Here is a 43,453-nt window from a genome sequence, read left to right as displayed (position 1 = left end):
TTCGCCCCCGTCCGCGCGTGCCTGGAACCCGACCGCAGCAGCCTCCCCGCCTGAGCGCTGCACTTGTCGGGCCCTGCCCGGCACGGCACCAAAGAACACACGGCGATTGCTCGCCACCGGGCCTCAGCCACCGGTGGAAAGGTGGGCGGTTACTCGCGCCTGCCTACCTGATATCTGTCGAAGGCTGACTGCTGCCTGCCTCTGCGCACCCGCCATCTATCGAAGAATGGGCCGTTGCCAACCCCAACGCACCCCTCACCTATCGAAGGATCAGCTGTTGCTCGCCCCAACGCACCGGCCATCTGTCGAAGGGGTGGTGGGGGTAGAGGCGCGGGACCGTTAGGCAGCATGGATGCTGCCTACGAGCTTACAGGGATGTATTCACAGCGCGTCCCGCGACTCTGCCCCCGCCGCCCCAGCCCGCAGCACCACCGGGCCCACCGCTCCTGCACTTGCTTCACCAACGCCAAACCCCGCAACCGCTGGAACCGCCGTAGCAAACCTGAACCCCAGCGCCAACCCGCGCCCCCGCAACACCCCTGTCAAGCCTTGTTAGCGACCACCGCCACCGCTACCCTGACCGGGCATCACATTGGTTCGGCATGTCCACTTCCCGTTTCGTACATCTCCACGTCCACACCGAATTTTCGCTGGCGGATTCGACCATCCGTGTCCCGGCGAAGCCGGATCAGGCTGACCCGAAAAAAGCCAAGCAGGCCAACCTGCTCAGCCGCGCGGTCGAACTGAAGCTGCCCGCACTGGCAGTGACGGATCTCAACAATCTATTCGCGCTGGTCAAGTTCTACAAAGCCGCCGAAACCGTGGGCATCAAGCCCATCGCCGGCGCGGACATCATGATCGCCGAAGAAGGCATGACGCCCTGGCGCATGACCCTGCTCTGTCGCGACCGCGAAGGCTACCTCAGCCTCTCCAGGCTGCTGACCCGCGCCTGGATGGAAGGCCACCGCCCCGAAGGCGGCGTCGCCGTCCACCCGGACTGGCTCAAAGCCGGCTGCCACAACCTGTTCGCACTGGCCGGCCGCGACAGCCTCGCCGGCCGCCTCGCCGGTGACGGCCGCCATGACCTGGCCGAGCAGCAGCTCGCCGATTGGCAGCGCGTGTTCGGTGACGGCCTGCACCTGGAGCTGACCCGCACCGGCCGCGATGGCGAAGAAGCCTTCAACCAGTTCGCCCTGCAGGCCGCCGGCCAGCGTGGCCTGCCGGTGATCGCCAGCAACGATGTGCGCTTCCTGCAGCCGGAAGACTTCAGCGCCCACGAAGCGCGCGTCTGCATTTCCTCCGGCCGCGTGCTGGACGACCCCAAGCGCCCGCGCGATTACAGCGACCAGCAGTACCTCAAATCCGCCGAGGACATGTGCGCGCTGTTCGCCGACATTCCCGACGCGATCGACAACACGCTGGCGCTGGCCGAACGCTGCAACATCGAGATGCGGCTGGGCACCTACTTCCTGCCCAACTATCCGGTGCCCGAAGAGGAAACCCTCGACAGCTGGATCTGCAGCGAATCGCGCAAGGGGCTGGAAGCGCGCCTCGAAAAGAATCCGCTGGCACCGGGCAAGACCCGCGCCGATTATGTCGAACGCCTCGAATTCGAACTGGCCACCATCATCAAGATGGGCTTCCCCGGTTACTTCCTGATCGTGGCCGACTTCATCCAGTGGGGAAAGAACCAGGGCATTCCGATCGGCCCCGGCCGCGGTTCCGGTGCCGGCTCGCTGGTGGCCTGGGCGCTGCAGATCACCGATCTGGATCCGATCCCGTACAACCTGCTGTTCGAGCGGTTCCTCAACCCCGAACGCGTGTCGATGCCCGACTTCGACATCGACTTCTGCATGGACCGCCGCGACGAAGTGATCGACTACGTCGCGCGCAAGTACGGCCGCGACCGCGTCAGCCAGATCATCACCTACGGCACCATGGCGGCCAAGGCCGTGGTGCGCGATTCCGGCCGCGTGCTCGGCTTCCCGTACGGTCTGGTCGATGGCGTCTCCAAGCTGATCCCCAACATCCTGGGCATCTCGCTCAAGGATGCGATGGGCGAAGGCAAGGATTCGGAAATGGCCTCGCCGGAGCTGATCCAGCGCTACCAGAACGAAGACGATGTCCGCGATCTGATCGACCTGGCGCGCCAGCTCGAAGACCTCACCCGCAACGCCGGCAAGCACGCCGGTGGCGTGGTGATCGCGCCCGAACCGCTGGCCGAGTTCTGCCCGCTGTTCGCCGAACATGACGAAGGCGGCCGCGGCCGCAACCCGGTCACCCAGTTCGACAAGAACGACGTCGAAGAAATCGGCCTGGTGAAGTTCGACTTCCTCGGCCTGCGCACGCTGACGATCATCGACTGGGCGGTCAAGGCGATCAACAAGCGCCATGAGCGCGCCGGCATTCCGCCGGTGGACATCACCGCGCTGCCGCTGGATGACGTACCCACCTACAAGGACATCTTCGCCAACGGCAATACCGGCGCGGTGTTCCAGTTCGAATCCTCGGGCATGCGCCGCCTGCTGAAAGACGCGCGTCCTGACCGCTTCGAAGATCTCATCGCGCTGGTGTCGCTGTACCGCCCCGGCCCGATGGACCTGATTCCCTCCTTCAACGCGCGTAAGCACGGGCAGGAAGAAATCATCTATCCCGATCCGCGCACCGAAGCGATCCTGAAAGACACCTACGGCATCATGGTGTACCAGGAGCAGGTGATGCAGATGGCGCAGATCGTCGGCGGTTACTCGCTCGGCGGCGCCGATCTGCTGCGCCGTGCGATGGGCAAGAAAGTGCCGGCCGAAATGGCCAAGCACCGCGAGATCTTCCGCGAAGGTGCGGCCAAGGACGGTGTCGTCGAAGCCAAGGCCGACGCGATCTTCGACCTGATGGAGAAGTTCGCCGGCTACGGCTTCAACAAGTCGCACGCCGCCGCCTACGCGCTGGTGAGTTACCAGACCGCCTGGCTCAAGCGGCATTACCCGGCCGAGTTCATGGCCGCGACGCTGTCCTCGGACATGGACAACACCGACAAGGTGGTCGGCTTCCTTGCCGAAGTGCGCAACCTCGGCCTGACCGTGCTGCCGCCGCGCGTGAACGAATCGGCGTACATGTTCGAAGCCTCCAGCGCCGACACCATCGTGTACGGCCTGGGCGCGATCAAGGGCGTCGGCCAGGGTGCCTGCGAAGCGATCGTGGAGGAACGCCAGCGTGGCGGCCGTTACGCATCGCTGCTGGATTTCTGCATGCGTGCCGGATCGGGCAAGCTCAATCGCCGCACGCTGGAAGCGATGATCAACTGCGGCGCGATGGACGGGCTCGGCAAGAACCGCGCCTCGCTGATGCTGCAGCTGCCCGAAGTGCTCAAGGCCACCGACCAGATGGCGCGCGAGAAGGCCTCCGGGCAGAACTCGCTGTTCGGCGCGCCCGATCCGGTCAGCACGGCGATGCAGCTGGAGTTGCCGGAAGCCAACGAGTGGGCGCTGGGCCAGTTGCTGGACGGCGAGCGCGAAACGCTGGGCTTCTACCTCAGTGGCCACCCGTTCGATCCCTACGCCGATGACGTCAAGGAACTGGTCGGCACCGACCTGGGCAAGCTGGAAAAGCTGATCCCGCCGGCCCGCCCGAGCAAGGACGGCGAGAAGCGTGCCTGGCGCCAGGAAACGCCGGTGATCCTGGCCGGCCTGGTGGTCGGCGTACGTCGCAAGGGCGAGAGCCAGATCTTCATGCAGCTCGAAGACGGCAAGGGCCGCGTGGAATGCAGCGCCTTCACCGATGGCCTGGCCGAGTTCGGCCACCTGATGACCAAGGACCGGATCCTGGTGGTCAAGGGCGGCCTGCGCGAAGACGAGTTCAACGGCGGCTATGCGCTGCGCATCCGTCAGGTCTGGGATTACGAAGACATCTGCGCCAACTACGCCACGCGGCTGTCACTGCGGGTGGACCTGCGCCAGGACGGTGCGGTGTGGAACCGCGTCAACGCCCTGCTCGACCGGCATCGCCCGGGGCGCACACCGCTGCGGCTGGACCTGCTGCTCGGCTCGGAACAGGGCCCGGTGGCCGGCATGCTCGATGTCGCCGGTGACATCGCCGTGCGCGTGGACAGCCACCTGGTCGATGCGTTGCGCGCCGATCCCGCGGTCCGCACGGTGAAGGTGCGCTACAGCCCGCCCTGGGCGAACTGATTTTTTTCTGTTGCAACACAGGTATTTTGTTTTGATCAAGCGTTTTGCCGTGCTGCTGAGTGCAGCCGTCGCCCTCACCGGCTGTGCCGGCCCCGCCCAGACCTTCGAGATCGACAACCCGGGCGATACCCCGCTGACCCTGCGCATCGACGGCAACGAACTGCCGATCGCCGCGCACGCCTCGCGCCCGGTCAAGCTCCAGCCCGGTGAGCATCACCTGCAGACCGACCAGCTCGGCGACGTGCGCTTCATCGTCTACGCCAGCGGCAAGGGCGGGTTGATCAACCCGACCTTGGCCGAGTACGTGATCGCCAACGAGATCTACGTCACCAGCGAAGACAAGCTGCAGAACTTCGGCAGCCTGGACAAGCAGATCGAGCTGGGCGGGGTGACCTTCCAAGGGCCGTACCAGAGCACGCACGACCTGTTCATCGACAAGGCGTGGAGCTTCGGCGTCCGCGAGCCGTTCCCGGAGGTGCAGACCGTGGCCCACGTGGACGCCAGTGGCGGCCGGATCAACGCCAAGATCTTCACCGCCCCGGATTTCATCGCCTACGTCGAAGCAGGCATGGGCCAGCCCGGTGCTTACGCACGCCAGCAGCCCCACGGCTACGCCGCGCCCGCCTACGCGCTGGAAGCCGCCCCGACCGCACTGCCCGCGCTGGACCCGGCCTTCGAGGCCCATGCCGGCCCGCTGCGCGAGCTGTACACCCGCTACCTGCATGCCACCACCGCCGATGCGCAGCTGCAGCTCCAGCAGGAGGCCTTCCAGGCGCAGATGGCGTTCACCGCCGCCACCGCCCGGCTGGGCTCGGGCCTGCCCAAGGAAGCCAACGAGGGCTACAACACCTTCGTGAAGACCCGCAGCACGCTGATGGGCAGCGCGGCGCTGGTCGTCCCCTGAGCTGACTGGCGCGCCTGGCCCCGCTGCGCTAACGTCGGTTTCCAGACGACGGCGTACGGGGCTTTTCGGCGCATTCGGCTACACTTTCCCTCTTTTCTTCACGACGGTTTCCGATGAATCCGAACTACCTCGACTTCGAGCAACCCATCGCTGATCTGGAGGCGAAGATCCAGGAACTGCGCAGCGCCAGCGCCGGACCTGCGGTCAATGTCGAGGCCGAGGTCAATGCCCTGCAGGACAAGCTGCGGGTGCGCACTGCACAGATCTTCCGCAACCTGACCTCCTGGCAGGTGCTGCAGCTGGCCCGGCATCCGTCCCGCCCGTATACCGAGGACTACATCCGCATCATCTGCGATGAGTTCCAGGAACTGGCCGGCGACCGCGCCTTCGCCGACGACAAGGCGATCATCGGCGGCCTGGCCCGTATCGGTGGTCGCTCGGTGATGCTGATCGGCCATCAGAAGGGCCGCGACACCAAGGAAAAGATCAGGCGCAACTTCGGCATGCCCAAGCCGGAGGGCTACCGCAAGGCGCTGCGCCTGATGAAGATGGCCGAGCGCTTCGGCCTGCCGGTGTTGACCCTGATCGACACCGCCGGCGCCTGGCCGGGCATCGATGCCGAATCGCGCGGCCAGTCCGAAGCGATCGCACGCAACCTGATGGAAATGGCCGAACTGAAGGTGCCGGTGGTCTGCACGGTGATCGGTGAAGGCGGTTCGGGTGGCGCACTGGCACTGGGTGTGGGCGACCGCACCGTGATGCTGGAGTACAGCGTGTACTCGACCATCAGCCCGGAAGGCTGCGCCTCGATCCTGTGGAAGGACCCGGCCAAGGCCAAGGACGCCGCCGAACAGCTCGGCCTGACCGCCCCGCGCCTGAAGAGCCTGGGCTTGGTGGACAAGGTCCTGCGTGAGCCCACCGGTGGCGCCCACCGCAACCCGAACCAGATGGCCAAGCGCCTCAAGGCCGTGCTGCTCAACGAGCTGGACGTGCTGGAGAAGCTGCCGGTCGATGAGCTGCTGCAGAAGCGCTACGAGCGCCTGCGCAGCTACGGGACCTACGAAGTGGCCTGACCGGGCTGCGGCGGAAACGGAAAAGCCGGACGCGTGAGCGCCCGGCTTTTTTTTGTGCAGCACACCGGCGGCGTGGCGCGGCTATAGGGCCGGCCGCTGGCCGGTTTTGACTGACTCAGAACGGCTTGGCGATCACCAGCCAGACCACGCCGATGAACAGCACCAGCGGCAGTTCGTTGAACCAGCGCAGCGCACGCGAGGACGGCAGCAGCTTGCCCTTCACCGCGCCTTTCAGCAGCCGCCCGGTCCACGAGTAATACACCAGCAGCAGCACCACCAGGCCGAGCTTGGCATGCAGCCAGCCCGCCGCACCGGGCGCGACCATGGTCGGAAAATCGGGAATCACGCGGTAGCCCAGCCACAGCACCACGCCCAGGATCAGCGCGAGGCCGAACATCATGTGGCCGAACTTGTACAGGCGCAGGCCCATCAGCTGCAGCCGCTCGGTCACCGGCAGCTGGCCGGCGGTCTCGCTGAGGTTGACCAGGATCCGGGGCAGATAGAACACCGCCGCCATCCACGCCACCACGAACAACAGGTGGAAGGTCTTGACCCAGTAGTAGGACTGCATGTGCTTGCTCCGGCGGCTGGCATGGGTTGGCCGCCATTCTCGCATGCCCGGCAGGGCCGCCCATGCGTGGCGGGCGCGACCCATCGCCACACCTCAACTACGCATCCGCGCGCCCACGCCGTACGATAAGCGCCGCTTTCACCCACGTGCATATCCCCATGGACAAAACCTACGACGCCGCTTACTTCCAGCGCTGGTACCAGCCTGACCAGACCGGTGGCGCCGCGCGCCTGGCGCGCAAGGTGGCGCTCGCGGTGGCCAGCGCCGAGTACTACCTGGAACGCCCGATCCGCAGCGCGCTGGATATCGGCTGTGGCGAAGGCGCCTGGCGTGCCCCGCTGCTCAAACTGCGCCCCCGCGTGCAGTACCTGGGCTTCGACAGCAGCGATTACGCCGTGCACCGCTACGGCCGCAGCCGCAACCTGCACCCGGCCAAGGTCGGCGATTTCGCCTGGCTGCGCCCGTGCGCACCGGTGGATCTGCTGATCTGCTCGGACGTGATGCATTACGTGCCCAGCCGCGAGCTGCGCCCGGCACTGGAGGGCTTTGCCGAACTGACCGCCGGCGTGGCCTTCCTGGAGGCATTCACGGCCGAGGATGACTTCGATGGCGACAACGAAGGCTTCCAGCCGCGCCCGGCGCGCTGGTACCGCAGCCAGCTCAAGCGCGTGGGGTTCACAGCGTTGGGCTCGCACTGCTGGCTGTCGCCCGCACTGGCCGGGCACGCGGCTGCACTGGAACGCGGCACGCCCTGAGTCTCGATAACAACTGAGACAGGACCCGCATTAAGGCGCCCGCGCGACGGGTACGCTATGCTGCGCGGCAACATAAGACCATACATATTGGACGTCATGCTATATCAGCTGCATGAGTTGACCCGCAACCTGCTCGCCCCGTGGGTGCACCAGGCCCAGGCCAACGCGAAGTTCTTCGCCAATCAAGGTCATTGGTGGTCGCAGATGCCCGGCGCGGATCGCCTGGCCGCTGTGAACGAGCTGTTCCACCGCATCGGCAAGGATTACGAGAAGCCCGAATGGGGCATCAACGAAATCGACGTCGAGGGCGAGCGCGTGCCGATCGTCGTCCACGAAGAGATCAGCAAGCCGTTCTGCAAACTGCTGCGCTTCAAGCGCCACAGCAATGAAGCCGACCAGCTGCACACGATGCTCAACCAGCCGTTCGTGCTGGTGGTGGCGCCGCTGTCTGGCCACCACGCCACGCTGCTGCGCGATACCGTGCGCACCCTGCTGCGCGATCACCGCGTGTACGTGACCGACTGGGTCGATGCGCGCATGGTGCCGGGCAGTGAAGGCGAGTTCGGGCTGGATGACTACATTGCCTATGTGCAGGAATTCATCCGCCACCTTGGCGCGGAAAAGCTGCACGTGATCAGCGTCTGCCAGCCGACCGTGCCGGTGCTTGCCGCCGTCTCGCTGATGGCAAGCCGTGGCGAAACCACGCCGCGGTCGCTGGTGATGATGGGTGGCCCGATCGATGCGCGCTGCAGCCCGACCGCGGTCAACAACCTGGCCACGCAGAACCCGATGTCGTGGTTCGAGAACAACGTCATCCACACCGTGCCGGCCACCTTCCCCGGCGCCGGCCGCCGCGTGTACCCGGGCTTCCTGCAGCACGCCGGGTTCCTGTCGATGAACCCGAGCCGCCACTTCAGTTCGCACTGGGATTTCTATGCCGACCTGGTCAAGGGCGACATGGAAGATGCCGACGCCCACCGTCGTTTCTACGACGAGTACAACGCGGTGCTCGACATGCCGGCCAAGTACTACCTGGACACGATCCGCGTGGTCTTCCAGGAGTTCCTGCTGCCGCGCGGCGAGTGGTACGTGCAGGGTGAACGCGTGGATCCCAGCGCGATCACCGGCACCGCACTGCTGAGCATCGAAGGCGAGCTGGACGATATCGCCGGCCTCGGCCAGACCGAAGCGGCGCAGGACCTGTGCACCGGCATTCCGGCCGCGCATCGCGAGCATTTCATCGTCGAAGGCGCCGGCCACTACGGCATTTTCAGCGGCCGCCGCTGGCGCGAAACGGTCTACCCCAAGGTGCGCGATTTCTTCGCGGCCCATGCGCAGAGCGTGGCCAGCAAGCCGAAAAAAGCCGCGAAGATCGCGAGCAACGTGACCCCGTTGCGCCGTAAAGCGGGCTGACGCCCGCTTGCCGACCGCCCCCCGACCAGGGGGCTTACGCTGTTGTTAGTGCCGGCCGCTGGCCGGCTGCGCTTTCATCCAGCAGCTTGGGGAGCCGGCCAGCGGCCGGCACTACCGGATCCTCGGGTTCCAACCTGTGGCCGTGGGTTACAGCCGCACCAGCAGATGCTTGGCCATCATCCCGTGCAGGTGGCCGATGCCACGCGCCAGGTGCAGCGTGGCGAACAGCAGCAGCACACCGATGATCGCCAGCAGCGGTGTGACCCAGAGCGGCAGCATCTGGATGCCGTCGATGTGGATGCCCACGTAGTCACTGGAGAACAGCGCCGCCACCGGTGCCCAGATGAAGCCGATCGAGGTCGACAACAACGTGGTGGCGATCGTGAAGTAGACGATGCCCAGCGGCAGCATCAGCACGAAGTACAGCAGCGTCAGCCAGGTGCGGCCATCGGTGAACATGTCGCCGATGCGCTGCAGCCAGCTGCGGCTGCGGTCGGAATACGTCGGCCGGCGCGGCATGCGCTCGCCGAGCAGGGCTTCGACCAACCGCCCTTCCAGCAGCGACAGACCGCGCACCGAGCCGAAGAACAACACTGCCACCGGAATGCCGATGATCAGCACCATCAGGCCCAGCGACAGCGACAGGCCGGTAACCACCCAGGTGAAGAAGAACGTACCGGTGGCCAGCGACAGGAGCATGTAGAAGAGCGCGCCATAGGTGCGTGCCTCCAGGGCGACACCGAAGAAGCGGGCCACGGCCGAGCGTGGCTTGGGCGGCGCCTGCGGCGGTGGTACCGAGGCGATGCCGGGGCTGGTGGCCGCTGCACGTCGGATCGGCGCAGCACCCGCGCTCGGCGTGCGCAGCGCACGGTTCACGGTGATTTCCGTTTCGCGGTAGATCTCGGCCACTTCTTCCGGCTCACCGTAGCTGCCGGCCACATCGGCGATCACCTCGGCCTCGCTGCGGCCCGGCTGTGCGGCCAGCTCCGAGCGCAGGTATTCCTCGGCGTCGTACAGGGCGTCCTGCACCATCGCCGGATCGGCGTCGTGCAGCGCCGCGCGCAGCTGTGCCAGATACGCGGGAATGGTGGTCGGCAAGGCCCGACCGGCCACGGATTCGATGTTCATGCGGTTACCCCTTCCAGGACGGAATCGACGGAATCACGGGTGGCACGCCACGCGGCGGTCCAGTGCCTGAGCACTTCACGCCCCGTGTCATTGATGCGGTAATAGCGGCGCGGTGGCCCGGCCACCGACGGTTCAACATGGCTTTCCAGCAACCCGGCCCCTTCCAGGTTGCGCAGCACCGGGTACAGCGCGCTCTGCTTGCCGCTCAGCACGCCTTCGCCGACCCGCTCCAGCTCCTTGGCGATCAGGTAGCCGTACAGCGGCTCGCCGGCCTTGGCCAGCACCGCCAGCAAGGCCAGCGAGACCGTGCCGGAACTGAGCTCCTTCTGGAACTTCTTGAGGTGGACATCGTCTTCGGACATGACCGGCCCTCCACTACGTTGAAGTCAACAGTAGTGCGAAGTCCGCTATAGCGAATGTGTCGTTAGTCACTCTGCCGGTTGGCGAGGGCCGGCTGACAACCAGGTCGGCGGACCCATTGGCTTGCTTGCCCCTCTGCGAGCCGCGGCATACTGTCGCCTTCCAATATCGCAGTGGCTGATCCAGCTGCCGCAGGCACGACGATCCCGGGAATATTCACTTATGACTGAACTTCACTATTGCGACTTCTGGTTTTCCGCAAAGAAGTCCGCGCGAAACATAATCAATGAATCCGAGGCCAAGTCGAGACACGAAAACCACGCTCGCTATACCGTTCTCGTTGGCTCCACCACCACTCCATCAGCGATTGTCGATGTGCTATTGGGCAAAGATATGATTGGCGTCGACTTTCTGGATGAACATCTAAGGGAGCGTCTGACGTATCAGTTCCAACGGGTGGCATCGGACAAGCTGTTCTTGAGCATGGTGGTGCATAGGGAATTCACTGGAAAGAGCGACAGCGTTGCTAAAGGAACTTGCTATATATTCAACGAAGATGGTCGGCTCACCATAATCAAGGAAGCTTTTTCGCCCCATCATCTGGAAGAGTGTTCGACTACGCACGACCCCATAGGCAACTACGAACCTGTTCCTGTCTTCGGCCATTACTCCGGTCTAATTGCAGAAGAAAGATAGATGTTGATGCCAGACCGATTGGATCGTCCAAGAGGCGGCGCGCAGGCTGACGCGATTGCCCCGTTGTCTGCCCTCGTCGGCCTCTCTCTTACACCGCAGTTCCGTGCGGCCTTCGTCAAGCAGCAGCGTGCATGATTCAGGCCCCACGTACCGACGCGAGCACCTGCGCGGCGACTGATTCCGGCAGGGTGTGCCTGCCCTCTTCAAGACGGCTGCTCAATGCCTGCCGGCGGGGAGCCCCCAACGGTGAGTAGTGGTGGCTCACCCGAAGCCAGTTCTCCACCAACCGCAGGTGCCAGGCTTGCTCATCGGCGCGCTGCGGCACCGCGTCCAGCAGTAGATCGAGGTGCTGCCAAAGGGGCAACCTGATCAACTGACTCAGCAGGCCTACCTGTGCCACGGCAGAAGGACCATCGTGGCAGAACGCCATCAGCCGGACCGGATCCAGCTCCGCGGCCCACAGTGCTGTCGCGCGGGCCCGCAGCGTGCTCACGGTCCGCCCTTGCTCCTCCAGTGCGGCTCGCAGCCAGTCCAGGCTGGCACCGTCCTCGGCCCGCAGCCAGCCGCGCAGGCAGTTGCGTCGATGGCGCGCCGATACCTGGGGCAGCAGGGTGCGCAATCCATGCACATCGCCAGCCTCGGCATGATCGCCAAGAGCCTCCAATGCCTCGCGCCAGCGCCCGCGTGTACGGTGCTTGAGCTCGTCGCGCCACAATTGGATTGCAGGGGTAGCCTGACGCTGTTGAAGCAACCACGCCGCCAACCTACGCACGCTGCGCGAACGGTCGAACGCAGCAGCGTCGATGTACACGTCGAGGCCAGGCGCTTCGCGTTCGACCAGCGCACGCAGTGCCGCGCCACGTACCCTGCTCGAGGGGGCGGACAATGCGAGGACGCATTGCGCTTCGACCTGTGCGGGCTCGCCGTGTTCCAGAAGATGGTCAAGCGCCAGATGCGAGACATGTGGATCACTGTCCAGCAGCGCGTGTGCGCGCAGTTCCGCCTGGTCCGGATGGATCTGCAGAGCGATGGCATAGGCCGCCAGCCGGGTTCGTGCATCTGGATGACCCAGCAGCCCTTCCAGCACGGCCTGAGCGGAGGGCAATGACAGCCAAGCATACAGGCTGCCCTCGAGCCAATCGGGTTGCGCGCGCTGTGTGTCCCGCAAGCGGACGGCAATCGGCCAGGCAGTCAGCACGTCATGCACCAGGCATTGCCCGAGCAGGGACATCACCACTTCCTGCGCTACCACACGCACTTCGGCTACCCAGTCATTGCAGCGGAGCAAGGCACAGGACAAGGTGAGATGGCTGGGCACCGAGGGCATCATCCGCAACGCGGCTTCGCGCGTGTGACCATTACCATCCGAGCCCGCCAGGAACAGTGCCACTGCCTGTACTTCAACCGGGGCATCCGGACAAGCCTGCAGGCAAGCGAGCAGTCCATCATCGTTGGGGGCCCACCAACTGCGTCGACGCTCATCAAGATCGAACAGGCCCCGTGGCGGCAACGCCTGCAGCCAGCACACGCGGTCCACACCTTCATCGACGACCCCCTTCAGGATCGGGTCGATCATCACGCGCAGTGCGGCTTCGGGCGCTTCCAGGTGCGACATCACCATCGCGTGCTTCCATGGGGAGGATGACCATCGTGCCGCACACGCATCGATCGGGCCAGCACGCCACCGTGGCGCAGGCGCGCACTCTCGCGCAGAATCAAGACATCGTTCATGTTCCGGGGATCCCATGCCACAGCATCGCCGCCTTGCCCTGACCGCCCTCGCCCTCGCCTGCCTGCTGCCCGCAGTAGCCAGCGCGGCCACGCCCTACCGCAGCCCGCAGCAGATTCTGGATGCCTCCCCGGCCAGCGATTGGCGCACGCCGGACCCGGCCAATGTGCTGTACATGAATCTGCCGGCCGGGCGCGTCACGATCGAACTCGCCCCGGCGTTCGCGCCGCAGCACGTGGCCAACATCCAGACGCTTGCCCACGAGCATTTCTGGGATGGCGAGAGCATCTACCGCGCGCAGGACAATTTCGTGGTGCAGTTCGGCGATGCCGACGCCGATGATGCCGCCAAGGCGAAGCCGCTCGGCAGCGCCACGCGCAAGCTCCCGGCCGAGTTCCAGCGCGACAGCAAGGGGCTCAAGGTCAGCCCCCTGCCCGACCGTGACGGCTGGGCCGACCAGACCGGTTTCGTCGACGGCTTCCCGGTGGGCCAGGACCGCGAGGACGGCAAGACCTGGCTGGCGCATTGCTACGGTGCACTGGGCGCCGGCCGCAGCAACGAGGAAGACAGCAGCATCGGCGCGGAACTGTACGTGGTGACCGGGCAGTCGCCGCGTCAGCTGGACCGCAACATCACCGTGGTCGGCCGCGTGCTGCAGGGCATGGAGCTGCTCAGCGCGCTGCCGCGTGGACCGGCCCCGATGGGCTTCTACGCCGATCCGGCGCAGCGCACCGCGATCCAGTCGATCCAGCGGGCCAGCGATGTACCGGCTGCGCAGCGACCCAAGCTGCAGGTGCTGCGCACCGACTCCAGGACCTTTGCCGATGCGACCGAAGCGCGCCGCAACCGCGTCGATGATTTCTACAAGCGGCCGGCCGGCCACATCGACCTGTGCAACATCCCGGTGCCGGTGCGATAAGGCCAAGCCACTGGCGCGTTGAACGTGCATGGGATTGGATATGCACGTCTCGGTCGTGCCGGCCGCTGGCCGGCCGATCGCCTCCGCAGAGGCGATCTCTATCGCTTCTGGGACACCGCCACACTCCCGAGAATGAGCACGCCCGCCACGACCATCGTGCCGGTCACCGGTTCGCCCAGGAACAGCCACGCGAACAGCGCACCGAACATCGGCACCAGATAGGTCACGGTCGAGGCACGGGCCGGGCCGATGCGGGCGATCAGGCGGTAGAACATCAGGAACGCCAGGCCGGTGCAGACCACGCCCAAGGCGATCGCGCAGGCCCAGGACAGCATCGGGATCGGGGCGGTCGGCCAATGGGTCAGCGCCATCGGCAGCAGCAGGATCGCCGCGCAGCCGAGCGTGGCACCGGCCGAGGCCGCCGGCGGCAGGCCGGTCATGTGGCGTTTCACCAGATTGACGCCCAGGCCATACAACAGCGCGGCCAGGGCACCGGCCATCACCGCCGCACCGATGCTCAGACCGGACACTTTGGCCGTGGCCAGCACCACCACGCCGGCGAAGCCGACCAGCAGGGCGATCGCGCGCCGCATGCCGATCTTTTCGCCGAAGAACAGGAACGCGATCAGCGCGGCGAACAGCACGGTCATCGCATTGCAGATCGCCCCGATCGCGGCCGGGGCGCGTTGTGCGGCCCAGGCGAACAGCACGAACGGGATGGCCGAATTGATCAGGCCGATCGGTGCCAGCCACAGCCAGCGACGCGCCGGGAACTGCGCGCGCGCCTGCCACAGGAACGGCAGCAGCACGAGCGCGCCGAGCAGCAACCGCACCTCCACCAGTGCGTACGGTCCGAAGGCCGGCACGGCCACCCGCATGAACAGGAATGAGCAGCCCCAGATCGCGCCGAGTACGGTCAGTTCCAGCGGGGTACGCCAATCGCGCTCCACCGTACCTGCGGCCAGCGGCGCCCCGCTCACGGTGGGCCTCCGCAGGGAAGCTGACACGCAGGGCGAGCGTTAAGGGACGGCAACATGCGCGTGAATCCGGGGGAGGAAGGGCGACAGCATCCGCCTGCCGTCACGCGCCCACAAGCGCGTAGTATCCGTGCAAGCCACAAATATGATTTGGGTCTCGACCATGATCCTTCGCCCTGCCCTGCTGCCCGCGCTGGGGGTGTTCGCGGTTGCCGCACGCCACCAGAACTTCGCCCACGCCGCCCAGGAGCTGCACCTCACCGCCAGCGCGGTCAGCCACCACGTGCGACGGCTGGAAGACCTGCTTGGAACCATCCTCTTCCAGCGCCATGCGCGCGGCGTGCGGCTGACCGCCGAAGGCCGCCAGTTGGCCGACGCGGCGGCGGCCGCGCTCAGTGATCTCAACGCAGTGGCCGGCAACCTGCATCCCCAGGCGGACATCGTGCCGCTGCGGGTCACCACCATCCGCTCGCTGTCGTACTGCTGGCTGATCCCGCGGTTGCCGCGCTTCACCCAACAGCATCCGCGCATGCGTATCGAGCTGCAGACCAGCACCGAGCTGGTGCGCTTCGACGAGACGGGTCCGGAACTGGGCATCCGTTACGGTCTTGGCCAGTGGCCAGGCATGACCGCGCATCACCTGATGGACGATGAACTCTGCCCGGTGGCCTCACCTTCCCTGGCGGGCGTCTCGACGCTGCGCGAACCGGCACAGATCGCCACCTTGCCGCTGCTCAGCGACATGTCGCCGCAGGGTTGGCGCGACTGGTTCCGGGCGGCGGGTGTGCGCGGGCTCGACCTGCCCTCGCTGCACACCTTCAGCGACAGCACCGATGCGATGCGCGCCGCGGTCTACGGCATCGGCGCAGTGCTGGCGCGCAAGCACATCGCCCAGCCCTACCTGCAGCGCTATGAGCTGGTGCGCCTGCCCGGCCCCGCACTCAAGGCGCGCTACGCCTACTATGTGGTCCACGCCGAACACCGGCCGCTCAGCCCGACCGCGCAGGCGTTCATGGACTGGCTCAAGCGCGAAGCACTGGATGAGCGCACCCCGCTGCCCGCCCTGCCCGATGAACTGCTGGGCCTGCCGCCTGCGGACCGCACGCACGACTGAACCGGGCGCCACGACCCGGCGCGCATCCTCACCCGACCTTTTCCGCGTGCTGGCTAGGCTGGAGTCCCTTTCCCCCGAGGCTCGACCCATGGCCCTGTTGCGACTGCGAATCACCGGCACCGAAGACGATGCACGTGCCATCACCGACCTGCTGCAGAGCATCGAGGGGATCGAACACGTCGAGGAAACCGACGACCTGATGCCGCACATGGACGACGACGATTCCAGCTCGGCCGGCCTGTCCGATGACATCGGCCCGGGCACGCACGAACTGGAAGTGGAAGTAGGCAACGCACTCGGCGCCCAGCGCGTGCGTGACGCGGTGCAGGAACTGGCGCTGGAGCTGGATGTCTTCGTGGAATACGAGCAGGACGAAGGCTGAGTCAACCGTCGTGCCGCGCTTTAGCGCGCGGCACGACCGGCATGGTCAGCGCGTGGCCGCCGCGGCCTTGCGACGTTTGCGGCGGCGCCACAGCGCCAGGCCCACGGCACCGACCGCCCACGCCACCACGCCGACCGGCAGCAGTGCCGCCACCGCGCGGATCACGAACGCGATGCTGGTGGTGAAGATCGATCCGAACTCACTGAACGCCTTGCCGATGTCGCTGCGGCTGCGCTGCCCCGCCGGACCTTCGAAGTGCAGGGTGACCAGCTGTGTATCGATCCGGCGACGCTGCTGCGCAGCCTCCTTGTTGGCCTGCTCCAGCCCGGCCTCGATCTCCGCCATGCGCTGCGAGACCGCCAACAGGTCGGCCACCTTCATGTCACTGCGCTGCTGATAGGCCTGCAGCTGCGCATGCTCTTTCTGCAGCCGGGTCTGGGTCAGTGCGGTGTCGGCCACCTGCTGGGCCAGATCTTCGGCATGGGTATTGCGCGAGGCCACATCGCCGCCTTCACCGGCCAGCGCGATGATCGGCTCGACGCCCTTGGGCGCGATGCGCACGCGGATGGAGCCGGAGCGGGTTTCACCGCCTTCCTCGCCCACCTGCAGCACCGCGCAATCACCGAACCGGTTGCTCTGGCAGGCCGCGGACACGGCCTTGACCCGCTCACTGATGCGCTTGGCATCCAGCTGGATGCGGATGTCGTGTTCATACGCCAGGAACGCGCCCTCGGGAGATGCCACGGCCCCGGCGGCCGCGTCGGCGGCGTAGTTCGGCCCGCTGCGGCCACAGGCCACCAGGCCCAACAACAGCATCCCTGCCAGCCCGGCGCGGGCCCGTCCTGTCCATCCAGTCACAGTGCAACTCCAGTCAATACGGCGATCTTCACGGCGCATGGTAATCCAATGGCACGGGGACAACGGGGGCCATCGGCCCTATGCTCGGGGATTGTCCCCAGTACAGGAACACCGATGCGCCAGCATCTGCTTGCCCTCGCCCTGATCGCCGCCCTTGGTGGCTGCCAGCAGGCCGACTCCCCGACGCCCACCACCGGCACCGAAGCGGCCACCCCGGCTGGCGATGCCGCGGTCGATGCGGCCTTCGCCGACCTGTCCAAGCGCGCCCTGGACACCTGGATGCAGCTCTCCCCGATCAGCGCCACGCAGATCGGCGACCACCGCTACGACAGCGAGATCGACGACCTGAGCGCGGCCGGCCAGCAGAAGGTGCTCACCGCGTACAAGGCACTGCTGGGCGATCTGGACAAGATCGACGTCAGCAAGCTCTCGCGCGAGAACCAGGTGGACGCGGCGATCCTGCGCAACCAGCTGCAGTCCGAGGTCTGGACTGCGGAAGTGCTGCAGTCGCCCAAGTGGGACCCGCAGATGTACAACGGCATGGCCGGCAGCGCGCTCTACGGCCTGATGGCGCGTGAGTTCGCGCCGCTGCCCGACCGCCTGAAGTCGGCGACCGCGCGCATGGAGAAGCTGCCGCAGATCTTCGCCCAGGCCCGCGAGAACCTGGACCCGGCCCGCGTGCCGAAGATCCATGCCGAAACCGTGGCCAAGCAGAACCGCGGCATCCTGAGCATCGTCGATACCTTCATCACCCCGCACATCGGTGAGTTGCCGGCCGAAGACCAGAAGCGCCTGCAGGCTGCGATCGAGGGCCTGAAGAAGGCCGTCGACGAACAGCAGACCTGGCTGGACAAGACCCTGGTGCCCAACGCCAAGGGGGACTTCCGCATCGGTGCGGAGCTGTACGACCAGAAGCTGAAGTTCGCGCTGAACTCCTCGCTCTCGCGCGCCGAGATCGGCGAGCGCGCGCGTGCCGAGCTCAAGCGAGTGCGCCAGGACATGTATGGCATCGCGCAGACCGTGCTCAAGGACAAGCCCGGCGCCCCGGCGCTGCCGGCCAACCCCAGCGACGAGCAGCAGCAGGCCGCGATCGAAGCCGCGCTGGAGCTGGCCTATGCCGACAAGCCGGCACGCGACAAGGTCGTTGAAGACGCCAAGGCCGCGCTGGAGCAGTCCACCGAATTCGTGCGCAAGCATGACCTGATGACCCTGCCCGATTCGCCGGTCGACATCATCCTGATGCCGGAATTCCAGCGTGGCGTGGCCGTGGCCTACTGCGATTCGCCGGGCCCGCTCGACAAGAACCTGAAGACCTTCTATGCGGTCTCGCCGATTCCGGACGACTGGACGGACAAGCAGGTCGATTCGTTCCTGCGCGAATACAACAGCCGCATGATCCACCTGCTGAGCATCCACGAAGGCACTCCGGGCCATTACCTGGAAGGCTGGCACTCGGGCAAGTTCCCCTCCACGCTGCGCGCGGTGCTGCGTTCGGGCCTGTTCGCCGAAGGCTGGGCGGTCTACACCGAGCGGATGATGCAGGAGCAGGGTTATCTGGACAACGATCCGCTGTTCCACCTGGTGCAGCTGAAGTTCTACCTGCGCACCATCTCCAACGCGATCCTGGACCAGGGCGTGCACGTGGACAACTGGACGCGTGAGCAGGCGATGCACCTGATGACCCACGACGCCTTCCAGCAGGAAAGCGAAGCCTCGGGCAAGTGGGTACGTGCGCAGCTGACCTCCGCGCAGCTGCCGACCTACTTCGTCGGCGCGCAGGAACACTTCGATACCCGCAAGGCCGTGCAGGACAAGCAGGGGGCCAAGTTCAACCTGAAGGCCTACCACGACCAGATGCTGTCCTACGGCGCCCCGCCGGTGCGCTTCGCGCGCCAGCTGATGCTGGACCAGCCGATCGAGTAAGCACTGCCTCGTTCCTCGTCAGACAGGCAAACGGCCCGGGGTGACCCGGGCCGTTTCTTTTCTGCGGGACGGGCATGACGCGACTTACGCGTCGGCAGCCACGAAGCCCCCGGTCTGCCGCGCCCACAGCCGCGCATACAACCCGCCGGCCGTGATCAGCTCGGCGTGCGTGCCGGTTTCCACGATGCGGCCCTGATCCATCACCACCAGCCGGTCCATGCGCGCGATGGTGGACAAGCGGTGCGCGATCGCGATCACCGTCTTGCCGGTCATCAATTCATCCAGGTTGTCCTGGATCGCCGCTTCCACTTCCGAATCCAGTGCAGAGGTTGCCTCGTCCAGCACCAGGATCGGGGCGTCCTTGAGCAGCACCCGCGCGATCGCGATGCGCTGGCGCTGGCCACCGGACAGCTTTACCCCGCGCTCGCCGACATGCGCGTCGTAACCACGGCGCCCTTCCCCATCGACCAGCGTATCGATGAAGGCCGAGGCGCGTGCCTTGGCCACCGCGGCATGCAGCTGCTCCTCGGTTGCATCCGGACGCCCGTACAGCAGGTTGTCGCGGATCGAGCGGTGCAGCAGCGAGGTGTCCTGGGTGACCACGCCGATCTGCCGGCGCAGGCTTTCCTGGGTGACCCCGGCGATGTCCTGCCCATCGATGCGGATCTGCCCGCTTTCCAGGTCGTACAGCCGCAGCAGCACATTGACCAGGGTCGACTTGCCGGCACCCGAGGGACCCACCAGACCGATCTTCTCACCGGGCTTCACCTGCAGGTCCAAGCCGGCGATCACGCCTCCGCGTTTGCCGTAATGGAAATGGATGTGATCGAAATGCACGCCGCCCTGGCTGACCACCAACGGCACGGCATCGGCGCGGTCCTGCACCGTCAGCGGCTGGGAGATGGTGGTGATGCCGTCCTGCACCGTGCCGATATCTTCGAAGATGCCGTTGATCGTCCACATGATCCAGCCGGACATGTTGTGGATGCGGATCACCAGGCCGGTGGCCAGGGTGATCGCACCGACGCTGATGTGGCCGCCGTTCCACAACCACAGCGCCAGGCCGCAGGTGCCCACGATCAGGAAGCCGTTGACGATGGCGATGGTGACTTCCAGCCCGGTGGTGACCCGGGTCTGGCCGCGGTGCTTGGTGGCCAGTTCGTCGATCGCCTCGGCCACGTAGGCCTGCTCGCGCCCGCCATGGGCGAACAGCTTCAGCGTGGGCACGTTGGTGTAACCATCCACGATGCGGCCCATCGCTTTGGAGCGCGCTTCGGAGGCGATCCACGCACGCTCTTTCGCCCGCGGCACGAAGTACCACATGATCACCGCGTACCCGGCCATCCACAGCCCCAGCGGGATCATCAGCCGCCAGTCCGCCTGCGCGAACAGGTACAGCGCAGTACCGGTGTAGACGATGATGTACCAGAGCGAATCGACCATCTGCACGGCCGATTCGCGCAGCGAGGTGCCGGTCTGCATCACCCGGTTGGCCATGCTGCCGGCGAAATCGTTCTGGAAGAAGCTCAGGCTCTGCCGCACCACATAGTTGTGCATCAACCAGCGCGAGCGGTTGCTCAGGCCCGGTACGATCGCCTGGTTCACCAGCAGGCTGTGCAGCGAGACCAGCAGCGGCCGCGCGATCAGGGTGATGCCGGCCATCCACATCAATGTATTCGCATGCCGGGCGAAGAAATCGCTGCCGGGCTGCTCGGCGACCATGTCCACGATGCGGCCAAGGAAATCGAACATCGCCACTTCGACCAGCGCCAACAGCAGGCCGGCGATCAGCGTGGCCAGCAGCACCGGCCACACCGGGCGTAGATAGTGGATATAGAACGGCACCACCTTGCGCGGTGGCATGCGCGCATCGATCGGCGGGAAAACCGGAATCAGCGATTCGAACCAGCGGAACATCGCAGTGCACCGAAAACAAAACAGGCCGCGATTATCCCACCGCGGCCTGCTGTTTTACTCTCACCTCCCTCACACGCCGGCGACGGGGTTCAGCCCTTGGCCTCCGGCGCGATCGGCGTCAGCAGCAGGTCCTGGAAATCGAAGCTGAAATCGGTCAGCGAAGATGCCGCCTGCATGCGGACCTCGCGGACCTTGCCGTCCGGATCGAGACTGAAATTCACGAACGCATCGGCGTTGAGTGACCGGTCGTCCCAGCGCACCAGGAAAGTATCGTGCTGCCAATGTTCCAGCGTGCCGATCAACTGCGCGGTCTTGCCGAAGCGCAGGCGCAGTTTGCCGCGCTGCTGCTCAACGAATACCTCGCCGTACCATGCGTCGCGGTAGCCGCCTGCATAGCGTGCCAGCGGCAGCGACGGCTTGGATGTCGCATCGCGTGCGGCCAGGTGCTTGGCCCAGCCCTCGTCCGCCTTCTCCTGCGACTTGGCCACGGCGGCTGCGTACGCGGCGACCCAGTCGGTGGCCGGTGCCTGCAGATAGGCATCCAGCGCTTCCATCGTGATCGCGTTGAAGGCCGCGCCCACTTCCTGGTTGGTCAACACCACGATGCCCAGCTTCTGCGCCGGCACCAGGGTCACGCGCGAGACCATGCCCGGCCAGCCGCCGGTATGCCAGACCAGTTTCTGGCCCCGGTAATCGCTCAGGCTCCAGCCCTCGCCATAGCCGGCGAAGTTCGGCCGTGCCGCCGCCAGCTGCGGCACGCTCGGCTCGGGCACCACCTGCGGGGTGATCATCTGCCACATCGCTTGCTGGGTCTTGGCGGTGAACAGCGGCTTCCCGTTCTCCAGCGTGCCCTGGGCCAGCTGCACGTTCATCCAGCGCGCCATGTCGTGCACGCTGGAATAGATGCCGCCGGCGCCGGCGTTGTTGGACCAGGTCAGCGGCGCGACGGTGCGCAGCTGGCTGAAATCATACTTGGCGTGCCCCACTGCAGCGTTGTCGCCGGGCTGCAGATGATCGGCGTTGTAACGGGTGCCTTGCATGCCCACCGGGGTGAAGATGTGCTGCTGCAGGAAGTCCGCATAGGTCTGCCCGGACACCTGTTCGATCACCTGCTGGGCGACCGCGTAGAGAATGTTGTCGTAGGCATAGCGATCACGGAAGCCCGCCTTCAACGGCACCTTGCCCAGCCGCTGCACCACCTCTTTGTTGCTGTAGGAAGTGGTCGGCCAGAACAGCAGGTCGCCCGCGCCCAGGCTCAGGCCACTGCGGTGCGACAGCAGATCGCGGATGCGCATTTCGCCGGTCACGTACGGATCGGACATGCGGAAGCCGGGCAGATGATCGATCACGCGATCGTCCATCTTCAGCTTGCCCTGCTCGGCCAGCAGATTCAGCGAGGTGGCGGTGAACGCCTTGGTATTGGAGGCGATCGCAAACAGCGTATCGGCCTGCACCGGGTCCGGCTTGCCCAGCTCGCGCACCCCGTAGCCGCGCTCCATCACCACCTTGCCATCCTTGACCACCGCCACGGCGATGCCGGGGATGTCGAACTCGCTGCGGGCGCGTTCGATGGTGGCGTCCAGCCGCTGCAGTTCGGCCGGCACGGCGGCCGATGCCAAGGGTGCGCATGCCAGCAGCACGGCGCCTCCGATCCAGGATGTCTTCAAGCAGTGTCTCCGGTTGCGTGTGGCGGGGGCGTCGAGGGTGCCGATGCCCCGGTTTCGCACGATGGTAACGCGGCCCGGATCAGGCTCGCCTGTGCCAGAAGGAGGCCCGCCATGACCGCGCCCGCCGAGACCATCGCCACCGTCATTCCCTGCCTGCGCTACCGCGATGCGCACGCCGCCATTGCCTGGCTGCAGCGCGCGTTCGGCTTCCAGAAACAGGCGGTCTACGCCGATGGCGATACCGTTCACCACGCCCAGCTGGTCTACGGCCACGGCATGATCATGCTCGGCTCGGTCGACAACGACAGTGAGTGGGGCCGCTACAGCGTCCACCCGGACGAGGTCGGCGGTCGCCAGACCCAGAGCGCCTGCGTGATCGTCGCCGATCCGGATGCGCATCATGCGCGCGCCGTTGCCGCCGGCGCGCAGATCGTCATGGACATCGCCGACCAGCCCTATGGCGGCCGCGGCTATGCCTGCCGCGATCTGGAAGGCTACCTGTGGTGGTTCGGCAGCTACGACCCATGGGTCGACCACGCGGACGGCGCATGAGCGCTGCGGCCGGCTCCATCCGCACGGGTATCGGTGGCTGGGTCTTCCCGGCGTGGCGCGCCGGCACGTTCTATCCGGCTGGATTGCCGCAGCGCGAAGAACTGGCCTACGCCAGCCAGCAGTTGGGCTGCATCGAGATCAACAGCACGTTCTATCGCGCGCAGAAGCCGGCCATCTATGCCCAGTGGCGCGCGCAGACGCCCGAGGGCTTCCGTTTCTCGGCCAAGGCGCCACGCACGATCACCCAGACCCATGACCTGACCACGGTGGGCGAACGTGCCGAACGTTTCATCGAGGGCATCCGCGTTCTGGAGGACCGGCTGGGGCCACTGATCTGGCAGTTCGGCGACAGCCATCCCGCCGGTGCGGCCGAATTCGATCGGTTCCTGGGCATGCTGCCGCGCAAGGTCGACGGCCACCGCCTGCAGCACGCACTGGAGGTGCGCAACCCCGCGGCATGGACGCCGGCGCTGCTGACCGCTGCCCGTGCGCACGGTGCCGCGCTGGTGTTCAGTGGCTCGGATGAGTACCCCAGTTTCGCCGACCCCACCGCCGACTTCATCTATGCGCGATTGATGCACTCACGCGCGAACCTGCGTGCCGGCTACCCGGCACGGGCGCTGGAACAGTGGTGCCTGCGTGCGATGCGCTGGGCCCGCGGCGAAGACAACCCGGACCTGCCCCACCTGGCTGCCGAACTCCCCGCGCAGCCACCGCGCGAGGTGTATGTGCTGTTCATCGGTGCGGCCAAACAGCGCAATCCCGGCGCGGCGATGGCGCTGCGCGATCAGCTGCAGCTGCTCGGCGGCAGCTGATGCGTTACCGGTTCCGGCGGCGCGCGGCCAAGGCTCCATCCAGCCACCACAGCAGCGCACCGCACACGACGAATACCACCCCCACGGACAGCGCATTGCGCGCGACCAGCGCGATGCCCAGCGCGCGCAGGTCCAGGAAGGGATACGGGTACTGCCCACTGAGCCGCCCGACCAGCAGGGCCCAGCCCAGGTAGACCGTCGGGAACGCCAGTGCGCTGAGCAACCCACGCCTATGCAGGCCGCCATGCGGCCCGGCCAGCCAGCCAAGCAGATACAGCATCGGCACCGCGTAATGCAGACCCGTATCGGCCCACCACTGTGCGCCCTGCGGGTCCCACAACGGAGCCAGGAGGGTCACGTAGATCAACCCGGTGATGCCGATGAACAGCGCCACGGCCGCGCGTGGGACCGGGCCGGCCAGCCCGTCACGGCGGCCGCGGGCCAGTGCCAGGCAGACGGCGGCAACGCCGATGTTGCTCAGGATGGTGAAGTAGCCCAGGTAGCGCAGCGTCGCGTCCGCAGCACCCAGGCCCGGTGTGTCGAGCAGCAACGTGTACTGCAGCAGCAGTGCCGCCACGGCGATCACCGCAGTGAGGCCGGCCAAGGTGCGAAGGGTGCGGGGCAGTCCGGCGGGGACAGGGGCGATAGGCAGGCGTGTCATCGCTGCAGAATGCCACGACCCCGCGCTGGATCGCGTGGAAAGCATCCTTCGCGGCGCGGCGTGTCGCACAATAGGCGGATGCCGATGACCGATACCCGCAGAGCCCTGCTGCAAATCCATTTCTGTGTGCTGCTGTGGGGCGTCACCGCCATCCTTGGCAAGCTGATCACCCTGCCCGCGCTGCCGCTGGTGTGGTGGCGCATGTTGCTGGTGGTGGCGATGCTGGCCCTGGTGCCGCGCGTGTGGCGCGGGCTGCGCCAGCTGTCGCCGCGGCTGGTGGCCGGCTACTGCGGTGTGGGCGCGCTGGTCGCGCTGCACTGGCTCACGTTCTATGGCGCGGTCAAGCTGGCCAATGCCTCGGTGGCGGCCACCTGCATCGCGCTGGCGCCGGTGTTCACCGCGGTGATCGAGCCCTGGGTGGCCAAGCGCCCCTTCCAGTTCCGTGAGCTGGCCTTCGGGATCCTGGTCCTGCCGGGCGTCGCGCTGGTGGTGGGCGGCGTGCCCGATGGCATGCGCCTGGGCGTGCTGATCGGCGCGCTGTCGGCGCTGCTGGTGGCGATCTTCGGCTCACTCAACAAGCGCCTGGTCAGCCATGCCGACCCGCTCACCGTGACCGCGCTGGAACTCGGTGCGGGCACGCTCACCCTGACCCTGCTGGCGCCGGTACTGCCCTTCCTGCTGCCCGCCCTGGCCAGCGACCTGTGGGTGATCCCGGACCTGCACGACGGCCTGCTGCTGTTGACCCTGGCCGGGCTGTGCACGCTGCTGCCGTTCGCGCTCGCGCTGGTCGCGCTGCGCCACATCAGCGCCTACACGTCGCAGCTGGTGACCAATCTTGAGCCGGTCTACGCCATCCTGCTGGCGATGGTGCTGCTCAGCGAGCAACGGGAGCTGACCCCGCTGTTCTATGCCGGCGTGGCGATCATCGTCGGGGCGGTGTTCCTGCACCCGCTGCTCAACCGCCGCCGGAAGGTGCAGCACCCGGAACTGATGGCGACGTCCGAGGCACGCAACATCGCCGATTGAGCGGGCGTACCCGCCAACACCCGGTCCCTGCCGCGGATACGACCCGTGCACATCAGTCGGCGCGGATGACCCGGTTGCGCCCCTCGCCCTTTGCCCGGTACAGCGCCGCATCGGCGCGGGCCAGGGTCTGCTCGATCGCATCACCGTGACGGTGCGCGGCCACCCCGATGCTGATCGTCAACGGCAGGCCCAGCGGCAGATCGGCTACCGCCATGCGCAGGAAATCGCACTGCAGCTCTGCCGTGGCCAACGGCGTGTCGGGCATCAGCACCACGAACTCTTCGCCGCCGTAGCGCGCGGCCAGGCCATGCCCGGCGAAGTGCGCGCGCAGCAGGCGGGCCAGTTCAGCCAGCACGTGATCGCCGGTGGCATGACCGTACAGATCGTTGACGGTCTTGAAGTGGTCGATGTCGAGCAGCGCCACCGCGGTCGCGCGCGGGTGACCCTCGGCATCCACCACCGCCGCCTCCAGCGCGGTGCTCATCGCGCGGCGGTTGGGCAGGCCGGTGAGCGGATCGGTGCGGCTCTGTTCGGCCAGATCGGCGTTCTGCTGTTCCAGCAGTTCGTTGTACTCGGCCAGACGCTGCTCGTACCAGGCGCGATCGGTCATGTGCTGCTGTATTTCATGCGCGTACCGGCGCAGCTCCATCACCAGCGAAACCTGCCGCGACAGCGCCGACAGGGCATCGCGCTGGCCGGGGCTGAGCTGCCCGGGGGCGGCATCGAACACGCACAGCGTGCCCAGGGGCAGGCCGTCACTGCTCAGCAGCGGCGCGCCCGCATAAAAACGGATATGCGGCTCATCGACCACGATCGGGTTGTCGACAAAGCGTGGGTCGGTTCGCGCATCCTCGACCACCATCACCTGGTCCGGCTGCAGGATGGCGTGACCGCAGAAGGAGATGTCCCGGGTGGTTTCGGGTGCGTCCAGCAGCTGCCGCGCCTTGAACCACTGGCGGTCCTGGTCGACCAGGGTCACCGCGCCCATGTGGGTGCCGCACAGCGCGGTGGCGATCGTGACCAGATCATCAAAGGACCGCTCGCGCGGCGTATCCAGGATCTGATACCGCTGCAGCGCCAGCAGGCGCTGTGCTTCGTTGTCCGGCTTGGACGGCTTGATCATCGTGGCAGGCGGTGGCGTGTGCCGGATCAGTCTAGCCCGGGTACGGCGTCACGGCGTGACGCACAGCATCACCAGTCCAGCTGTTTGGGCAGCAGGCCGTTGAGCTCGGCATCGGTGAGATTGCGCCACTGCCCCGGCTTGAGCGCACCGAGTTTGATGTTGTCGATGCGCACGCGGCGCAGCTGGGTGACCCGGAAGCCGAACGCGGCCGCCATCAGGCGGATCTGCCGGTTCAAGCCCTGCTGCAGCGTGATCCGGAACCCGAACTTGGCCAGCTTGCTGGTCCGGCACGGCAGCGTGACCTCATCGCGGATGCGCACGCCGCGGGCCATGCCACGCAGGAACTCGTCGGTGACGGCCTTGTTGACCGCCACCATGTATTCCTTCTGGTGCCCGTTCTCGGCGCGCAGGATCTGGTTGACGATGTTGCCGTTGCTGGTCAGCAGGATCAGGCCTTCGGAATCCTTGTCCAGGCGGCCGATCGGGAAGATGCGCTGTTCGTGGCCGACGAACTCCACGATGTTGCCCTTGACCGAACTTTCGGTGGTGCAGGTGATGCCCACCGGCTTGTTCAGCGCGATATAGACATGCTTGCGGCCGCCGGCCTTCTTCGCTTCGCGCGCGCGCAGCGGCTGGCCGTCGACCAGCACCACGTCCTGTTCGCCCACCACCGCACCGGTACCGGCCGGATGGCCATTGACGGTGACGCGGCGTTCGCCGATCAGGCGGTCGGCTTCGCGCCGGGAACAGAAGCCGGTGTCGGCGATATGCTTGTTGAGTCGGGTTGTCATCGGCCCATTATCGGGCAAAAGGCGGCCGCTGCTGCGTTTTTCCGCGTGCCGGCGGTTCAGGCCGGCAGCGGATCGCCGGCGGTCGTGGTGCGCTCGCCGTCATGGATCTGGTTGCGACCGTTGCGCTTGGCGCAATACATGGCGTGGTCGGCCCGGCGCAGCAGCCCGGCCAGGTCGTCGCTGCCCGGCTTGAGCACGGCCAGGCCGATGCTGGCCGAGACCGTCAGGCCGGCAATGCCGAGTGCCTGGGTGACGGCCGCCACCTGCTGGCGCACCGTCTCCAGCCGCGCCACCGCGGCGGCATGGCCGGCGCCGGGCAGCAGCACCAGGAATTCTTCACCGCCCATCCGGATCACATCGTCGTGATTGCGCACCGAACCGCGCAGCGCGCGCGCCACCGCGACCAGCACCTGATCGCCGACGTCGTGGCCGAACTGATCGTTGATGTCCTTGAACAGATCGATATCCAGGAAGCCGATCGCCAGTGCGTGCGGCTCCTGGCGCGCCCGTTCCAGGTATTCGGCGAGCAGGCGCAGGCCGGCGCGGCGATTGGGCAGGCCGGTCAGCATGTCGGTATCGGCGAGCTGGCGCATTTCATCGCGCTGGCGGCGCAGCCGGCCCAGCCGCAGGTTCAGGGCATAGGCGGCCATCATCAGGAACCAGGTCGCCGACAGCTGCAACGCTTCGATCCGATAGGCCACCAGCCACTGCGCATCCAGCGCATCGGCCCCGATCATGATCCACCAGGGGGCCAGCGCGGCCAGCCCCGGCAGAGCATGCGCATCGCGCTGCCACAGCCCCCACAGGCCTGCGCCGAGGCACAGCGTGCAGGCCCCCAGGAAACTCCACTCCAGTACGAGCGCCACGATGCCCAGCCCGGTCAGCCCCCACAGCGGCACACTCAGGCCGAGCGCGATCAGCCCCCAGAGCACGAGGTGCTGCGCCGGGCGCGAGCGTGGCCACCGCCGGTCGCCGCCATTGAGCCGCCACAGGATCGGCAGCAGCAGCGCCTGGCTGAACGCAGTGAGTGCGATCAGCCACCAGGAGGCACGGTCCTGCACCGGCAACCACGGCTCGGGATAGCCACTCAGCCCACCAAGGACCGCCTGCCAGAGCACGAACACCAGACAGGCACCCACATACACCAGGAACGAGCGGTCGCGGGTGGTGGCCCAGCCCATCAGCGCCGACAGCGCCAGGGCGATCGCCACCGCGATGCACGCCGCGCGCATCAGCAGCCGGGCGGTGTCGTTCTGCTGCACCGGGCTGGGGGCGCCGAGCTGGATGGTCGGCACCCAGCGGTTCTTCAGCGGGCGGGTCCAGGACACCACGATCGGTTCGTGATCGCCGGCCTCGGGAACCACCACCAGCCCGACCCCCGCACGGAAGCGCGAATCACGGGTCCGCGCATCGTGCATGCTGCCGCAGATCTCGCGGTCGCCGTGGCTGATGCGGACCTCGCCGGTGAGCACGCCGAACACATCCACGGCCTGGGGCTTGCCCGACCAGCCGGCGGCCGGCGCCGGAATCGACAGCACTTCCTGGTGGCGTGCCAGCACATCCGGCGTACAGGCGCGCTGCGGTGTCACCTCATCGGTGGCCCCACCCAGCAACAGGAAGTCCTGCCCCACGCGCGGCGCGGCCTGCAGGCTCCAGGGCAACAGCCACAGCAGCACCAGCGCAAGCGCCATCCACCCGATTGAATACCCGCCCCCGTTGCTCACACCTGCGCCCTGCCCGCCCGTGTTCGTCCGCGCACACCGTGTCCGCAACCGTCGGCGGCGATTATCGCATCATGGCACGCCCCGCCAGGCCTCGGAGGGCCGGCCCGCGCCCACCGGCCGGATCGCCAGCTGGGTCATCCGCTCCAGCGGAATCGGCCGTTCGATCGCATACCCCTGCAGGCCCTCCACGCCCATCTGGGCCAGCTGATCGGCGACCACCGCCGATTCCACCCATTCGGCCACCACCATCATGTGCAGCTCGCGGCCGACCTCGGTGATCGCCCGCACGGCGGCACGGTTGACCGGATCCAGGTTCATGTCGCGCACGAATACGCCGTCGATCTTGAGCATGTCCGCCGGCAGTTGCCGCAGGTAGGCGAACGAGGACAGCCCCGAGCCGAAATCGTCCAGCGCCATGCGGCAGCCACGCGCTTTCACCGCGTCGATGAAGGCGCGTGCCTGATCCAGGTGCTGACCGCCGCGGTCTCGGTGATTTCAAAGCACAGCTTGCGCGCCAGGCCGCGGTTGCGTTCGAGCAGATCGGTGACGAAGGCCAGGAAGCTCGGCTCGGCGATCGACTGCGCGGACACGTTGACGTTGCACAGGCCCAGCTGCTGCACATGGCTCGGGCACACCTGCAGGTGCCGGAACAGCAGGGACAGCACATGCCGGTCCAGTGCCATGCCCATGCCGTATCGCTCCACCGCGCCCATGAACTCGGCCGGCCCCTGCAGCGCGCCTTCCGGGCTGCGCATGCGCACCAGCACTTCGTAATGCAGGAACTCCGGATCGCCGACCCGCTCGATGCGCTGTGCATACAACAGCATGCGGTTCTCGGCCATCGCGCTGGAGACATTGGCCAACCGCTCCGCTTCGCGCCGCCGCTCATCCAGTGCCATGCGGCTCTCGTTGTAGCAGTGCACCCGGTTGCGGCCGGCCTCCTTGGCCGCGTAGCAGGCACTATCGGCGGCGCTCATCAACCAGTTCACATCCGGCGCATCCGGGCTGATCTCAACCACCCCGATGCTGCAGCTCACCCGGGGTGCGCCGTCGCCCTGCTGGATGCTGACCTGGCCAAGCGTGCGCACCACCCGCTGCAGCACCTGCTTGGCTTCATCCTGCCCGGCATTGGCCAGGAACAAGGCGAACTCGTCGCCGCCCAGGCGGCCGACCCAGTCGCCATCACGCACCGCCCCCACCAGGTAATCGGCGAAGCTGCGCAGCAGCTGATCGCCGGCAGCGTGGCCGAGCCCGTCGTTGACCAGCTTGAAGTAGTCCAGATCGATGTAGCACAGCGAGTGGGTGCCGCCCTCGGCACGTACCGCCACCAGCGCCTGTTCGAGCAGCCGCTCGATCTCGCGGCGGTTGATGAGCCCGGTCAGCGGGTCGTGACTGGCGTGGTGCTCCACCTCGCGTGCCAGGGCATGGTTCTGCGAAACATCTTCCACCAGCGCGAACACCGCCGGCGCCCGCGCCCGGGTGTGCACCACGGTACCGCTCCAGCGCCCCCACATCAGGCTGCCGTCAGCGCGCAGGAAGCGCAGCTCGCCCGGGCGCAACTGGCGCGGCCAGTCGATCCGGCCGCGCTCGTCCAGGATCAGCTCGCCCTCCACCAGCAGATCGGCCAGCGACAGACTGAGCAGGGCCTCGCGGCGCTGGCCCAGGATATCGGCCATGGCCTGGTTGGCCTCCATGATGCCGCCGTCCTCATCCAGCTTGAGCATGCCCACCGTGGCCTGGTAGAACGCGGCGCGGAATCGGCTCTCCTGTTCGGTCAGGTCGTTGCGCACGCGGCGCGCCAGCAGCACCGCGACCAGGGTGATCGCCAGCACCGACAGGCCACCGACGATGAAGGTCGTCATGCGCACCATCGCCGCGGTGTGCAGCAACGCGCTGGAGAACGCACGCGCCTGGTTCTGCATGCCCACATCCAGCGCCTGCACCCGGCGCAGCAGGGCCTGCTGCACCGCCGGTGTCAGTGTGCCGGCGGCATGCCCGGCCTGGACCCGGTCGGTGATGGCCACCAGTTGCAGCAGATCGTCATCGGTGTCGCGCCACAGGCGTACCGCATCGCGGAAATACGGCTGATCGCGCAGGTAGCGATACGAGAGAATCAAACGGTTGATGTCGCCACGGGCGTTGCCGCCTTCAATGAAGCCCTGGCGTGCTGCGGCGATGTCCGGGTCGGCCTGCTCGAGGGCACGGCGGGCGGTGAGGTCGCCCAGTGGCACCCGCAGCGCCTGCCGGGTCGCGCCCAGGTCAACGGCATCACCCGAGGCGATGTACCGCGACAGCGCGTGAGTGGCCTGCTGCTGGCCGCGCGACCAGTGGCTCTGGCCCATGATCCATGCCGTGGAGGCGGCCTGCAGCTCCTGGATCACCGCGGAAATCCCGACCAGGCCGATGGCCATGCCGGTCAACAACACAAAGCGCAGGGTCAGCCCCCGCATCGAATACGGTATCGCGGTGCCGCCACTCTCCCTGCGACCTCCAGACATCGCCGATCCCCCCCGGGGCTGCGGATGTGGAAACTCATTCCATTGGAGCATGGTCCAATCCGCAGGCTAGGGCCAGCACTGTTGAGACGGTGCGAAACCGGCGGACCGGGACGCGGAGGCCGGATACGACGACGCCAGCCCGGAGGCTGGCGTCGCGTTGATCACCCTGGGGCGATCAGAAGTTGCGCGGACCGCGCGGCTTGAAGCCGTCACGACGCGGCGGGCGGTCGTTGCCGCCCGGGCCGCTGCGCGGGCCACCCGGACCGCCCGGACCACGCGGCTTGCCCTGGCCGAACTTCGGCTTGAACGGCGGACGCGCGGACGGGGTCAGGTCTTCACCCGGCTCGACCTTGCGCATCTGAAGCTGCTGGCCCGAGACCCACACCTTCTTCAGGTGGGTCAGCAGGTCCTGCGGCATTTCGGCCGGCAGGTCCAGCACCGAGAAGTCGTCATGGATGTCGATGCGGCCGATGAAACGGCTTTCCAGGCCAGCTTCGTTGGCGATCGCGCCGACGATGTTGCCCGGCTTCACGCCGTGGACGTGGCCCACTTCGATGCGGAAGGTTTCCATGCCCGGCTCGGCGGCACCGCGCGGGGCGATGTCACGGCGCGGGGCGCGCTCGGCGCCGCCTTCGCTGTTGCCGAAGTCGCCTTCCGGACGCGGCGGGCGCGGGCCACGGTCGTCTTCACGGCGCGGACCCCGCTCGAAGCGCGGCTCGAAACGGGCCGGGCGCTCGCCACGGTCGTTGCTGCGCTCGTTGCGCTGATGCGGGGCACGCTCTTCACGGGCACCACGGACCGGCGGGGTCAGCAGGAACGGCGAATCGCCCTGCAACAGCTTGGCCAGCGCGGCGGCGATCTCGATCGCCGGCACGTTCTTCTCGCCTTCCAGGCGCTGCAGCAGGTCGCGGTAGAACTCGGTGCCACCGGCATCGAGCACATCGCTGATGCGGCTCATGAACTTGGTGATGCGGGTGTCGTTGACCGCGTCCACGCTCGGCAGCTGCATCTCTTCGATGGGCTGGCGGGTGGCGCGCTCGATGGCACGCAGCATGCCCTTTTCGCGCGGGGTGGCGAACAGGATCGCGTCACCGGTGCGGCCGGCACGGCCGGTACGGCCGATGCGGTGCACATAGCTTTCGGTGTCGTACGGGATGTCGTAGTTCAGCACGTGGCTGATGCGCTCCACGTCCAGACCACGGGCGGCCACGTCGGTGGCGACCAGGATGTCCAGCTTGCCTTCCTTGAGCATGCCGATGGTGCGCTCGCGCTGGGCCTGCTGCATGTCGCCGTTGATGGCGGCCGCGGCCAGGCCGCGCGCCTGCAGCTTCTCGGCCAGCTCTTCAGTGGCTGCCTTGGTACGCGAGAAGATGATCATCGCGTCGAACGGTTCCACTTCCAGGATACGGGTCAGCGCGTCCAGCTTGTGCATGCCGCTCACCCACCAGTAACGCTGGCGGATGTTGGCCGAGGTCGTCGTCTTGCTGACGATGGTGACTTCGGCCGGGTTCTTCAGGTAGGTCTGCGCGATGCGGCGGATCTGCGAGGGCATGGTGGCCGAGAACAGGGCGACCTGGCGGGTCTCCGGCAGCTTCTTCAGCACGGCTTCGACGTCGTCGATGAAGCCCATGCGCAGCATTTCGTCGGCTTCGTCGAGCACCAGCGTCTTCAGCTCGGACAGATCCAGGGTGCCGCGCTCGAGGTGATCGATCACGCGGCCCGGGGTGCCGACGATGACGTGCACGCCACGACGCAGGGCCGACAACTGCTGGCCATAGGGCTGGCCGCCGTACACCGGCAGGACGCGGAAGCCGGGGATGCCGGAGGAATAGGTCTGGAACGCCTCGGCGACCTGGATGGCCAGTTCGCGGGTGGGCGCCAGCACCAGCACCTGCGGCTTGGTCTGGTTGAAATCGAGGTTGGACAGCACCGGCAGCGCGAAGGCGGCGGTCTTGCCGGTACCGGTCTGGGCCTGGCCGAGCACGTCACGGCCTTCCAGCATCGCCGGAATGGTGGCGGCCTGGATCGGCGACGGGGTTTCGTAACCGACGGTGGCGACGGCCTGCATCACAGCGTCGGACAGGCCGAGATCTGCAAACAGCAGCGGCGCGGGGGATTCTTGGGACATGGGAAACTCCGAAACACCGCCGTTCTAGAGGGCAGTGAGATAAAAAAGGGGGATGGTCCGCGCTTTGGGCGCCCTTTCTTATCGCGTGCCCTGGCGCTGCTCGGTCGGAGGAGAATTCACTCACTCAGGGGGCGATGATACCGCATCGTTCCTGAACAACGCATACAGATTCCCGGATGGATGCCGTTGCGCCGCCGGCTGGCGCACAATACGCGCCCTTTCCCGGCCCGGCCCCACGTCCGCGCCTCTTCCCAGGATACCCGCTCCATGCAGACCCTCGAATTTGAACTGGACCGCGACTACGTCGAGCTCAAGCAGCTGCTCAAGCTGGCCGACCTGGTCACCAGCGGCGGCGAGGCCAAGACCGTGATCGGCGACGGCCAGGTGCTGGTCGATGGTGAAGTGGAACTGCGCAAGGCATGCAAGATCCGCGCGGGCCAGCAGGTACAGTTCGCCGACACGGTCATTCACGTGATCGCCGACAGCGACGCGCCCTGATCTTCCCGGCCGGACTCAGCGCAGTGTATCGCGCTGGGTCAGATGGGCGGTGATCAGCTGGCGGAACGGGGCCACCCCGTGCGCCAGCCGCAGTCCGGCCCGGCGCAGCAGCCGCGCCGGCAGGCGGTCATCGGTGTACAGCGAAGCGATCGCATTGGTCGCCTCGTAAAGCGGCCGCGAGGCCAGCCGGTGCCCGCGCTCGTAAGCGGCCAGCCCGGCGGGTGCGGCGATGTCGCGTCCCTGCCCTGCGGCCTTGCGCAGGAGCCCGGCCAGTCGATGCTGGCTCTGCAACCCCAGATTGAAGCCATGCGCGGTGACCGGATGCATGCCGACGGCGGCATCGCCGATCAACGCACAGCGATCGCCGGCGAACGCGTTGGCATACACCCCCACGAGGGGATACGCCACCGGCGTGGCCACCGGCCGCATCGCGCCCAGCCGATGCTCGAAAAAGCCACTGATGCTGCGGCCGAAGTCGGCCTCGTCCTGGCCCATCAAGGCCGCGATCTGACGGGGCGGCAGCGTGATGACGGCCGAGGCCTGGTCGCCATTGAGGGGCAGCAGGGCCATCGTGCGCCCATACCCGAACCACTCCCAGGCGGTGTGCTGGTGCGGCACCTCGATCTGCATGCGGCAGACCAGCATGGATTTGCCGAAATCACGCAGCTGCGCGCCAATCCCCAGCAGGCGGCGGGTGGAGGAGAAGCGGCTGTCGGCAGCGACCACCAGCCGCGCGGCCAGCTGGCGGCCATCGGCCAGGGTCACCACGCTGTGGGCCGGGCCCGGGCTCACGGCCGTGACGCTGGCCTGGTCCAGGATTTCCAGACCGGCCTGGCCCTGCACGCTCTGCCAGGCGGCGCGACGGATCAGATGGTTGGGCACCAGCCAGCCGAGGTCGTCCCCGGTGCGCTGGTGCGCGGCGAAGGTCAGCGCGAACGGCGAGCCGCCATCCATCACCTTGGCATCGCGCAACGGGGAAATCTCGGCGGGATCCAGCTGCGCCCACAGCCCCAGCGATGCCAGGATCTGGCGGGAGGCATGGGTCAGCGCGATCTCACGGCCGTCGAAGGCGGCCTGCGCCAACGCGGCACGCGGCTGCTGTTCGATCAGGGTGACGCTCAGGCCGGTATCGGCCAGGGCGCGCGCGAAGCACAGCCCAGTCGGGCCGGCGCCCACCACCACCACATCCACTGACTGCATGATCCCATCCTGCCGTTGCGTGTCCAGCGCAGCTTAACGCCGCAGCGCCGGCGCCGTCCTTGATCTGGATCAGGTGCGCCAGCGCGGGTTCACAGCAACGCCCACAGCAGCATCACGATGCCCAGCAGCGACACCAGCCACACCAGGCTGCGCACATACGGCACGCCGGCGGCGTACAGCGGCAGATAGATCAGCCGCGCCCAGAAGTACAGCTGCACGGCCACGGCCGTCATCCCGTCCTGGCGCTGGGTCAGCACCACCGCCAGCACCGCGGCGGCGAAGAAGGGGAAGGTTTCCATGAAGTTGCTCTGCGCCCGCTGCAGGCGGCCAGCCAGCGGACTCGGCGCCGGCATCGGCTGATCGCGCGCGGAGGCATTCCAGCCGATCCCGCGCTCGCGGGTGATCAACGTGGAAGGTGCAAACACGTGCACGAGGCCGAGCACCATCGACCACACCAGCATCTGGATCTCGATACTCATCTGCGCAGTCTCCGGCGATCAGGGGGTGGCGGCACGCACGCTGTAACCGGCCAGGCGCCAGACGCGGTCTTCGTCGAACCGGAAGGACACCAGTTCGCGCACCGGCTGGGCACTGTTGGCAAAGCGCGTGGGGAAACTGACGTTGATGTACAGGCCTTCCGGGACGGTCGCCCCGGCGGCGTACTTGACCCGGGTCACCACCGGCTGGCCACGCGAGGCCAGCGCGCCAAGGCGCTGACGATCGGCGGTGAGCTGGCTGACAAAGGCCTGCTCGGTCACTGACTTCTTCGCCACGGCCGAAGCGCCTTTCCATGCCTCGCCGGCACGGTTGGCATCGACCAGCTTCGCGACCTGCAATGCAGCAGCGGTCATTTCCGCATCCTGCTTCTGCACCTGCGCCTGCTGCGCCGGGCTGAGTGCCGGGCGGGCGGCAGGCGCGGCGGCAGGCGCGGGGCGCGCCGGGGCCGGTGCAGGCGTGGCCGGCGGCGGTGGCGTCTGGGCCAGCGCGGCGAAAGGCAGCAGAGCGGACAACAGCAGCAGCGGAACACGCATCAGGACACCGTTGGCTGGAAGAACTGCGCCCCAGTCTACGGGAAGGGCGTGAGTCCTCCGTCAGTTGCGCTCGGCCGCCTCGGCCGGCGCCGGCCGGGCATCGCCCAGGGTCTGCTCCACGGCATCCGGCTGACCGGGCGCGGTGGTGGCCGGCAGCAGCGTGGAGACATCGATCTCCGACAGCGGGCTCTCGTCCGGGCAGGTTTCATCCGGGAAACCGAAGCGCTGCTTCAGAGCCTGCCCACAGCTGTTGACGGCCTCCAATTCACTGCCTTCGCGCTTGCACTCCTGATCGAAAGCGACCAGGAACGCATCCTTGCGGCGGACGAACGCATCGCCGCACTTGCGCATCTGCTTGATCCGTTCCAGGTCATCCTGCACCGCGTTGGTGCCATCCAGCCCGAACTGACGCAGCTCCTCGGCGGTGAGCAGGCGCAGGCTGCGGTTGGGCACGGTCATCATCAGATCGGCTACGCCCACGGCCACGCCGTTGCGCTGCAGGTAATCCTTGACGTTGTCGTACACCTCATGAAGTTCGCGGTTGAGCTCGGCACGCGAGGTGGCCTTGGAGCTGATGCGCATCATGCGGTGGATGCCGACCTTGCCCGATACCAGCCGGTTGTCGCCGGCAGCCAGCACGAACACGCAGGCGCTGTGGCAGACCGAGCCTTCGCGCACCCAGATGGTCCAGTTGGATTCGCCGATGCGATCCCCCGCCACGATGGCGGCTTCGACCTGGCCACCACTGGAATCCAGATCGAGAATGCGCCGGGAAATACGCTGCGCATCGGCGACCACGGCCAGCCGCGCGACCAGCTCGGAGAAACCGGGATTAATCTTGCCCACATAGCGCACGCGCAGCAGGCCACGTTCGGCGCACGGCTGCAGCGCGGCATCGATGCTGGCCCGATCAAGCGCCTCCAGCGGCGCACCATCGCCCGCGTCGCCGGCATAGTCGGTATCGCAGCTGATCCACGCCTTGCCGTTTTCCAGGGCCGCGTCCGGCCAGCGCAGGTCACCGCGCTTGGGCGCGGGCGGTGGCGGTGGCGGCGCATCGGCCGCGTTGATCGAGACCATGTGGTCGCCATCGGCGGTCTGTGCCCGCACGGCCTTGTCGGCGGCGGTGACATTGCCCGGGTTTTCCAGCTGGCTGCAACCGGCCAGACCCAGACACAACAACGGCAACCACCACGACTTGAGCAACATGGACAACCCGGAATCCTTGCGAGGGGGAATGCGCGGCAAAACCAGCGCAGAGGCACAGTCTAGTGCGCGACCGGCGCGGCGCGGCAACCTGTCCTGAACCGGGCGACCCGGGGCTGGTATTGGCGTCCGAAAATGGCGAGCCAGCACTGCTCACCGGGCATAGACTGGCCCCCATGGAGACCGCCCTGCCCCTGGACCACGCCGCCTGCGAAAGCGCCCGCCTTGCCCGCGATGCGCGCTTTGACGGGGTGTTCTTCACTGCCGTGCGCAGTACCGGCATCTACTGCCGACCGGTCTGCCCGGCACCGACGCCGAAGCCGTCCAACGTCACTTACTACCCCACGGCTGCCGCAGCCGCGGCCGCGGGTTTTCGTCCCTGCCTGCGCTGCCGCCCCGAGTTGGCCCCCGAGGCGCAGGACGCACTCAACAATGAAACGCTGCAGCGCGCGCTCGCCCTGATCCACGATGGCTATCTGCAGGACCAGCCGGTCGCCGATCTGGCCACCCACGTCGGCTTGAGCGCCCGCCAGCTGCAGCGCCTGTTCGTGGCCCGGCTCGGTGCGGCGCCGGCGCAGATCCACGCCACCCGCCGGCTGTTGTTGGCCAAGCAACTGCTCACCGAAACCGCCTTGCCGGTCACCGATGTCGCGATGGCCTCGGGGTACAACAGCCTGCGCCGTTTCAACGCGGCCTTTCTGGATGGCTGCGGGATGCCCCCGACCGCGATCCGCCGCCAGCGCGGCACGCTGACCGAGGGCGCACTGACCCTGCGCCTGGGCTACCGGCCGCCGCTGGATTTCACCGCGATGCTCGGCTTCCTGCGCCGCCGCGCCATTCCCGGCATCGAGCAGATCGACACGGACAGCTACCAGCGCGTGATCGGGCCGCCCGAGCGCCCCTCACTGCTGCGCGTGACCGCCGATCCACGGCGCCCGGAGCTGTTGCTGCACCTGGGCCAGGTCGATCCGCGTGCGATTCCGGGCATCGTGCGCCGCGTACGCCGCATCTTCGATCTCGATGCCGACCTGCGCATGGTCCACGCGACGCTGGCGCAGGAACCACTGCTGGCGACGGGTATCGCACAACGCCCGGGCTGCGCGTACCCGGCGGCTGGGATGGCTTTGAAGTGGCCGTGCGCGCGGTGCTTGGCCAACAGGTCAGCGTGGCGGCCGCCGCCACGCTGGCACGCCGGGTGGTGGACCGCTTCGGCGCCACCCTGGAGGGCATGCCGGAGGGACTGGACCGTCAGTTCCCCTTGCCGGAGGTGCTGGCACAGGCACCGCTGGAAACCATCGGGCTGCCGCGCACCCGCGCGGCCACCGTGCGTGCGGTTGCGCAGGCCGTGGTCGATGGCCGGCTCGATTTCCGCGCCGGCCAGTCGCTGGCTGGTTTCGTGGCGCGCTGCGTCGCCTTGCCCGGCATCGGCCCATGGACCGCGCATTACATGGCACTGCGTGCGCTGGCGCTGCCCGATGCGTTCCCGGCCGGCGATCTGGTGCTGCAGCAGGTGCTCGGTGGTGATATGCGACTGAGCGAACGCGCCACCGAGGCCCGCTCGCAGCCGTGGCGACCGTGGCGTGCCTACGCCGTTCTGCATCTGTGGCATCTGGCCACACCGTCTTCGGGAGTTACCTCATGACCCTGCTCTACGACACCTTCGACAGCCCGATCGGCGCGCTCACCGTGGCCGGTGACAGCCAGGGCATCCACCACATCCTGTTCGAGAACAACCGTTACGACGCCAAAGGGCGCGAACACTGGCAACGCGACGCCCATGCACTGCGGGACGCACGCGGACAACTGCTGGAGTACCTGCGCGGTGAGCGCGTGCGCTTCGATCTCCCGCTTGCCCCATACGGCACGCCGTTCCAGCTGCGGGTGTGGAAGGCGCTGGCCGATATTCCGTTCGGCCAGACCTGGAGTTACGTGGCACTGGCGCGGCACATCAACCACCCCACCGCCAGCCGCGCGGTCGGTGCCGCCAATGGCCGCAATCCACTGCCGATCGTGCTGCCCTGCCACCGCGTGATCGGCAGCAGTGGTGCGCTCACCGGCTTCGGTGGTGGCCTGGAAGCCAAGGCTGCGCTGCTGCAACTGGAAGCACGGCACGATTCGCTGTTCGCGTAACCGGGCATACGCCGTGGGGTGGCGTATGCCATCGGTTGTCTTCGACGCGTCACCGCCACGCACTATCATGTCGTGATGATTTCCGTCCGCCTTCCACTGGCGCTTGCCGCCGCTCTTTCGCTGGCCGCGTGCGCGACCGCACCCTCCACTCCACCTGACGCCGTCGCGGCGACTGCTGTCCCGACGGCGCCAGCCACTACGCCCAAACTGTTGCTGGTCTCCATCGACGGCCTGCGTGCGGACATGCTCGACCGCGGCCTCAGCCCCAACCTGTCGCGGATCATCGCCGGCGGCGTGCGTGCGGACTGGATGACGCCCTCATACCCGGCGCTGACCTTCCCCAACCACTACACGATCGTGACCGGGCTGCGTCCGGACCACCACGGCATCATCCACAACAGCATGGAAGAAGCCGAACTGGGCAGCTTCCGCCTGCATCTGCGCGAGGCCGTCACCGATGCCCGTTGGTGGGGTGGCGAACCGATCTGGGTGGGCGCTGAAAAAGCCGGCGTGCATACCGCGACCCTGTCCTGGCCCGGCAGCGAAGCGGCCATCCAGGGCGTGCGGCCCAGCCAATGGCGGGTGTACGACAGCACGGTGACCCTGCCTGACCGTGTCGATCAGGTGTTGAGCTGGCTCGGCCAGACCGACGCGCAGGCACCACGCCTGGTCACCCTGTACATGGAACAGGTGGATCACGCCGGGCATGACCACGGCCCGGAGTCCTCCGAATACGCCGCCGCCATCGGCGAGGTCGACACCGCGATCGGCCGCCTGTTGGACGGGCTGCAGGCACGCGGTCTGGCCGACAGCACCAATCTCATCGTGGTATCCGACCACGGCATGGCCAGCGTGCCCGAGGGCCAGGTCATCGCCACCGAAGACATGGTCGATCCGTCGATCGCCAAGGACGTATCGGTCGGCCAGTCAGTCGGCTTCGCGCCGTTGCCGGGCAAGCAACGCCAGGCCGAGAAGATCCTGCTCGGTGCGCACGCACACTACGACTGCTGGCGCCGCGAGGCCCTGCCGGCGCGCTGGGCATACGGCCGCCATCCGCGCATTCCGCCGATCCTGTGCCAGATGCACGAAGGCTGGGATGCGTTGACCCGCGACCGCATCGCCACACGCAAACCCGGCAACCGCGGTTCGCACGGTTACGACAACGCACTGCCCTCGATGCGCGCGGTGTTCATTGCCCGTGGGCCGTCGTTCCAGCAGGGGAAAACCCTGCCCGGGTTCGACAACGTGGATGTCTATCCCCTGCTGACCCGTCTGCTGGGTGTCCCGGCCGCCCCCAACGATGGCGATCCGGACCGCCTGCTCCCCGCATTGCGCTGAGGCGATCCCGTCGCGCAGGCAAAAAAAAACGCGGCGCAAGCGCCGCGTTTTCATGACCTGCCTGGCTGGATCAGCCGGCCTTGGCCACCGCTTTCTTGGCAACGGCCTTCTTGGCCGGCGCCTTCGTCACGGTCTTCTTGGCAACCGGCGCAGCTGCGCCCACGGCCGCCTTGCTCACGACGTGCGAACGCGAATTGCCGTAGCTGGCATTGAAGCGCTTGCCCTTGGCGGTCTTGCGGTCACCCTTACCCATGTCGTAACTCCTTAGTCTGAATGCTGCGAAATCTGATTACCCCGTACTGACACGGGTTCGGCGGGGCCGCCCTCTCAGGCGCCCCCGCGCACGATCGGAAAGCCTACCATGCGCGCTCTCAATGAGCACAGCTGGCGTCATGGACGTGGCCGTGGTTCAGGCGCAGATTCACCAGATGGGCCACGCCAACCAGCACGCCGCCCAAGGTCATCACCACCGCATGCGGCACCGCCGAGTGGTGCAGCGGGCCGTACAACAGGCCCGCCCACAACGCGGTCAGGCCCGGGATCAGGAAGCCCAGCGCGCGCAGCGCGCCATGGCGGCGCCAGCCCCAGACCAGGCTGAACAGGCCCAGCAGGGTGACGAAACTCACCAGCGCCAGCTCCACGCCGTCACTCATCCAGACCGACAGACCCAGCGACGGCGCAGCCGCCAGCAGCACCGGGAGCACAGCGCAATGCACGGCGCACAGCAGCGAGCCGGTGGCACCGAAACGATCCAGCAGATGGCGAACACGAGCGAACAGGGGCATGACTTCCAGCAGGGTCGGCGAAGCGTTATGGAATAATATAACATCAATCCTGACGCGCACCCTTGCCTCCCCCCTGACTTCCCTTCCCCCCGTCCCGTTACGGGATTCGCGCGCCCCACCATTGATATATTGTAACAATTGACCGAAGGCCCTTGCCCTATGTGCTCCAGCTCCCTCCTGCTCAAACCCCACGCCCTGTCCCTGGCCCTTGCCGCCGCGATGCTGCCCTCGCTGGCCATGGCCGCCGATGATGCCGGCAACCACCGCGACCGCCACCTGACCGAGCTCTCCACCGTGAAGGTCACCGCCTCGCCGCTGCAGGGCGATGCCGAATCGCTGGCCCGCCCGGTGGATGTGCTGGCCGGTGAGCGCCTGGACGAGCAGAAGGCCGGCACCCTCGGCGACACCGTGGCCAAGCTGCCCGGCGTGCAGAGCACCTTCTTCGGCCCCGGCGTCGGCCGCCCGATCATCCGCGGCCAGGAAGGGCCACGCGTGGCAGTGCTGTCCAACGGCATGGGCAACATGGATGCCTCCACCGTCAGCGCCGACCATGCCACCAGCATCGAGCCGTTCCTGGCCGATCAGATCGAGGTCCTGAAGGGCCCGGCCACCCTGCTGTTCGGCAGCGGTGCGATCGGCGGCGCGGTCAACGTGGTCGACGGCCGCATCGCCCGCGAACTGCCGGACCGTCCGCTCAGCGGCCGCGCCGAACTGCGCGGCAATTCGGTCAACGACGAGCGCAGCGGCATGTTCCGCCTGGACGGTGTCAGCGGCAACGTGGTGCTGCATGTGGACGGTCTGGTCCGCAACGGCGATGACTACCGCATTCCCGGCTACGCGGTGATCGATGGCCTGGAAGATCACAGCGGCCACGATCACGAGGAAGGCGACACCGACGAACCGCGCCGCGGCCGTCTGGACAACAGTTCGGTCCGCACCCGCGCCGGCGGCGTCGGTGCCACATGGCTGGGCGACGAAGGCTACTTCGGTGTGTCCGCCAGCACCTACCGCACCAACTACGGCATTCCCAACGGCGCGCACGTGCATGCCGACGACGACCATGGTCATGACCACGATCACGACCATGGCGACGAGGAAGAAGGCGACGAGCATGACGTCCGCATCGACATGGTGCAGAACCGCTTCGAAGCCAAGGGCGGCATCTACCAGCCCACCTCGTTCCTGAAGAACATCAGCCTGCGCACCGCCTACACCGATTACGAGCACACCGAACTCGAAGCCGGCACGCCCGCCACGCGCTTCACCAACCGGGGCATCGAAGGCCGCCTGGAAGCGGTGCAGGAACAGATCGGCGGCTGGGATGGCGCCTTCGGCCTGCAGTTCGGCAACAGCGACTTCGGCGCCAAGGGCGAAGAAGCC

Annotated in this window: 36 protein-coding genes and 2 pseudogenes (1 of these 38 only partly in view); 18 read left to right on the top strand and 20 right to left on the bottom strand. The window is 67.1% G+C overall.

Features of this window, described 5'->3' with window-relative positions:
- Window positions 1–602: 602 nt before the first annotated feature.
- From dnaE to ACW6W5_RS10390, 3 genes are all read left to right on the top strand, one after another.
- Entirely contained in the window at window positions 603–4,184 is a 3,582-nt protein-coding gene (gene dnaE / locus ACW6W5_RS10400) for a DNA polymerase III subunit alpha (RefSeq protein WP_152151751.1), read from the top strand.
- A 31-nt stretch (window positions 4,185–4,215) separates the two neighbouring features.
- Window positions 4,216–5,088 (top strand): hypothetical protein, encoded by an 873-nt coding sequence (locus ACW6W5_RS10395; RefSeq protein ID WP_152151749.1) that lies wholly within the window; start codon window positions 4,216–4,218, stop codon window positions 5,086–5,088.
- Window positions 5,089–5,201: 113 nt separating this feature from the next.
- A complete protein-coding gene (locus ACW6W5_RS10390) occupies window positions 5,202–6,161 on the top strand; it encodes an acetyl-CoA carboxylase carboxyltransferase subunit alpha (protein WP_121041462.1) in 960 nt (319 codons plus the stop codon).
- A 115-nt stretch (window positions 6,162–6,276) separates the two neighbouring features.
- Here the strand turns inward: ACW6W5_RS10390 and ACW6W5_RS10385 are convergent, their stop codons facing one another.
- Entirely contained in the window at window positions 6,277–6,732 is a 456-nt protein-coding gene (locus tag ACW6W5_RS10385; protein ID WP_121041460.1) for a CopD family protein, read from the bottom strand.
- Window positions 6,733–6,890: 158 nt separating this feature from the next.
- Here ACW6W5_RS10385 and ACW6W5_RS10380 point away from each other — a divergent pair, with 158 nt between their 5' ends.
- Both ACW6W5_RS10380 and ACW6W5_RS10375 read left to right on the top strand, forming a co-directional pair.
- A complete protein-coding gene (locus ACW6W5_RS10380; protein WP_152151748.1) occupies window positions 6,891–7,487 on the top strand; it encodes a class I SAM-dependent DNA methyltransferase in 597 nt (198 codons plus the stop codon).
- Between the two features lie 57 nt (window positions 7,488–7,544).
- A complete protein-coding gene (locus ACW6W5_RS10375; protein ID WP_183073770.1) occupies window positions 7,545–8,900 on the top strand; it encodes a polyhydroxyalkanoate depolymerase in 1,356 nt (451 codons plus the stop codon).
- A gap of 147 nt (window positions 8,901–9,047) precedes the next feature.
- Here the strand turns inward: ACW6W5_RS10375 and ACW6W5_RS10370 are convergent, their stop codons facing one another.
- Entirely contained in the window at window positions 9,048–10,028 is a 981-nt protein-coding gene (locus ACW6W5_RS10370; protein WP_152151746.1) for a sensor domain-containing protein, read from the bottom strand.
- Window positions 10,025–10,390, bottom strand: a complete 366-nt coding sequence (locus ACW6W5_RS10365; RefSeq protein ID WP_152151744.1) for a PadR family transcriptional regulator — start codon at window positions 10,388–10,390, stop codon at window positions 10,025–10,027. Before ACW6W5_RS10365 ends, ACW6W5_RS10370 begins: the two co-directional genes overlap by 4 nt.
- Window positions 10,391–10,610: 220 nt before the next feature.
- Between ACW6W5_RS10365 and ACW6W5_RS10360 the strand changes: the two genes are divergently transcribed.
- Complete coding sequence (locus tag ACW6W5_RS10360) at window positions 10,611–11,084, top strand: lytic transglycosylase (RefSeq protein ID WP_152151742.1); 474 nt, start codon at window positions 10,611–10,613, stop codon at window positions 11,082–11,084.
- Between the two features lie 136 nt (window positions 11,085–11,220).
- Here the strand turns inward: ACW6W5_RS10360 and ACW6W5_RS10355 are convergent, their stop codons facing one another.
- Window positions 11,221–12,705, bottom strand: coding sequence for a hypothetical protein (locus tag ACW6W5_RS10355; protein ID WP_152151741.1), 1,485 nt, complete (start codon window positions 12,703–12,705; stop codon window positions 11,221–11,223).
- Between the two features lie 124 nt (window positions 12,706–12,829).
- On the opposite strand from ACW6W5_RS10355, the gene ACW6W5_RS10350 reads away from it, so the two are divergent.
- Window positions 12,830–13,732: a peptidylprolyl isomerase gene (locus ACW6W5_RS10350; RefSeq protein ID WP_152151738.1), complete on the top strand. Its 903-nt coding sequence runs from the start codon at window positions 12,830–12,832 to the stop codon at window positions 13,730–13,732.
- 98 nt (window positions 13,733–13,830) lie between these two features.
- Here the strand turns inward: ACW6W5_RS10350 and ACW6W5_RS10345 are convergent, their stop codons facing one another.
- On the bottom strand, window positions 13,831–14,712 hold the full coding sequence (locus ACW6W5_RS10345; protein ID WP_152151736.1) for a DMT family transporter: 882 nt from the start codon (window positions 14,710–14,712) through the stop codon (window positions 13,831–13,833).
- Window positions 14,713–14,872: 160 nt separating this feature from the next.
- Between ACW6W5_RS10345 and ACW6W5_RS10340 the strand changes: the two genes are divergently transcribed.
- Together ACW6W5_RS10340 and ACW6W5_RS10335 are read left to right on the top strand one after the other, a co-directional pair.
- Entirely contained in the window at window positions 14,873–15,823 is a 951-nt protein-coding gene (locus ACW6W5_RS10340; RefSeq protein ID WP_152151734.1) for a LysR substrate-binding domain-containing protein, read from the top strand.
- 88 nt (window positions 15,824–15,911) lie between these two features.
- Window positions 15,912–16,205: a hypothetical protein gene (locus ACW6W5_RS10335; protein ID WP_019184421.1), complete on the top strand. Its 294-nt coding sequence runs from the start codon at window positions 15,912–15,914 to the stop codon at window positions 16,203–16,205.
- A 45-nt stretch (window positions 16,206–16,250) separates the two neighbouring features.
- Here ACW6W5_RS10335 and ACW6W5_RS10330 read toward each other — a convergent pair whose 3' ends face one another.
- Window positions 16,251–17,021: a DUF4349 domain-containing protein gene (locus ACW6W5_RS10330; protein ID WP_152151731.1), complete on the bottom strand. Its 771-nt coding sequence runs from the start codon at window positions 17,019–17,021 to the stop codon at window positions 16,251–16,253.
- A gap of 156 nt (window positions 17,022–17,177) precedes the next feature.
- Here ACW6W5_RS10330 and ACW6W5_RS10325 point away from each other — a divergent pair, with 156 nt between their 5' ends.
- Complete coding sequence (locus ACW6W5_RS10325) at window positions 17,178–18,986, top strand: DUF885 domain-containing protein (protein ID WP_121041444.1); 1,809 nt, start codon at window positions 17,178–17,180, stop codon at window positions 18,984–18,986.
- Between the two features lie 84 nt (window positions 18,987–19,070).
- Here the strand turns inward: ACW6W5_RS10325 and smrA are convergent, their stop codons facing one another.
- Window positions 19,071–20,903 (bottom strand): multidrug efflux ABC transporter SmrA, encoded by a 1,833-nt coding sequence (gene smrA, locus ACW6W5_RS10320; protein WP_121041442.1) that lies wholly within the window; start codon window positions 20,901–20,903, stop codon window positions 19,071–19,073.
- Between the two features lie 89 nt (window positions 20,904–20,992).
- Complete coding sequence (locus ACW6W5_RS10315; protein ID WP_152151729.1) at window positions 20,993–22,570, bottom strand: serine hydrolase; 1,578 nt, start codon at window positions 22,568–22,570, stop codon at window positions 20,993–20,995.
- 111 nt (window positions 22,571–22,681) lie between these two features.
- Between ACW6W5_RS10315 and ACW6W5_RS10310 the strand changes: the two genes are divergently transcribed.
- Both ACW6W5_RS10310 and ACW6W5_RS10305 read left to right on the top strand, forming a co-directional pair.
- Window positions 22,682–23,122 carry a VOC family protein gene (locus ACW6W5_RS10310; protein WP_152151727.1) on the top strand — a complete coding sequence of 147 codons (441 nt, stop codon included), beginning with the start codon at window positions 22,682–22,684 and terminating at the stop codon, window positions 23,120–23,122.
- A complete protein-coding gene (locus ACW6W5_RS10305; RefSeq protein WP_152151714.1) occupies window positions 23,119–23,937 on the top strand; it encodes a DUF72 domain-containing protein in 819 nt (272 codons plus the stop codon). Before ACW6W5_RS10310 ends, ACW6W5_RS10305 begins: the two co-directional genes overlap by 4 nt.
- A gap of 4 nt (window positions 23,938–23,941) precedes the next feature.
- Here the strand turns inward: ACW6W5_RS10305 and ACW6W5_RS10300 are convergent, their stop codons facing one another.
- Complete coding sequence (locus ACW6W5_RS10300) at window positions 23,942–24,598, bottom strand: Pr6Pr family membrane protein (RefSeq protein WP_152151712.1); 657 nt, start codon at window positions 24,596–24,598, stop codon at window positions 23,942–23,944.
- A gap of 78 nt (window positions 24,599–24,676) precedes the next feature.
- On the opposite strand from ACW6W5_RS10300, the gene ACW6W5_RS10295 reads away from it, so the two are divergent.
- Window positions 24,677–25,624: a DMT family transporter gene (locus ACW6W5_RS10295; protein ID WP_121041431.1), complete on the top strand. Its 948-nt coding sequence runs from the start codon at window positions 24,677–24,679 to the stop codon at window positions 25,622–25,624.
- Window positions 25,625–25,676: 52 nt separating this feature from the next.
- Here ACW6W5_RS10295 and ACW6W5_RS10290 read toward each other — a convergent pair whose 3' ends face one another.
- The 5 genes and pseudogenes from ACW6W5_RS10290 to ACW6W5_RS10270 all read right to left on the bottom strand — a co-directional run bounded on the left by ACW6W5_RS10290 (window position 25,677) and on the right by ACW6W5_RS10270 (window position 33,888).
- Window positions 25,677–26,747: a GGDEF domain-containing protein gene (locus ACW6W5_RS10290; RefSeq protein ID WP_152151710.1), complete on the bottom strand. Its 1,071-nt coding sequence runs from the start codon at window positions 26,745–26,747 to the stop codon at window positions 25,677–25,679.
- 68 nt (window positions 26,748–26,815) lie between these two features.
- The gene (locus ACW6W5_RS10285) at window positions 26,816–27,538 is read right to left on the bottom strand and encodes a pseudouridine synthase (protein ID WP_121041427.1); all 723 of its coding nucleotides are present in this window, start codon (window positions 27,536–27,538) and stop codon (window positions 26,816–26,818) included.
- A 56-nt stretch (window positions 27,539–27,594) separates the two neighbouring features.
- Window positions 27,595–29,229: a sensor domain-containing diguanylate cyclase gene (locus ACW6W5_RS10280; protein WP_152151708.1), complete on the bottom strand. Its 1,635-nt coding sequence runs from the start codon at window positions 29,227–29,229 to the stop codon at window positions 27,595–27,597.
- 102 nt (window positions 29,230–29,331) lie between these two features.
- Window positions 29,332–31,760, bottom strand: a pseudogene (locus ACW6W5_RS10275) (putative bifunctional diguanylate cyclase/phosphodiesterase).
- Window positions 31,761–31,935: 175 nt separating this feature from the next.
- Complete coding sequence (locus tag ACW6W5_RS10270; RefSeq protein WP_121041421.1) at window positions 31,936–33,888, bottom strand: DEAD/DEAH box helicase; 1,953 nt, start codon at window positions 33,886–33,888, stop codon at window positions 31,936–31,938.
- Between the two features lie 267 nt (window positions 33,889–34,155).
- Between ACW6W5_RS10270 and ACW6W5_RS10265 the strand changes: the two genes are divergently transcribed.
- Complete coding sequence (locus ACW6W5_RS10265) at window positions 34,156–34,386, top strand: RNA-binding S4 domain-containing protein (RefSeq protein WP_019184435.1); 231 nt, start codon at window positions 34,156–34,158, stop codon at window positions 34,384–34,386.
- 15 nt (window positions 34,387–34,401) lie between these two features.
- On the opposite strand, the gene ubiM is transcribed toward ACW6W5_RS10265, so the two are convergent.
- The 4 genes from ubiM to ACW6W5_RS10245 all read right to left on the bottom strand — a co-directional run bounded on the left by ubiM (window position 34,402) and on the right by ACW6W5_RS10245 (window position 37,820).
- Window positions 34,402–35,586, bottom strand: coding sequence for a 5-demethoxyubiquinol-8 5-hydroxylase UbiM (ubiM, locus tag ACW6W5_RS10260; protein ID WP_152151706.1), 1,185 nt, complete (start codon window positions 35,584–35,586; stop codon window positions 34,402–34,404).
- 89 nt (window positions 35,587–35,675) lie between these two features.
- Window positions 35,676–36,065 (bottom strand): MAPEG family protein, encoded by a 390-nt coding sequence (locus ACW6W5_RS10255; RefSeq protein WP_121041417.1) that lies wholly within the window; start codon window positions 36,063–36,065, stop codon window positions 35,676–35,678.
- An 18-nt stretch (window positions 36,066–36,083) separates the two neighbouring features.
- Window positions 36,084–36,617, bottom strand: coding sequence for a DUF4019 domain-containing protein (locus ACW6W5_RS10250; protein WP_152151704.1), 534 nt, complete (start codon window positions 36,615–36,617; stop codon window positions 36,084–36,086).
- Window positions 36,618–36,677: 60 nt separating this feature from the next.
- Window positions 36,678–37,820: a COG3904 family protein gene (locus ACW6W5_RS10245; protein WP_193222759.1), complete on the bottom strand. Its 1,143-nt coding sequence runs from the start codon at window positions 37,818–37,820 to the stop codon at window positions 36,678–36,680.
- 176 nt (window positions 37,821–37,996) lie between these two features.
- On the opposite strand from ACW6W5_RS10245, the pseudogene ACW6W5_RS10240 reads away from it, so the two are divergent.
- The 3 genes and pseudogenes from ACW6W5_RS10240 to ACW6W5_RS10230 all read left to right on the top strand — a co-directional run bounded on the left by ACW6W5_RS10240 (window position 37,997) and on the right by ACW6W5_RS10230 (window position 41,288).
- A pseudogene (locus tag ACW6W5_RS10240) lies at window positions 37,997–39,462 on the top strand (AlkA N-terminal domain-containing protein).
- Window positions 39,459–39,950 carry a methylated-DNA--[protein]-cysteine S-methyltransferase gene (locus tag ACW6W5_RS10235; RefSeq protein ID WP_121041409.1) on the top strand — a complete coding sequence of 164 codons (492 nt, stop codon included), beginning with the start codon at window positions 39,459–39,461 and terminating at the stop codon, window positions 39,948–39,950. The pseudogene ACW6W5_RS10240 and the gene ACW6W5_RS10235 overlap by 4 nt, the downstream one beginning before the upstream one ends.
- A 75-nt stretch (window positions 39,951–40,025) precedes the next feature.
- Window positions 40,026–41,288 carry an alkaline phosphatase family protein gene (locus ACW6W5_RS10230; protein WP_121041407.1) on the top strand — a complete coding sequence of 421 codons (1,263 nt, stop codon included), beginning with the start codon at window positions 40,026–40,028 and terminating at the stop codon, window positions 41,286–41,288.
- 70 nt (window positions 41,289–41,358) lie between these two features.
- Here the strand turns inward: ACW6W5_RS10230 and ACW6W5_RS10225 are convergent, their stop codons facing one another.
- Together ACW6W5_RS10225 and ACW6W5_RS10220 are read right to left on the bottom strand one after the other, a co-directional pair.
- The gene (locus ACW6W5_RS10225; protein ID WP_019184443.1) at window positions 41,359–41,541 is read right to left on the bottom strand and encodes a 30S ribosomal protein THX; all 183 of its coding nucleotides are present in this window, start codon (window positions 41,539–41,541) and stop codon (window positions 41,359–41,361) included.
- Between the two features lie 118 nt (window positions 41,542–41,659).
- Window positions 41,660–42,073 carry a MerC domain-containing protein gene (locus ACW6W5_RS10220; protein WP_121041406.1) on the bottom strand — a complete coding sequence of 138 codons (414 nt, stop codon included), beginning with the start codon at window positions 42,071–42,073 and terminating at the stop codon, window positions 41,660–41,662.
- A 159-nt stretch (window positions 42,074–42,232) separates the two neighbouring features.
- Here ACW6W5_RS10220 and ACW6W5_RS10215 point away from each other — a divergent pair, with 159 nt between their 5' ends.
- Window positions 42,233–43,453: the 5' portion of a TonB-dependent receptor gene (locus ACW6W5_RS10215; RefSeq protein ID WP_152151702.1), read on the top strand. The gene runs 975 nt beyond the window's last position; the window shows 1,221 of its 2,196 coding nt (coding positions 1–1,221); the start codon lies at window positions 42,233–42,235; the stop codon falls past the right edge of the window.

Source organism: Stenotrophomonas sp. IS26, assembly GCF_054188265.1.
The sequence above is the reverse complement of the archived record's forward strand: the minus strand, read 5'-3'. Positions and strand labels throughout refer to the sequence as shown.

Bases quoted from the DNA above. Each gene is read 5' to 3' on its own strand.
- dnaE (WP_152151751.1), top strand. From the start codon at position 603: ATGTCCACTTCCCGTTTCGTACATCTCCACGTCCACACCGAATTTTCG.
- ACW6W5_RS10390 (WP_121041462.1), top strand. From the start codon at position 5,202: ATGAATCCGAACTACCTCGACTTCGAGCAACCCATCGCTGATCTGGAG.
- ACW6W5_RS10385 (WP_121041460.1), bottom strand. From the start codon at position 6,732: ATGCAGTCCTACTACTGGGTCAAGACCTTCCACCTGTTGTTCGTGGTG.
- ACW6W5_RS10380 (WP_152151748.1), top strand. From the start codon at position 6,891: ATGGACAAAACCTACGACGCCGCTTACTTCCAGCGCTGGTACCAGCCT.
- ACW6W5_RS10375 (WP_183073770.1), top strand. From the start codon at position 7,545: ATGCTGCGCGGCAACATAAGACCATACATATTGGACGTCATGCTATAT.
- ACW6W5_RS10370 (WP_152151746.1), bottom strand. From the start codon at position 10,028: ATGAACATCGAATCCGTGGCCGGTCGGGCCTTGCCGACCACCATTCCC.
- ACW6W5_RS10365 (WP_152151744.1), bottom strand. From the start codon at position 10,390: ATGTCCGAAGACGATGTCCACCTCAAGAAGTTCCAGAAGGAGCTCAGT.
- ACW6W5_RS10360 (WP_152151742.1), top strand. From the start codon at position 10,611: ATGACTGAACTTCACTATTGCGACTTCTGGTTTTCCGCAAAGAAGTCC.
- ACW6W5_RS10355 (WP_152151741.1), bottom strand. From the start codon at position 12,705: ATGGTGATGTCGCACCTGGAAGCGCCCGAAGCCGCACTGCGCGTGATG.
- ACW6W5_RS10350 (WP_152151738.1), top strand. From the start codon at position 12,830: ATGCCACAGCATCGCCGCCTTGCCCTGACCGCCCTCGCCCTCGCCTGC.
- ACW6W5_RS10340 (WP_152151734.1), top strand. From the start codon at position 14,873: ATGATCCTTCGCCCTGCCCTGCTGCCCGCGCTGGGGGTGTTCGCGGTT.
- ACW6W5_RS10335 (WP_019184421.1), top strand. From the start codon at position 15,912: ATGGCCCTGTTGCGACTGCGAATCACCGGCACCGAAGACGATGCACGT.
- ACW6W5_RS10330 (WP_152151731.1), bottom strand. From the start codon at position 17,021: ATGCTGTTGTTGGGCCTGGTGGCCTGTGGCCGCAGCGGGCCGAACTAC.
- ACW6W5_RS10325 (WP_121041444.1), top strand. From the start codon at position 17,178: ATGCGCCAGCATCTGCTTGCCCTCGCCCTGATCGCCGCCCTTGGTGGC.
- smrA (WP_121041442.1), bottom strand. From the start codon at position 20,903: ATGTTCCGCTGGTTCGAATCGCTGATTCCGGTTTTCCCGCCGATCGAT.
- ACW6W5_RS10310 (WP_152151727.1), top strand. From the start codon at position 22,682: ATGACCGCGCCCGCCGAGACCATCGCCACCGTCATTCCCTGCCTGCGC.
- ACW6W5_RS10305 (WP_152151714.1), top strand. From the start codon at position 23,119: ATGAGCGCTGCGGCCGGCTCCATCCGCACGGGTATCGGTGGCTGGGTC.
- ACW6W5_RS10300 (WP_152151712.1), bottom strand. From the start codon at position 24,598: ATGACACGCCTGCCTATCGCCCCTGTCCCCGCCGGACTGCCCCGCACC.
- ACW6W5_RS10295 (WP_121041431.1), top strand. From the start codon at position 24,677: ATGCCGATGACCGATACCCGCAGAGCCCTGCTGCAAATCCATTTCTGT.
- ACW6W5_RS10290 (WP_152151710.1), bottom strand. From the start codon at position 26,747: ATGATCAAGCCGTCCAAGCCGGACAACGAAGCACAGCGCCTGCTGGCG.
- ACW6W5_RS10285 (WP_121041427.1), bottom strand. From the start codon at position 27,538: ATGACAACCCGACTCAACAAGCATATCGCCGACACCGGCTTCTGTTCC.
- ACW6W5_RS10280 (WP_152151708.1), bottom strand. From the start codon at position 29,229: ATGGCGCTTGCGCTGGTGCTGCTGTGGCTGTTGCCCTGGAGCCTGCAG.
- ACW6W5_RS10270 (WP_121041421.1), bottom strand. From the start codon at position 33,888: ATGTCCCAAGAATCCCCCGCGCCGCTGCTGTTTGCAGATCTCGGCCTG.
- ACW6W5_RS10265 (WP_019184435.1), top strand. From the start codon at position 34,156: ATGCAGACCCTCGAATTTGAACTGGACCGCGACTACGTCGAGCTCAAG.
- ubiM (WP_152151706.1), bottom strand. From the start codon at position 35,586: ATGCAGTCAGTGGATGTGGTGGTGGTGGGCGCCGGCCCGACTGGGCTG.
- ACW6W5_RS10255 (WP_121041417.1), bottom strand. From the start codon at position 36,065: ATGAGTATCGAGATCCAGATGCTGGTGTGGTCGATGGTGCTCGGCCTC.
- ACW6W5_RS10250 (WP_152151704.1), bottom strand. From the start codon at position 36,617: ATGCGTGTTCCGCTGCTGCTGTTGTCCGCTCTGCTGCCTTTCGCCGCG.
- ACW6W5_RS10235 (WP_121041409.1), top strand. From the start codon at position 39,459: ATGACCCTGCTCTACGACACCTTCGACAGCCCGATCGGCGCGCTCACC.
- ACW6W5_RS10230 (WP_121041407.1), top strand. From the start codon at position 40,026: ATGATTTCCGTCCGCCTTCCACTGGCGCTTGCCGCCGCTCTTTCGCTG.
- ACW6W5_RS10225 (WP_019184443.1), bottom strand. From the start codon at position 41,541: ATGGGTAAGGGTGACCGCAAGACCGCCAAGGGCAAGCGCTTCAATGCC.
- ACW6W5_RS10220 (WP_121041406.1), bottom strand. From the start codon at position 42,073: ATGCCCCTGTTCGCTCGTGTTCGCCATCTGCTGGATCGTTTCGGTGCC.